The organism is Roseibium litorale (genome assembly GCF_014842915.1).
GTDB lineage: Bacteria > Pseudomonadota > Alphaproteobacteria > Rhizobiales > Stappiaceae > Roseibium > Roseibium litorale.
Genome location: NZ_JACYXI010000018.1, coordinates 1 through 56,950, shown reverse-complemented (window position 1 = coordinate 56,950; position 56,950 = coordinate 1). Strand labels below are relative to the sequence as shown.

At 58.9% G+C, this 56,950-nt stretch carries 51 protein-coding genes (1 of these 51 cut by a window edge); 23 read left to right on the top strand and 28 right to left on the bottom strand.

What is annotated here, in order from left to right:
- Positions 1–1,366 carry the 3' portion of an aldehyde dehydrogenase gene (gene adh, locus IG616_RS20845; protein ID WP_425504205.1) on the top strand. The gene continues 146 nt to the left of window position 1, outside the view, so the window shows 1,366 of its 1,512 coding nt (coding positions 147–1,512); the start codon falls outside the window, past its left edge; it ends in the stop codon at positions 1,364–1,366.
- 527 nt (positions 1,367–1,893) lie between these two features.
- On the opposite strand, the gene IG616_RS20840 is transcribed toward adh, so the two are convergent.
- Positions 1,894–3,117: a hypothetical protein gene (locus IG616_RS20840; protein WP_192150526.1), complete on the bottom strand. Its 1,224-nt coding sequence runs from the start codon at positions 3,115–3,117 to the stop codon at positions 1,894–1,896.
- A gap of 204 nt (positions 3,118–3,321) precedes the next feature.
- Between IG616_RS20840 and IG616_RS20835 the strand changes: the two genes are divergently transcribed.
- On the top strand, positions 3,322–3,729 hold the full coding sequence (locus IG616_RS20835; RefSeq protein ID WP_192150524.1) for a (R)-mandelonitrile lyase: 408 nt from the start codon (positions 3,322–3,324) through the stop codon (positions 3,727–3,729).
- Positions 3,730–3,738: 9 nt separating this feature from the next.
- On the opposite strand, the gene IG616_RS20830 is transcribed toward IG616_RS20835, so the two are convergent.
- Together IG616_RS20830 and IG616_RS20825 are read right to left on the bottom strand one after the other, a co-directional pair.
- The gene (locus IG616_RS20830; protein ID WP_192150523.1) at positions 3,739–5,217 is read right to left on the bottom strand and encodes an ATP-binding protein; all 1,479 of its coding nucleotides are present in this window, start codon (positions 5,215–5,217) and stop codon (positions 3,739–3,741) included.
- A complete protein-coding gene (locus tag IG616_RS20825; RefSeq protein ID WP_192150521.1) occupies positions 5,214–5,945 on the bottom strand; it encodes a response regulator in 732 nt (243 codons plus the stop codon). Before IG616_RS20825 ends, IG616_RS20830 begins: the two co-directional genes overlap by 4 nt.
- A 205-nt stretch (positions 5,946–6,150) precedes the next feature.
- Between IG616_RS20825 and IG616_RS20820 the strand changes: the two genes are divergently transcribed.
- The 5 genes from IG616_RS20820 to IG616_RS20800 all read left to right on the top strand — a co-directional run bounded on the left by IG616_RS20820 (position 6,151) and on the right by IG616_RS20800 (position 12,604).
- Complete coding sequence (locus tag IG616_RS20820) at positions 6,151–7,251, top strand: EF-hand domain-containing protein (protein ID WP_192150519.1); 1,101 nt, start codon at positions 6,151–6,153, stop codon at positions 7,249–7,251.
- Positions 7,252–7,878: 627 nt separating this feature from the next.
- On the top strand, positions 7,879–9,471 hold the full coding sequence (locus IG616_RS20815) for a sensor histidine kinase (protein WP_192150517.1): 1,593 nt from the start codon (positions 7,879–7,881) through the stop codon (positions 9,469–9,471).
- A gap of 15 nt (positions 9,472–9,486) precedes the next feature.
- Positions 9,487–10,311 carry a response regulator transcription factor gene (locus IG616_RS20810; protein WP_192150515.1) on the top strand — a complete coding sequence of 275 codons (825 nt, stop codon included), beginning with the start codon at positions 9,487–9,489 and terminating at the stop codon, positions 10,309–10,311.
- Positions 10,312–10,907: 596 nt separating this feature from the next.
- Entirely contained in the window at positions 10,908–12,038 is a 1,131-nt protein-coding gene (locus IG616_RS20805) for a type III PLP-dependent enzyme (protein ID WP_192150513.1), read from the top strand.
- Positions 12,039–12,049: 11 nt separating this feature from the next.
- Complete coding sequence (locus tag IG616_RS20800; RefSeq protein WP_192150511.1) at positions 12,050–12,604, top strand: GNAT family N-acetyltransferase; 555 nt, start codon at positions 12,050–12,052, stop codon at positions 12,602–12,604.
- A 683-nt stretch (positions 12,605–13,287) separates the two neighbouring features.
- On the opposite strand, the gene IG616_RS20795 is transcribed toward IG616_RS20800, so the two are convergent.
- On the bottom strand, positions 13,288–14,874 hold the full coding sequence (locus IG616_RS20795) for a SulP family inorganic anion transporter (RefSeq protein ID WP_343072409.1): 1,587 nt from the start codon (positions 14,872–14,874) through the stop codon (positions 13,288–13,290).
- A 438-nt stretch (positions 14,875–15,312) separates the two neighbouring features.
- Here IG616_RS20795 and IG616_RS20790 point away from each other — a divergent pair, with 438 nt between their 5' ends.
- The 4 genes from IG616_RS20790 to IG616_RS20775 all read left to right on the top strand — a co-directional run bounded on the left by IG616_RS20790 (position 15,313) and on the right by IG616_RS20775 (position 20,070).
- A complete protein-coding gene (locus IG616_RS20790) occupies positions 15,313–15,888 on the top strand; it encodes an AprI/Inh family metalloprotease inhibitor (RefSeq protein ID WP_192150509.1) in 576 nt (191 codons plus the stop codon).
- A gap of 141 nt (positions 15,889–16,029) precedes the next feature.
- A complete protein-coding gene (locus tag IG616_RS20785; protein ID WP_192150507.1) occupies positions 16,030–17,214 on the top strand; it encodes an aminotransferase in 1,185 nt (394 codons plus the stop codon).
- Between the two features lie 22 nt (positions 17,215–17,236).
- Positions 17,237–18,268 carry an asparaginase gene (locus tag IG616_RS20780; RefSeq protein WP_192150505.1) on the top strand — a complete coding sequence of 344 codons (1,032 nt, stop codon included), beginning with the start codon at positions 17,237–17,239 and terminating at the stop codon, positions 18,266–18,268.
- A 107-nt stretch (positions 18,269–18,375) separates the two neighbouring features.
- Positions 18,376–20,070 carry an AAA family ATPase gene (locus IG616_RS20775; protein ID WP_192150503.1) on the top strand — a complete coding sequence of 565 codons (1,695 nt, stop codon included), beginning with the start codon at positions 18,376–18,378 and terminating at the stop codon, positions 20,068–20,070.
- An 86-nt stretch (positions 20,071–20,156) separates the two neighbouring features.
- Here IG616_RS20775 and IG616_RS20770 read toward each other — a convergent pair whose 3' ends face one another.
- On the bottom strand, positions 20,157–21,614 hold the full coding sequence (locus IG616_RS20770) for a TIGR03808 family TAT-translocated repetitive protein (protein ID WP_192150501.1): 1,458 nt from the start codon (positions 21,612–21,614) through the stop codon (positions 20,157–20,159).
- 104 nt (positions 21,615–21,718) lie between these two features.
- Positions 21,719–22,192, bottom strand: a complete 474-nt coding sequence (locus tag IG616_RS20765; protein WP_192150499.1) for a YHS domain-containing (seleno)protein — start codon at positions 22,190–22,192, stop codon at positions 21,719–21,721.
- Between the two features lie 211 nt (positions 22,193–22,403).
- On the opposite strand from IG616_RS20765, the gene IG616_RS20760 reads away from it, so the two are divergent.
- Entirely contained in the window at positions 22,404–22,991 is a 588-nt protein-coding gene (locus IG616_RS20760) for a TetR/AcrR family transcriptional regulator (protein WP_192150497.1), read from the top strand.
- 13 nt (positions 22,992–23,004) lie between these two features.
- Here IG616_RS20760 and meaB read toward each other — a convergent pair whose 3' ends face one another.
- Entirely contained in the window at positions 23,005–24,003 is a 999-nt protein-coding gene (gene meaB / locus IG616_RS20755) for a methylmalonyl Co-A mutase-associated GTPase MeaB (RefSeq protein WP_192150495.1), read from the bottom strand.
- Positions 24,004–24,136: 133 nt separating this feature from the next.
- On the opposite strand from meaB, the gene IG616_RS20750 reads away from it, so the two are divergent.
- The gene (locus IG616_RS20750; protein ID WP_192150493.1) at positions 24,137–25,168 is read left to right on the top strand and encodes a phytanoyl-CoA dioxygenase family protein; all 1,032 of its coding nucleotides are present in this window, start codon (positions 24,137–24,139) and stop codon (positions 25,166–25,168) included.
- Positions 25,169–25,206: 38 nt separating this feature from the next.
- On the opposite strand, the gene IG616_RS20745 is transcribed toward IG616_RS20750, so the two are convergent.
- The gene (locus IG616_RS20745; protein ID WP_192150491.1) at positions 25,207–25,794 is read right to left on the bottom strand and encodes a DUF1131 family protein; all 588 of its coding nucleotides are present in this window, start codon (positions 25,792–25,794) and stop codon (positions 25,207–25,209) included.
- Between the two features lie 761 nt (positions 25,795–26,555).
- Positions 26,556–27,137, bottom strand: coding sequence for an LOG family protein (locus IG616_RS20740; RefSeq protein WP_192150489.1), 582 nt, complete (start codon positions 27,135–27,137; stop codon positions 26,556–26,558).
- Between the two features lie 141 nt (positions 27,138–27,278).
- Between IG616_RS20740 and IG616_RS20735 the strand changes: the two genes are divergently transcribed.
- Together IG616_RS20735 and IG616_RS20730 are read left to right on the top strand one after the other, a co-directional pair.
- Entirely contained in the window at positions 27,279–27,569 is a 291-nt protein-coding gene (locus tag IG616_RS20735) for a type II toxin-antitoxin system RelE/ParE family toxin (protein ID WP_192150487.1), read from the top strand.
- Complete coding sequence (locus IG616_RS20730; protein WP_192150486.1) at positions 27,559–27,861, top strand: HigA family addiction module antitoxin; 303 nt, start codon at positions 27,559–27,561, stop codon at positions 27,859–27,861. Before IG616_RS20735 ends, IG616_RS20730 begins: the two co-directional genes overlap by 11 nt.
- 147 nt (positions 27,862–28,008) lie before the next feature.
- Here the strand turns inward: IG616_RS20730 and IG616_RS20725 are convergent, their stop codons facing one another.
- Positions 28,009–29,574 (bottom strand): TIGR04141 family sporadically distributed protein, encoded by a 1,566-nt coding sequence (locus IG616_RS20725; protein WP_192150485.1) that lies wholly within the window; start codon positions 29,572–29,574, stop codon positions 28,009–28,011.
- Positions 29,575–30,090: 516 nt separating this feature from the next.
- Positions 30,091–31,479 carry a dipeptidase gene (locus IG616_RS20720; RefSeq protein WP_192150484.1) on the bottom strand — a complete coding sequence of 463 codons (1,389 nt, stop codon included), beginning with the start codon at positions 31,477–31,479 and terminating at the stop codon, positions 30,091–30,093.
- Between the two features lie 135 nt (positions 31,480–31,614).
- Between IG616_RS20720 and nudI the strand changes: the two genes are divergently transcribed.
- Positions 31,615–32,040 carry a nucleoside triphosphatase NudI gene (nudI, locus tag IG616_RS20715; protein ID WP_192150478.1) on the top strand — a complete coding sequence of 142 codons (426 nt, stop codon included), beginning with the start codon at positions 31,615–31,617 and terminating at the stop codon, positions 32,038–32,040.
- A gap of 31 nt (positions 32,041–32,071) precedes the next feature.
- Here the strand turns inward: nudI and IG616_RS20710 are convergent, their stop codons facing one another.
- Positions 32,072–33,118 carry a helix-turn-helix transcriptional regulator gene (locus IG616_RS20710; RefSeq protein ID WP_192150476.1) on the bottom strand — a complete coding sequence of 349 codons (1,047 nt, stop codon included), beginning with the start codon at positions 33,116–33,118 and terminating at the stop codon, positions 32,072–32,074.
- A gap of 16 nt (positions 33,119–33,134) precedes the next feature.
- Between IG616_RS20710 and IG616_RS20705 the strand changes: the two genes are divergently transcribed.
- Positions 33,135–34,046, top strand: a complete 912-nt coding sequence (locus tag IG616_RS20705) for an SMP-30/gluconolactonase/LRE family protein (protein WP_192150474.1) — start codon at positions 33,135–33,137, stop codon at positions 34,044–34,046.
- Between the two features lie 29 nt (positions 34,047–34,075).
- Here the strand turns inward: IG616_RS20705 and IG616_RS20700 are convergent, their stop codons facing one another.
- The 4 genes from IG616_RS20700 to IG616_RS20685 all read right to left on the bottom strand — a co-directional run bounded on the left by IG616_RS20700 (position 34,076) and on the right by IG616_RS20685 (position 38,950).
- The gene (locus tag IG616_RS20700) at positions 34,076–34,582 is read right to left on the bottom strand and encodes a winged helix-turn-helix transcriptional regulator (RefSeq protein ID WP_192150472.1); all 507 of its coding nucleotides are present in this window, start codon (positions 34,580–34,582) and stop codon (positions 34,076–34,078) included.
- A gap of 19 nt (positions 34,583–34,601) precedes the next feature.
- A complete protein-coding gene (locus IG616_RS20695; RefSeq protein WP_192150470.1) occupies positions 34,602–35,933 on the bottom strand; it encodes an SCP2 sterol-binding domain-containing protein in 1,332 nt (443 codons plus the stop codon).
- Between the two features lie 131 nt (positions 35,934–36,064).
- The gene (locus IG616_RS20690; protein ID WP_192150468.1) at positions 36,065–37,198 is read right to left on the bottom strand and encodes a hypothetical protein; all 1,134 of its coding nucleotides are present in this window, start codon (positions 37,196–37,198) and stop codon (positions 36,065–36,067) included.
- A 162-nt stretch (positions 37,199–37,360) separates the two neighbouring features.
- A complete protein-coding gene (locus IG616_RS20685; RefSeq protein WP_192150466.1) occupies positions 37,361–38,950 on the bottom strand; it encodes a helicase HerA-like C-terminal domain-containing protein in 1,590 nt (529 codons plus the stop codon).
- 146 nt (positions 38,951–39,096) lie between these two features.
- Here IG616_RS20685 and IG616_RS20680 point away from each other — a divergent pair, with 146 nt between their 5' ends.
- Together IG616_RS20680 and IG616_RS20675 are read left to right on the top strand one after the other, a co-directional pair.
- Entirely contained in the window at positions 39,097–39,483 is a 387-nt protein-coding gene (locus IG616_RS20680; RefSeq protein ID WP_192150464.1) for a DUF2267 domain-containing protein, read from the top strand.
- 45 nt (positions 39,484–39,528) lie between these two features.
- Positions 39,529–39,936 (top strand): DUF4332 domain-containing protein, encoded by a 408-nt coding sequence (locus IG616_RS20675; RefSeq protein ID WP_192150462.1) that lies wholly within the window; start codon positions 39,529–39,531, stop codon positions 39,934–39,936.
- A 454-nt stretch (positions 39,937–40,390) separates the two neighbouring features.
- On the opposite strand, the gene IG616_RS22930 is transcribed toward IG616_RS20675, so the two are convergent.
- The gene (locus tag IG616_RS22930) at positions 40,391–41,092 is read right to left on the bottom strand and encodes a helix-turn-helix domain-containing protein (protein WP_192150460.1); all 702 of its coding nucleotides are present in this window, start codon (positions 41,090–41,092) and stop codon (positions 40,391–40,393) included.
- 537 nt (positions 41,093–41,629) lie between these two features.
- Here IG616_RS22930 and IG616_RS20665 point away from each other — a divergent pair.
- Together IG616_RS20665 and scpA are read left to right on the top strand one after the other, a co-directional pair.
- Positions 41,630–43,609, top strand: coding sequence for a methylmalonyl-CoA mutase family protein (locus IG616_RS20665; RefSeq protein WP_192150458.1), 1,980 nt, complete (start codon positions 41,630–41,632; stop codon positions 43,607–43,609).
- Positions 43,606–45,771, top strand: coding sequence for a methylmalonyl-CoA mutase (gene scpA / locus IG616_RS20660; protein ID WP_192150456.1), 2,166 nt, complete (start codon positions 43,606–43,608; stop codon positions 45,769–45,771). Before IG616_RS20665 ends, scpA begins: the two co-directional genes overlap by 4 nt.
- Positions 45,772–45,861: 90 nt before the next feature.
- Here scpA and IG616_RS20655 read toward each other — a convergent pair whose 3' ends face one another.
- From IG616_RS20655 to IG616_RS20640, 4 genes are all read right to left on the bottom strand, one after another.
- Positions 45,862–47,532: an ATP-dependent nuclease gene (locus IG616_RS20655; protein ID WP_192150454.1), complete on the bottom strand. Its 1,671-nt coding sequence runs from the start codon at positions 47,530–47,532 to the stop codon at positions 45,862–45,864.
- Positions 47,533–47,621: 89 nt separating this feature from the next.
- The gene (locus tag IG616_RS20650) at positions 47,622–48,284 is read right to left on the bottom strand and encodes a haloacid dehalogenase type II (protein WP_192150452.1); all 663 of its coding nucleotides are present in this window, start codon (positions 48,282–48,284) and stop codon (positions 47,622–47,624) included.
- A gap of 152 nt (positions 48,285–48,436) precedes the next feature.
- Positions 48,437–48,883: a VOC family protein gene (locus tag IG616_RS20645; RefSeq protein ID WP_192150450.1), complete on the bottom strand. Its 447-nt coding sequence runs from the start codon at positions 48,881–48,883 to the stop codon at positions 48,437–48,439.
- Between the two features lie 79 nt (positions 48,884–48,962).
- On the bottom strand, positions 48,963–50,228 hold the full coding sequence (locus IG616_RS20640; protein WP_192150448.1) for a SulP family inorganic anion transporter: 1,266 nt from the start codon (positions 50,226–50,228) through the stop codon (positions 48,963–48,965).
- 247 nt (positions 50,229–50,475) lie between these two features.
- On the opposite strand from IG616_RS20640, the gene IG616_RS20635 reads away from it, so the two are divergent.
- Positions 50,476–51,333: a branched-chain amino acid aminotransferase gene (locus IG616_RS20635; protein WP_192150446.1), complete on the top strand. Its 858-nt coding sequence runs from the start codon at positions 50,476–50,478 to the stop codon at positions 51,331–51,333.
- On the opposite strand, the gene IG616_RS20630 is transcribed toward IG616_RS20635, so the two are convergent.
- The 6 genes from IG616_RS20630 to IG616_RS20605 form a co-directional block, all read right to left on the bottom strand.
- Positions 51,322–51,543 (bottom strand): hypothetical protein, encoded by a 222-nt coding sequence (locus IG616_RS20630; protein WP_192150445.1) that lies wholly within the window; start codon positions 51,541–51,543, stop codon positions 51,322–51,324. The genes IG616_RS20635 and IG616_RS20630 overlap by 12 nt on opposite strands.
- Positions 51,544–51,622: 79 nt before the next feature.
- A complete protein-coding gene (locus tag IG616_RS20625; RefSeq protein ID WP_209007916.1) occupies positions 51,623–52,834 on the bottom strand; it encodes a YbfB/YjiJ family MFS transporter in 1,212 nt (403 codons plus the stop codon).
- Positions 52,835–52,977: 143 nt separating this feature from the next.
- Positions 52,978–53,523: a peroxiredoxin gene (locus IG616_RS20620; RefSeq protein WP_192150444.1), complete on the bottom strand. Its 546-nt coding sequence runs from the start codon at positions 53,521–53,523 to the stop codon at positions 52,978–52,980.
- A gap of 306 nt (positions 53,524–53,829) precedes the next feature.
- Positions 53,830–54,300: a hypothetical protein gene (locus IG616_RS20615; RefSeq protein WP_192150442.1), complete on the bottom strand. Its 471-nt coding sequence runs from the start codon at positions 54,298–54,300 to the stop codon at positions 53,830–53,832.
- Positions 54,301–54,384: 84 nt separating this feature from the next.
- A complete protein-coding gene (locus IG616_RS20610) occupies positions 54,385–55,047 on the bottom strand; it encodes a hypothetical protein (protein ID WP_192150440.1) in 663 nt (220 codons plus the stop codon).
- 96 nt (positions 55,048–55,143) lie between these two features.
- Complete coding sequence (locus tag IG616_RS20605) at positions 55,144–55,824, bottom strand: thermonuclease family protein (RefSeq protein ID WP_192150438.1); 681 nt, start codon at positions 55,822–55,824, stop codon at positions 55,144–55,146.
- Between the two features lie 350 nt (positions 55,825–56,174).
- Here IG616_RS20605 and IG616_RS20600 point away from each other — a divergent pair, with 350 nt between their 5' ends.
- Positions 56,175–56,774: a superoxide dismutase gene (locus IG616_RS20600; protein ID WP_192150436.1), complete on the top strand. Its 600-nt coding sequence runs from the start codon at positions 56,175–56,177 to the stop codon at positions 56,772–56,774.
- Here the strand turns inward: IG616_RS20600 and IG616_RS22880 are convergent.
- Positions 56,756–56,950: hypothetical protein (locus tag IG616_RS22880; RefSeq protein WP_209007913.1), on the bottom strand; the 195-nt coding region annotated here is incomplete at its 5' end. The two genes, IG616_RS20600 and IG616_RS22880, sit on opposite strands and share 19 nt — an antisense overlap.

The window sequence follows — 56,950 nt, the reverse complement described above, 5'->3', positions numbered from 1 at the left end:
GTCGGATGCAGCCGATGTTGAGCTGGCGCTGGATGCAGCCCATGCCGCAAAGGATGCCTGGGGCCGCACGTCCGCAGCCGAGCGCTCCAACATTCTCCTGAAGATCGCCGATGTGATCGACGCCAATCTCGATCTCCTGGCCCGTTGCGAGACCTGGGACAACGGCAAGCCGATCCGCGAAACCACTGCTGCCGACGTGCCGCTGTCGTCCGACCATTTCCGCTACTATGCGGGTGTGCTGCGGGCCCAGGAAGGCACGATGAGCGAGATTGATGGCGACACCATCGCCTATCACTTCCACGAGCCGCTGGGCGTTGTCGGCCAGATCATTCCCTGGAACTTCCCGCTGCTGATGGCTGCGTGGAAGCTGGCACCGGCCCTGGCTGCCGGTAACTGCGTTGTGCTGAAGCCTGCGGAACAGACCCCGGCTGCCATCATGGTTCTGGCCGAGCTGATCGGCGATCTGCTGCCGGCCGGTGTGCTGAACATCATCAATGGCTATGGCGCAGAAGTCGGCGCACCGCTGGCCAAGAGCCCGCGCATTGCCAAGATCGCCTTCACCGGCTCCACGGCCACCGGCCGCATGATCATGCAATATGCGACGGAAAACCTGATCCCGGTCACGCTGGAGCTGGGCGGCAAGAGCCCGAACATCTTCTTCAGCGACGTGATGGCCAAGGATGACGCTTTCCTCGACAAGGCCGTCGAAGGCTTCGTTCTCTTCGCCTTCAACCAGGGCGAAGTCTGCACCTGCCCGAGCCGCGCGCTGATCCAGGAAGACATCTACGATGCCTTCATCGAGCGGGCGATCGCCCGGGTCAAGGCGATCAAGCAGGGCGACCCGCGCGACATGGAAACCATGGTCGGCGCCCAGGCCTCCCGCCAGCAGCAGGACAAGATCCTGAGCTACCTGAACATCGGCCGCGAAGAAGGCGCGGAAGTTCTGGTTGGTGGGGATGCCGCCCTGTTCGACGGGGATCTGGCAAACGGGTTCTACGTCCAGCCGACCATCCTGAAGGGCCACAACAAGATGCGTGTCTTCCAGGAAGAGATCTTCGGCCCGGTCGTCTCCGTGACCACCTTCAAGGACGAGGCGGAAGCGCTGCAGATCGCCAATGACACTATGTACGGCCTTGGTGCCGGCGTGTGGTCGCGCGATGCCAACACCTGCTACCGTTTCGGCCGTGAAATCCAGGCGGGCCGCGTGTGGGTCAACAACTACCATGCCTATCCGGCCCATGCGGCCTTCGGCGGCTACAAGCAGTCCGGCATCGGCCGCGAGACTCACAAGATGATGCTGGACCACTACCAGCAGACCAAGAACATCCTGATGAGCTACAACCCGAACAAACTCGGCTTCTTCTGATCCTCCCAGACACGAAGAGTAAGACGCGAAGAGCAAGATGCAAAGAGCCTGGGGCCGGTGGAAACACTGGCCCCAGTCTGGTGATAAAGGTATGAAACCCTCCATCGTCTTCCCGGGCAAGCGCAGCGGAGATCCGGGACCGGAGAGCCCGAAAGTTATCGCTTCAGATGGGTATCGATCGAAGCACCTCGGCTAACCGGTCCCGGATCTCCGTCCCGCTGCGTCCGTGATAAGGAAAAACCGCTCCTTCTTCGTCCTGCCATGGCTTGACCATGGCAGCCATGCCGTAACCTTTCAGAGCAGAAAGGCCGTTCTTTGAGGAGGCGGAACGGCATGGGTCCTCCCGCCAAGCCAGGGGATGACAACCGGAAAAGAAGCCGGAACCCCGTTTCTCACGCTCCTGAGGACAGAGTTGATGACGAACTGACAGGCCTGTCATCAATCTAAAGGAGCGTGAAAATTGCTCCGCTCCTGACGGGCAAGTCTATTCCCCGCAAAGGTCAGCACCTGTATGCCGCATGTCCCCTTCATTGGAGATGCCCCGAATCCAATAGGGGCTGAACTTTCTTGAAAAGTGCAGGTTCTAGGATCTTTTCCTTGCGCAGGAATTGATTGATGGCTTCAACGTCACTGGAGGACGTATTCTGAGGCTGTGCCAGAATCCTATTCACGTGGTATTCGAGAAACGCCTCTTTGCCGCCCGGCTCTCCGGACCGAATGAGCGACTGTGCGTCATCAAAAACCTCGTTGCCTTTTGCCTCAAGACCCGCCCGGACAAGAAACCGAGCTGCGAGAGAGAGCCTCTGACTTCTATCGTTGTCTGAAACATGTTCAGCTCTAATCGTTGCGTTGCTCGCATTCAGGGCTAGTTCTCTTACGGTTCGTATCTCGCCGAGCGCGAGGAGCAAGCGTGCCGCAGCGGAGAATGTGTCAGGGGAAGAGACGGAAAGGCTCTCAAGGAAATGGCTATCCAGTAGGACGTTGCTGGCAGCCATGTGATCACCCTGCTCGAAATAACCCTGGGCGAGGGAGACGATTGAGCGATTTGCAAGAGAACTCAGATAGGGCGAGGTTTGGCTAAGGTTTCTTATCGAAGCGATCACTTCTTGCGCTGTTTCCAACTCTCCTTTGGCAACGAGGACTTCGACAATCCCGGTCAGCACCTCTGCTTTTTCGTCTGGTTTCTGAAGCATGTCAGGGATCGTGAGGAGCTCCGAGTAAGATTCGTTGGCACCGAGGTGCCTGACAATCATGAGGTAGGCTTGAGTACGTTCATTCCAGGAGGGACTTAGGCTGCCCGCCGCTTTGAGAGCCTGGTCAACCTCGCCGCGCTTCAACTGGGCAGCGATCATAAGTTTGATGAAGGAGCCTCGTGGAGTTCCAAATTCAACGATGACATTACCGTAGGACTCACTTGCGCGTTTTTCGGCGGCTTCCCAGTCTCCCATTGCGAGCAGCTGATCGACACTGAGGCCGCTGCTGTCTTTCCGCTCTGTCGATTGCCTTTTCTCATTCGCGGCGATCCGCATCGCTGCCTGCTTTAGACTTTGAGAAGAGCGTGTGCCTCGATCAACGAGTGCTGCTTTGTCCAAGACCGGCATTTTGAGGCACGTTTGCGAGAGTTGAGTTTCACATTCAGATCGGGCCTGCTGAATTTCTGAGGGCGACGTTCGCGTGATCTCTTGAGCACAAACTGCGTTGAAAAAGGGAAGCAGCAGAAAGGCTTTTGCTAGAAAAAATCCGGCTTTCATTGCTGCTATCCAAGGTCAGTTGTCTTCTGCTTTTGCACTTCCGAACATAGTCGTTTTGCAGCTCCGGTCTGCAACTTTTATTTGAACGATGGCATTCGTTCCCTCAAATTTTCTCCTGCGTTCAGACAGCCATCCTGCTGGTGATTATTGTCGAAAGGTGACAGTCTAACCGCCGTTTCCTTCTTCAACACCGGAGACTGTGCCATGAGCTATTTGACGATCTACAAGGCCGGGTCCCGGCCTGCGCAGCGGGCAAATCCGGACTATTTTACCGGGACGGTCTGGCTGGAGCCGGTCATTGATGCGCCGGGGCCTGCGCGGATCTCTGCAGCAAAAGTGATTTTTGAGCCGGGCGCGCGGACCAACTGGCACACGCATCCCTACGGCCAAACGCTGCAGGTGCTGACCGGTGCCGGTTATGTGCAGGTGGAGGGGCAGGAGCGGCTGGACATTCTGCCCGGTGACACGGTCTGGATCCCGCCCCACGTCAAGCACTGGCATGGGGCGCGGGCCGACAGCGTGATGATCCATCTGGCCCTGCAGGAAAAGGAAGGCGGATCTGCCGCCGAATGGCTGGAGCCGGTCAGCGATGCCCAGTATAAGGCAGGTTGAGACGGAAGATCATTCCACCGGCAGCCGGATTTCGGCCTCCAGACCACCTTCGGAGTGATTCTTCAGGCTGATCGTGCCGCCGTGGGCGTGGATGATCGAGCGGGCGATGGCGAGGCCAAGGCCGATTCCGCCGGTCTGCTCGCTGCGCGATTCCTCCAGCCGGACGAAGGGCTCGAACACGTCCTTCATCCTCTCTTCCGGAATGCCGGGCCCCTTGTCACGGATGCGGATCAGCGCATCAGCCGTCGTGGCCTTCAGGTCAATGCTGACGGAACCGCCATAGCGGATGCCGTTTTCAATGATGTTGCGCAGCGCCCGTTTCAGCGCCATGGGCCGGCAAACCGCGAAGACGGCTGCGCTGTTCCCTGTCATGGAGACGTCATGCCCAAGTTCGCTCTGGTCCCGGACAAGGCTCTCCAGCAGATCCTTCAGATCCGCGCGGCTGGTTTCCTCGCGGGTGGCTTCGTCCCGGGCGAAAGACAGGGTCGCCTCGGTCATTTGCGCCATTTCCTCCAGCGTCTCGATGATTTTTTCCCGGTTTTCGTCATCCTCAATGAACTCGGCCCTCAAACGCAGAGAGGTGATCGGGGTTCTCAGATCATGGCTGATGGCGGCGAGCATGCGGGTTCTGTCGGTGACAAAGCGGGTCAGCCGGTCGCGCATCTCGTTGAAAGCACCGGTCAGCGCCCGCACCTCGCTGGGGCCGTCCACCGGCAGCGGCGGCACGTCCTCACCACGGCCAAACCGTTCGGCGGATCTTGCCAGTTCGCGCAAGGGTCTGGAAATCCGGCGCATGGCAAGGGCAACAATCAAAATGATGGCCAGAATGCTCAGCGCCATCTGAACCAGCAGGGGTGTCAGGCTGGGCGGAACAGGCCGGTAATCCGTCGCCATGTTAAACCAGGAGCCGTCCTCCAGCCTGATGGACAGGGTGAGATCTATCTGGGGTCTTGATTTATCGCCGGGATGCTTTTTCTCCCAGGCGGCGATCCGTTTTTCGCGCAGAGCCTGGCGCTGGTTCTCGCTGAGTCCGTCCAGGAGCCTTTGGCGCGGCTCCGGCGGACCGTCCGCCCCGGTCAGGCGGCGGGCAAGGCTGGGGCCCTTGCGGGTGATGTCGAGGTCGATCCGGACCTCTCTTGCGGGCACGAATTGGGACGCCACATAGTTTTGAAGCTGCAGTTCGGTCTTCTTGGTAGCCGGTTCCGAGACAACGGGAGAGGCGCCGATCCAGAAGGCGGCGCTGCGGCTGGAAGAGGCTTCCAGGATGCGCGGGTGAAGCGAGTCCGGCGTGTCCTCAATGAGTTTGGTCAGCGAGATCGACCGGGCGAGCACGTTGTCCCGCGCCACCTCCATCAAGGCGCCCCGGCGCTCGTCATGGAATGCCCAGAGACTGATCGCCTGGGCGGAGACAACTGCCAGAACCAGGAGGGCAATCAGCTGGCCGCCCAGGGTGGACGGCAAAAGGGCGCTGAACCAGCGTTTGATCATGATGCTGCGCTGTCCTGAACCGAGGCAGTAAACATATAGCCGCCGCCCCAGACCGTCTTTATAAGCTTCGGATCCTTGACGTCTTCTTCAATCTTGCGGCGCAGGCGCGAGACCTGATTGTCGATGGAGCGGTCAAAGACATTCGGCATGCGTCCACTGGTGAGATCCAGCAGCTGGTCGCGGGTCAGGACCATCTTCGGGCGCTTCAGGAACGCGCAAAGGAGCTGGAATTCGCCGCTAGAGAGGGCAACAGGCTCGCCTTGCGGATTGTACAGCTCCCGGCGCGGTACATTCAGCTGCCAGCCGTCAAAGCTCATGGTCTCCTGACTGACCGGATCCCGCTCCTTGGGGACCTGGTTGACCCGGCGCAGCACGGCGCGGATGCGGGCGAGGAGTTCGCGCGGATTGAAGGGTTTGGTGACGTAATCATCCGCGCCGATCTCCAGACCGATTACCCGGTCCGTGTCCTCAGCCATGGCAGTCAGAAGGATAACGGGCATGCTTTCGTTGCCGACCAGGTGCCGGCAAAGGGACAGCCCGTCTTCGCCGGGCATCATGATGTCCAGGACCACAAGATCGACGGCGGCAGCCTTCAGGGACTTGCGCGCATGGGCGGCGCTTTCCGCCGTGCTGGCCCGGAACCCGTTCTTGATCAGATAGCGGGCGAGGGTCTCGCGGATGTCCCGGTGGTCATCTACGACCAGGATGTGGGGGCTGGGATCGGTCACCTGTCTCTCCGGTTTTCTGTCATTGTCTGCTTAGATGTTCAGATAAGATCTGAGAACGCCTGTTTCTTTTTGAAGTTGTATCAATTTGTGGCGCCGTCTGTCAGCGGGACAGACCGGTACACTTGCGCCTCTATCCGAGGGTATTTCTGCGACAAACGGTTCCTAGGTTAGGAGTGTCAAGACGAACCACTAGGAGTTCATATCAATGAAACCGTTCAGGACAATTGCAATTGCGGCACTGGCCGCTGGCGTCGCCGGCTCCGCAGTCACCGCCTTCGCCCAGGGGGGCGGCGATTGGGCCGGTGGGGCGCAGATGCAGGGCAAAGGCCCCATGGGCTGGCATATGGGCGGAAAGGGCCCAGGCCATGGCAAGGGATTTGCCCGCATGTTTGAGAAATTCGACCAGAACAGCGACGGCGTCATTACGCAGGACGAAGTCAACGCCGTGATCGAGGCCCGTTTCAAGGCTGGTGACAAGGATGGCAACGGCTCGGTGACCCTTGACGAGTTCTCCGAAGCGGTTCTGGCGGAGTCCAAGCCGATGCAGGTCCGCGTGTTCCAGCGCCTCGACCGGGATGGTGACGGCACGGTCACTACGGAAGAGTTCGATCGCGCCACCGACCGGATGTTTAGCCGCCTCGACCGGGACGGCGATGGTGTTCTGGCGCCAGCACCGCGTGGAGAGCCCGGCAAGGGCAAGCGCGACGGTGGCAAGGATGGCAAGGGCCGTGCGGACCGCGAGGGCATGATGCCCGGTATGGGGCAAGGCATGGGTCCTGGTCACGGTATGGGCTCCGGTCAAGGTATGGGAATGGAGCAGATGGGCGGCGGCATGTTTGCCCTTATCGCCCAGTTTGATAAAGATCAGGATGGCAAGGTCAGCCGGGAAGAGTTCGAGGCTGGCCGGGCGAAGATCTTTGCTCTTGCCGATACGGACGGCTCTGGCGGCTTCTCCCTTCAGGACTTCCCGGCCATCTGGCTGGAAGTGACCAAGCCCCATACGGTCCGCATGTTCCAACGGTTTGATGCGAATGGTGACCTGGGTCTGACCCAGGAGGAAATGGCCGGTCCGATGGCGGATCTCGTCGAGGATATGGACCGTAACGGCGATGGCGTCGTCACCAAGGCCGACTTCCGCCATGGCAAACGTCATGACGGACGGGGGCCGGAGGGCAAGCGCGATGGAGACCGCGGCGGGCGCCACGGTATGGAGCAGGGCGGCAGGGATGGCCATGGCTGGATGCCCCGGCTCTGGGGTCAGGAACCCGGCAACGGGCCTGACGGCAACGGGCCTGACGGCAACTGACGGCAACAAGATTACAAGGCACGGGTGACAAGGGGCGCGCAAGCGCCCCTTCAGATTGATTACAAACCCCTCGGTTTTTGGCGGCTGCCAGAATCGAGGGGTTTTGATTCCGATATGTTCACGATTTGAATCTGTGACGTTCCGTGAATCTGAACCTCTTCGATAGGCTTCAGACTGCTGGCAAAGGTATAAACCCTTCGGCCCCATCCCGGTCAAGCGGCGCGCGCCGGAGCTGGTAGGGAAAAAGATTAACGAATTAAAACGATTGGCTGCCGGGCCGCCTTGCCTTTCGGTGCCAGTTGACGCGCCATTACCTTCAAATTTATGGGTCCACATCCTAGGGCAGGGCGCGCCAGGAGGGGGCTTGTGAGGTCTTCAGCAGGGGCGGCAGCTAGCCTCTTGGCTTTTGCAGTAAGCCCCTTTAGCTGAATTTATAACCTAGAGTTAGTGAAGTTAACTTCACTAACTTGCTTTATTATGCGCATCTTGAATCAGCGCATTTAAAAATATTCCTTTAGCATATCTAAAATTCTAAACATTTTTCCTATTGGTATTTTATCTATGCATTTATAGTTTGTTTCTATTTTCCATGTATTCGTTTGGTTGTAGACATTGGGGAGGTTTTCCTTGCTCCTTTTCCGCCGAAACTGTGATCCACTTGAAGTCATCGAGCTGATTGCCGGTTCCATTCATCACGGGATTTCGCTGGCTGACCGCGATCTCAATCTGGTGATGATCAACCGGACCGCGCAGCGGCTGCTTGATTTGCCGGATAGTCTCTTGAACGAAACGGTCAGTCTGGAAGACCTTTTCCGGTTCAACGCGAACCGTGGCGACTATGGGCCCGGTGACCCGGAAGCTCAGGTTCAGGAGAGGATCAAGGCTCTTCGCAGAGGGGTTGCCCAGGACTTTGTCCGAGAGCGGCCAGGTGGTCAGCTTTTGCGGGTTCAGAGAACGCCCGTTGATCAGGGCGGCTTCGTCACGGTTTATACAGATGTGACGTATGAGCGTATGCAGGAGAAGAAGCTTCAGGAGGCGCACCGTCAGCTGGAAAGCGCGTTGAGCGAGAAAACTTCCGAGTTCGAAGCCAAACGAGATCTTCTGTTCAATGCATTTAACGTCATCTCGGATGGACTGGGCCTGGCCAGTCCGGATGGCCAGATCATTCTGGCGAATGACCGGATGCGGCAGATCTTTCCGGAGGTGGACCGGCTGATCGGGGAAAAGGCGACAGTCCACGAGTTGATCCGCACGGTTTTTCCAGACGAGCCTAAGCGGGATGTCGGCGGAATGCTCTCCGATGAGGAGATGTGGACCGAGCGCTGCTTTCCGGACGGCAAATGGTACAAGGTGTCGCGCAGCCGGAGCAATGATGGCGGGATGATTTCCGTCTACACGGATGTCACCAGCTACAAGGAGCAGCAGGCTGTCCTGCAGAAGCACACCGACGAACTGGTGCGGCTGCTGACCCAGGAAAAAGAGCTGACGGAAATGCAGCGGGAATTCGTTTCGATGGCCTCGCACGAGTTCCGCACGCCATTGGCCATAATCGACAGCAATGCTCAGAGGTTGAAACGCAAGGCGGACGGCATCGAGCCCGAGGCGCTGATGGAACGCATTGACCGGATCCGGGACGCTGTGGACCGGATGCAATATCTCATCAACCGCTTCTTGAACTTCTCTCAGGCCCAGTCCATCGGCGTCGAGGTTCAGGTTGAGCCGGTATCGTTCTGTGAGCTGGTAATGGACGTTTGCGAGCGTCAGCAGAGCGTTTCCAGAAAGCACACGATCCACCTGGATCTGGAAGGGCTTCCGGAAGTCGTGGAGATTGACCGCAGGCTTGTTGAGCAGAGTATCTCGAATATCCTGTCCAACGCCGTGAAATATTCTCCCGGTCGTCCGGATATCTATGTTCGTGGCGGACGGTCAGGAGACTATGCGGTTCTCTCCGTCCGGGATGAGGGGGTTGGGATCCCGAAAGAGGAGATTCCGAAAATTTTCAACCGTTACTACAGGGCGTCCACTTCCAGCGGTATTGCGGGAACCGGCATTGGTCTGAACATGGCGGATCTGATTGTCCGCAAGCATCATGGGCGGGTCGAGATCACCAGCGAGGTCGGTGCAGGGACGAACGTGACTTTGTTCATTCCGGTTCGGGGCAGGAAGATCAAGCGCCCGACCCGGCGGGAGGACGTGCAGTCAATGAGGGAGGCGGGTTAACCCGGCGGCCGTGGCATGAGTGAGAAGGCAACAATTCTGTGTGTCGAAGATGAAACCATGCTCCTGGAAGATCTTAAGGAGGAGCTTGAGGAGGCTGGTTACAAGGTTTTGACAGCGGAGAACGGAAGTTCTGCCGTTACGCTTCTGGAAAAGCACAAACCGGAACTGATCCTGAGCGATGTGATGATGCCGGTTATGGATGGTCCTGCCTTGTTGAGGCATGTCCGGGATCATCTGCCCAAACTCAGTGAGGTGCCGTTTATCTTCCTGACCGCGAAGGCGACGCGGGAAAATCTGATCGAAGGCAAGAGGTTGGGCGTCGATGACTATCTGACCAAGCCTGTCGATTATGATCTCTTGATTGCCACTGTGGAAGCGAGCCTTGGCCAGATCGCCCGCATCAAGCAGCGTACCCAGCAAAAGCTCGAGCAGATTTATGAATTGTTCCAGAAGCAGCAAAAGATGCAAGGGCCGCTGCGGGTGCAGTTCGTGACTGGAAACCATGCGGCCGTACAGCCGATCAGCGCGGCGCTCAACGAACTGGGATGTGCCGTGACGATTGTTCCGGAGGCGCAGCTCGCGCGGAAGGCATTTTCCGTCCGTGAAAGTGATATTGTGTTCCTCGTCTACAGCAAGATCGTTCACTACTATCTCAATTATGTCACCACAGAGGCGCCGCAGAACTGGGGCGGTGTAACCGTGCTGCTCGCGCCGCCGAAACTGTCCGCAGCGCAAAAGGATGCGCTGTTGCAGGCTGGCGTGAATGACTTCATCGAGTATCCGTATCCGCCCGTCGAAGTGTTCAAGCTGATCATGAAACGGATGCAGAAAGCCGCCTGATCCAAGCTGGCGGGCGGCAGGCTCAGCCAGCCCGCAAGCTGTGCGGGACCAGCATTCCCCATCCCAGCCGGGCACCGCTCAGCTGGGGTCAGGCACGGCTGGTACCCTTGAAAAGCCCTATAAGAACCATGGGTTCTGCGGTGTCCCAGAAAAATGCGCATACCCCAAAATTTCCTCTTGAATCGAGGGGCAAATAAGCGCATTTACGGGTTGCCCAAATTCGCACGTGCCCGTGGTCGTCCACGTAGAAGTGCAGCACTTCTGACGGGGCCGCTGATGATCTATCAAGAGATGGCTCAGCAAACCGGACGGCTTAAAGCAACGACGTAAGAGGGCCTTTTAGTCTCTGCCGGGGTTCCAACCTCCGGGGTCACTTTTGAGGCACTTATTACATCATTGCCAGACGTGCGGTTCGGTCTTCCGATCCAATCAACGGCATCACACGCGGGTAAGCGTCCGGTCGCTGCTCATCGAGCAGGTCCTTCGCCCAACCGTCGCCATATGAACGGCCTTGCCTTCCCGGTTCCACCTCGGGGGATCGCGCGGTCTTACATCTGGCTACCTGCGACGTGAAGTTGAACTGACGGGAGTACCCGATGAGCGAACGCATCCGCGATTTTCTCCGCCAGCGGCAAGGGGATGGCCCTTGCGTCGTGGTGGACCTGGACATCGTCCGTGACAATTACAGCGCCTTTGTCAAGGCACTGCCGGACACGTCCGTCTATTACGCCGTCAAGGCGAACCCGGATCCGGCGATCCTGAGCCTTCTGGAAGGCCTCGGCTCGTCCTTCGATTGCGCCTCTGTGGGCGAGATCGGAATGGTTCTGGCCACTGGTGCGGATGCGTCCAGGATTTCCTATGGCAACACGATCAAGAAGGAGCGGGACATTGCGCGCGCCTACGAACTCGGTGTCCGGCTCTTCGCCGTGGACAGTCTCGAAGAAGTCGAAAAAATTGCCCGTGCGGCTCCAGGGGCCCGCGTCCTCTGCCGCGTCCTCTGTGACGGTGCAGGCGCAGAATGGCCGCTCTCCCGCAAGTTCGGATGCGACCCGGCAATGGCTCCCGATGTCCTCGAGCACGCCCACCGCAACGGGCTTGCAGCCTACGGAGTCTCCTTCCACGTCGGCTCCCAGCAAGCCAATCTTGGTGCATGGGATTTCGCTCTCGCCATGGCGGCAGATGTCTTCAAGGAAATGGCCTTCCGGGGCATAGAGCTGAAGATGGTCAACATGGGTGGGGGCTTCCCCACCCGGTATTTGAAGGATGTGCCTGGTGTGCCGAGCTACGGCGAGGCGATCTTCGCGGCACTGGTCAAGCATTTCGGCAACCGTCTGCCCGCAACAATCATCGAGCCGGGCCGCGGCATGGTCGGCAATGCCGGTCTGATTGAAGCGGAAGTCGTGCTCATTTCCCGCAAGTCCGCGGAAGACACGGTCCGATGGGTCTATCTGGACATCGGCAAGTTCCACGGCCTGGCGGAAACCATGGATGAGGCCATCCGCTACCCGATCCGCACACCGCGGGACGGGGATGCGACCGCCCCTTGCGTTCTCGCCGGTCCGACCTGCGACAGCGTCGATGTGATGTATGAAAAGACGCCCTATGAACTTCCGGTCAGCCTGTCCATTGGCGACAAGATCCTGATCGAAGCCTGCGGCGCCTACACCACCACTTATTCTACGGTTGGCTTCAACGGCTTCGCACCGCTCGCCTCCTACGTCATCTGAAGGCTCACGCCATGATCGACATTGTTGATGAAACACCGGCCCACATCGGGGCACGGGAGGATCTGCTCGACCGTTCGTTCGGCCCGGACCGCTTTTTGAAGACCTCAGAGCGTTTGCGCGAAGGCCGTGTTCCGGCCTTTGCCTTCACGGCTCTCGATGACGAAGGCAACCTGGTTGGCACCCTGCGCCTATGGCATGTCACCGACGCTCTGGGCAACCGTGCCCTGCTGCTGGGCCCGCTCGCCGTGGAAGAATCCTGCCGCAGCCAGAAGGTTGGCGCGCGCCTGATGCGCCATGCGCTGAACCAGGCCGCCGTCTCCGGCCATGGTGCGGTCATTCTGGTTGGCGACCTGCCTTACTACGAGCGCTTCGGCTTCGGTGTCGGCCAGCTGGAAAACGTCACCATGCCTGGTCCGGTCGACTGGCACCGGTTCCTTGCCATCGATCTGGTGGAAGGTACCACGGCCCAGATGACCGGCTGTTTGGAAGCTGCCGGTGCGGTGGACCTGTCCGCCATTGGACATCGCCGTTCCGCCCGCCGCGCCCTGCGCCGCCGGGCTGCCTGACCGCAGCAGGCATCTTTTCCGACATGGATTGAAACCCCGGCCGAGAGCCGGGGTTTTGATTGATGCCAAACCTGTCGCCCGGTCATCCCGACTCTCGCTCAGTGTCGTTAGTTCGCCGAAGCTCACGCAACGGTCACCCCGGACGCAGCGCAGCGAAGATCCGGGGCCTACTCATTTGCAGAGAAGAATGGATGGAAGGGCGTGGGGGCAGAACCCGCAAGCTCCGACTGCTTGGAAGGACTTGACGGCTTTCTAGCTTCCATAGCGCGGGGAGCGCCATAGCGAAGCTTTGGGGATGAGTAGGCCCCGGGTCTCGCGCCGCTCGCCCGGGGTGACCTTCGGGTTTTGCGCCACGGTCATCCAACAGGCGTGATGACTGATGAAGGGGCAATCTTCGTCATAAAAAACGCCGCGGCGGGAAAGCCGCGGTGTTTGAATTCGCTGACAAGTCCCCATATCTCAAAAGGCCAATGATAATGGGAGGAAATGGGTGTCACCCCCGCGAAGGCGGGGATCCAGTACCCACTTGAGATGGCTTTTTCCAGAAAACTGGATCCGCGGATACTGGATCCCGGTCTTGGCGCTCACGCACCAAACCGGGATGACGATCGAGGGGGCGTGTCATTGCCCGTAGTCTAAAATGCCGCAGTTTTCACCACGGCGTTTTTATTTGGACCAATGCGTCAGCCCTTGACCGGTTCCGGATCGAACTTGTGGCTATAGTCCACAGCGACTTCGTAATCCGGGTCTTCCAGAACGGAAACTTCCACCAGCGGGCCAGCCTTGGTCAGAAGCTTCTGGCAGTCGCGGGACAGGTGGCGCAGATGCAGGCGCTTGCCGGCAGCGTCATATTTTGACGCCAGAGCATCGATGGCTTCCAGGCCGGAGTGGTCGACCACACGGCTGTCGATGAAGTCGATGACCACATCTTCCGGGTCACCGTTGATGTCGAAGAGGTCCTGGAACCGCGTGGTGGAGCCGAAGAACAGCGGGCCCGACAGACGGTAGACCTTCCAGCCTTCCTTGGAGGTGCCGGTACGCGCGTTGATGCGGCTGGCCGCATTCCAGGCATAGGCGAGGGCGGAGATGATCACACCGACCACCACCGCAACAGCAAGGTCCGAATAGACGGTGACGCCGGTCACCAGCACGATGACGATCGCGTCGGTCATCGGGATGCGGTGCATGATCTTCAGGCTGGTCCAGGCAAAGGTGCCGATCACGACCATGAACATCACGCCCACCAGTGCCGCAACCGGAATGCGCTCGATGAGCGGGGAAGCAACGAGGATGAAGGACAAAAGCAGCAGCGCCGCCACGATACCGGAAATGCGGGTGCGGGCACCGGACTTCACGTTGATCATGGACTGGCCGATCATGGCGCAGCCGCCCATGCCGCCGAAGAAGCCGGTCACCACGTTGGCCGCGCCCTGAGCAAGGCACTCTTTCGAGGCGCCGCCTTTAGTGCCGGTCAGGTCGGCAACAAGGTTCAGTGTCAGCAGGGACTCGATCAGGCCAATTGCGGCGAGGATCAGGGCGTAGGGGGCGATGATCTTCAGCGTTTCAAGGGTGAGCGGCACCATCGGAATGTGGAACTCGGGCAGACCGCCTGCGATGGACGCCAGATCGCCGACCGAACGGGTGTCGAGACCAAGGCCGAGCACGATGGCCGAACAGGCCAGAATGCCCGCGAGAGGGGCCGGGAAGGCGGATGTGAGCTTGGGCATGAGCCAGATGACGGCCATGGTGAGAGCCACAAGACCGAGCATGAGATAGAGATCCATGCCGCTGACCCAGGTGAAGCCCCCGGCGCCATCAGGTTCCTTGAACTGGCCGAGCTGCGCCAGGAAAATGACGATGGCAAGGCCGTTGACGAAACCAAGCATCACCGGATGGGGAACCATGCGGATGAACTTGCCCCATTTCAACAGGCCGACGGCGATCTGGATGATGCCCATCAGCACGACGGTGGCGAAGAGATATTCAACCCCGTGGGTGGCAACCAGGGACACCATGACCACGGCCAGTGCGCCGGTAGCCCCCGAGATCATGCCCGGGCGGCCGCCGAAGACGGCGGTGATCAGGCCGATGAAGAAGGCCGCGTAAAGGCCAACCAGCGGATTGACCCCGGCCACAAAGGCAAAGGCGACGGCTTCGGGAACAAGGGCCAGCGCAACGGTCAGGCCTGCCAGCAGCTCGGTCTTGATGCGGGACGGGGTAAGTTTGACGTCGTCAGCAACGGAAAGGGGCGCGGCGGCGCGTGCTGTCACGGGTATCTCCAGCTCTTGGCTTGGTAGTGGATTGTCACGCCTGGAAGCACAGCAGCAGGAAACCAGCTGCAAGGACGTGAGGATTTCAAGATTTCCTGAAGCTTTTACGCGGTTTTCCGCGATGCAGCAAGAGAGGGAGCGTGAGTTTGCGGTATCCGGCCGTGTTCTTGATAGGGCTCTTGTCGCAACGCCCAGGACATGGTGAACAGAAACCTCGCAATGATTGTTACCTGAGATCTTTGTGGTTCTCAGATCCGGTTCTTAAAGAGAGAGGCATTTCACATGCTTTTCATTAATTGGCTGGTGATCATGTTCCCAAACAGTTTGCGCGGCTGCCTTCCTGATAAGCTCTTTCTATAAATTTGGTTGTATCCATCACTTCAACTCTCGCGTTGATGGATTGGGGAACACGTGATTTCAGGAAAAACATTCGGTAGCTTGCTGCTTTTGCCGGTCATTGTAGCAGGGTGTCAGACTGACGGTCCGCCAGATGGCTATTCTCGTCCCTCTGGCTATGGTGTGTCCGAGCCGGGCTGGATCAGTCCGCCTCCCTTCGGCGGTCAGATCAGCAAGGACTATTCCCGCTCCAAGACCCGGACCTGGGTTTCGGAAGACGGAACCCGCCACACAAGAAGCTCAGGCAGCAATGTCCGTATGTCAGTGGACCCGAACGCGGCGGCGGGCATGATGTCCGACTTGCTTGGCGGTGGCAGCAGCCTGCCAGGGTACCATTCGGCCGCAAGGCCGGACGCTTATCTCGGCAAGTGGCGTGTCGCTGCGGCCGGGCGCGAATGCGAGCTGACCTTGAGTCAGGGGCGGGCAAACGGAGGGCGGGCCTCCGTCTTCGGCTGCATGAACACGGATCTGATCAAGGTCGGATCCTGGAGCCTGCGGGGATACGAGCTGGTCTTGTCCAGCTTCGTGGGAGACCCTGTTGCCAGCCTGCGTGTCACGCAGCCGAACAGAATGGACGGCAGCATTCAGGGCGGAACACCGATGACCGCTTGGCGGTAAGGTTCGGGCTTCGTAGGGTTCATTCAGACGGGACGGCCTGCCGCTTCAAAGGGGTTGCCTCTCGACGTTCCCATCTGCCGCAGGTACAACCGCCCAAGATGGGCTTGCCGCCCTGTGAGTCTCCTGGGAGGAACGCCCCCTATGAAGCCGACGAACCCCGTCTTTACCGGACTGCCCACCACTGTGTTCGAGACCATGTCCCGTCTCGCCATGGCGCATCAGGCGGTCAATCTGGGGCAGGGCTTTCCGGATGTGGACGGGCCGCTCGACATCCGCAAGGCGGCTGCCAAGGCGCTGATCGATGGGCCGAACCAGTATCCTCCCATGCTTGGCCTGCCGGAGCTGCGCCAGGCCGTGGCGGCTGCAAACAAGCGGTTCTATGGGCTGGACGTCGACTGGCAGACCCAGGTGGTGGTGACCTCTGGGGCGACGGAAGCGCTGACCGACTGCATTCTGGCTTTGATCGAGCCGGGCGATGAAGTCATCATCGTTGAGCCGCTTTATGACTGCTATCTGCCGCTGGTGAAGCGGGCAGGGGGCATTCCGGTGCGTCTACGCGTCTCGCCGCCTGCCTGGAAGCTGGATCTGGTGGCGCTGGCCGGCGCTTTCACAGAAAACACCAAGGCGATCCTCATCAACAACCCGATGAACCCGACGGCGAAGGTCTTCACGGAGACGGAGCTGGCGGCCATCGCCAGCCTGTGTGTGCAGCATGACGTCTTTGCCATTTGCGATGAAGTCTATGAGCATCTGGTCTTTGATGGTGCCGCCCACCGGCCGCTGATGACCTTTGACGGTATGTACGACCGCTGCGTGCGCATCGGATCTGCCGGCAAGACCTTCTCGCTCACTGGCTGGAAGGTGGGCTATGTCACCGGCTCGGCCCATCTGATCGATCCGATTGCCAAGGCGCATCAGTATGTGACTTTCACAACGCCGCCGAACCTGCAGAAAGCCGTCGCATTCGGTCTTGCCAAGGACGACAGCTACTACGAGGAACTTGCCAGCGATCTTGCCGCCAAGCGGGACCGGATGGCGGCAGGTCTTTCGGAAATCGGCTTCGGCGTGCTGCCTTGCGCGGCGACCTATTTCCTTACCTGCGGCATCACCGGTCTCGGCCTTGGCGGTACGGACGTCGAGGTCTGCCGCCGCATGGTGGAGGAGGCAGGCGTGGCCGCCGTGCCCGTTTCCGCCTTTTACGCGGGCGAAGCTTCGACCGATTTCATCCGGTTCTGCTTCTGCAAGCAGGATCATGTGCTGGACGAGGCGCTGGACCGGCTGGGCCGCTGGATCGCCAGTGCCCGTACTGCAGACGCTGCCCAGTAATCCGTCAATGCAAGGAAAGCCGATGACCAATCCCGTAACTGTTGAAGTGACCCGGGGCGATGCCGTGGAATGCCGCCACCGGGGGGCGCTTGCGGTGGTGGACAGCTCCGGCAAGATCGTCTGCGCCATTGGCGACATCGAGCAGCGGGTCTTCCCGCGCTCGGCCATCAAGGCGCTTCAGGCCCTGCCGCTGGTGGAGTCCGGCGCCGCCGAGGCGCTGGACTTTGACGATGCCGAGCTCGCGCTCGCCTGCTCGTCCCACAATGGCGAGGCAGTGCATGTCAGTGCGGCGCGGGTCATGCTTTTGAAGGCAGGACTTGCGGAAGAGGATCTGGAGTGCGGCAGCCACTGGCCGAGGCGTCTGGAGGATATTGCCGCTCTCGTTCGCGCGGATGAAGAACCGGGACCGCTCTACAACAATTGCTCGGGCAAGCATGCAGGCTTTCTGGGTCTCGCCAAGGTCCTCGGCATGCCAACCAAGGGCTATGTCTCCAAGGACCATCCGGTTCAGCAGGAAATCCGCAAGGTGATCGAGGAATTCACCTGTGCACCGGTGAGCGAGGATGTCTGCGGCATCGACGGCTGTTCCATCCCGACCTATGCCAGCCCCTTGAGCGGGCTTGCGCGCGCCTTTGCCGTTTTCGGCACCGGTGAGGGACTGGATCCTGACCGGGCAGAGGCTTGTGAAAAGCTCTATGAGGCCTGCGTCAACGAGCCCTTCATGGTGGCGGGCACAGGCCGTTTCTGCACCGAAGTCATGGATGTGTTCAAGGGCCGGGTCTTTGCCAAGACCGGCGCTGAAGGCGTGTTCTGCGCCTGCGTTCCGGAGCTTGGGTTTGGCATAGCACTGAAATGCGATGACGGCGCAACACGCGGCTCGGAGGCCATGATGGCCGCCTGCCTGGAAATCATGCTCGACCTCTCCGACGACGAGCGCAAGGTCCTTGCCCGTTTCGCCAATCCGGCGGTCCTGACCCGCAAGGACGTGAAAGCCGGAGAAGTGCGTCCTTCCCATGAATTTGTCGAGGAGCTGAGGGCGGCGCTGGCGGGGTAAGTCTGGGCTTGGGGGAGTAGGAGTAAGCTGACAAAAGAGTTGTCAATTAAACTTGGGCTTGCGAGAATTTCAGATTGTACAGCGTCCTGTGCAGTGGGGGAGGGCGAATGTTTCTGAAGCAAGTAAGCATTAGGCGTTTCAAGCGCGTCGAGGGAGTAACATTCGGTCTATCTGATGTGAATGTAATTATTGGCGGAAATAATTCTGGTAAGAGTACGCTGATACAAGGTCTCCACTTTGCGTTCTCACTTTTTCAGTCACTTACTATATCAAACAAATGGCCTGCGCAGACCAAGAAATCTACCACGATAAGTCCATCGGAGTTGATATATATTCCATCAGATGATCCTTATTCTCTCGGTTATGGTGGGCGTCTCCTCGAGGATAAAGATAAAGCAATTAGCCTCGATTTTGTCTTCGATGATGGAAATCAAGTTGGGTTGAGCGTCAGAAAAGGTCGTATTACCAACATACTGGTTGAGCCGACAAACGTAGATTTGGCGAAGAAATTATCAAGTCTCGAGGCTCCTTTTACGATATTTTCGCCAGGGCTCGCCGGAGTTTCCAGAAATGAGAGCCTCGTATCCGATGGCGTGTTGTTGCGCGTGCTCGCGAGAGGAGATGCTAATATCGTCCTTAGGAATATATTGTATCGGCTGAAGCAGAAGGATGAGTGGTTTAAATTTGAAGCAGATGTTGCGGAGTTGTTTCCTAATGTTAGCATTAGTGTCGTTTTTAATCAGTCTGTTGATCAATTTATACTTGTAACTATAAATGATGGATTTAGAGAGGTTCCTCTTGATCTATCTGGGACTGGTTTGTTGCAAGCTATTCAGATACTTGCGTATCTTCACTTGTTCTCGCCTCGCATTATTATACTTGATGAGCCCGACTCTCATCTTCATCCAAATAATCAACGATTGCTCTGTTCATTACTTAAGACGATTTCTGATGAGCGTAATGTTCAAGTAATAATTACTACCCATTCAAGACATGTTCTGGATGCAATGTACAGTGATGCTAGGTTGCTTTGGGTTCAGGATGGTGCGATCAGTGTAGTTTCAGCGGAAGATCAGATTGATCTTTTGTTGGAACTTGGCGCATTGGATATAAAAGAGAAGCTGAACTCTGGGAAATTTGATTATGTTGTTCTTACGGAAGATAAGAATTCTAGTTATTTTTATCTTCTGATGAGAAATTCTGGGTATGATCACGACAGATCAACGCTTCTTCCTTACAATGGCGTCACCTCAATTCATCTTCTGAAGCCCCTTATTCGTCAGATTAAGGATATATCGGACGCGGTTGTAATCGTTCACCGTGACAGGGACTATCTTGATCCGGATGAAATTGAACTTTGGAAGAAAGAGATTCGAGCCCTCGACGCAGAACCGTTTGTAACTCTCGGGATTGATATTGAATCTTATTTTTGTTCAGATGAATATATTAGCTTTGTGGGCAAGGAAATTGCAGATTTTAATTTGGCGAAATTCAAGGATCGATTGGCTGAAGGCGAGGTCGACGAGGTTATAGCTAGTTATGTGAACGGACGTGTGGATACGGAGCGAAAGGCTGGGACGATCGGGAAGTTGGATTATGGCAGGCTAAGCGTTGCCGCAGCAAAGGCAGTTCAAGCTGATGTACTAGGATTTATGAAGGGTAAGAGGAAGCTTGCGAAGACTCGTAAGCTATTTAACGAAATTTATAATGTGCGCTATGAGATAGCAAAGGATGCGTTACTACCCTCTGATCCTGAGCTTTCAGCAATCCAGCAGAAGAATAAGATGAAGAATGCTCCGTGAAGGTAGCGTTGACGTGCATGTAAGTCTGCCGAAACTCCCACCTCTCCCAAGCTGGGAGAGGTCGCCGCGCAGCGCCGGGTGAGGGTTCAGCCAGAAATGCTGTTGCCGCTCACCGCGATATTCGGAAAGTCTTTGGAGCCGTCCAGCTCACCGGAGGAAGCGTCGGTCCAACGGTAGCCGATGATGCTGCCGTCGCGGGCGCCCTGAATGATGTTGCCCATGATAGACGCCTGGCCCGCACCTTCCACCACGCTGACGGCAATGCCCGTGCCGCAATCGCGCAGGATGTTCTGCGAGGCGATGATGTTGCGCATGTAAGGCCCCCAGCCCAGAAGCAAGCCGAAGCGCGGCGCGCCTTCAATGACGTTGCCGGTCAGGTTGGTGTCGGCTTCCGCCGCAATGCCGATGCCAAACCCGGCCCCTTCCGCAGGATAGGGGCCGTCTGCGGAAAGGTTGCGGATCAGGTTGCCGGAACAGACCGCGAGCCGCCCGCCATCGAGGAAATTGGCGATGGAAATGCCAGTGGTGCCGCCGTCAATCACATTGTTGGCGATCAGCGCCCCTTGAAAGGCATATTCGGAATAGATCGCCACTTCCCCGGAACGCAGGCAGGAGTTGCCAATGATCTGGACATTCGAACCGGTGTTGGAGCGGATGGCGGAGAAGGCGCAGTCGGTGATCCGGTTGCCGGAGATCACCACCCCATGGGCGCGGAAGACATTGATGCCATTGCCCCATTGACCGGTGCCGCCATATTTTGCGCCGATCCGCTCGACCCGGTTGCCGCTGACCAGCGTGCCATCTTCTCCTTCCGACCAGCGGTGGACCCAGATGCCGCCATTGGCGCAGTCGGTCACCACATTGCCGGTGAGTTGAAGCCCGGTGGCCTCATTGGAACGGATGCCCGCTTCGGCGGCGCCTGTGACTGTACAGTCGGCCACCCGCCCGGCGCAGCGGTCGAGCAGCAGTCCCATCCGGCTCGACCCGGTAATGGTACAGCCGGTGAGTGCCAGATCCGAAACGCCGGAGAAATGCAAAAGCCCCTCGGTATGTTCGCCAATCGGACGGTTCACCCCATCGAAAGTGAGGCCCGTCAGACCGATGCTGCGCGTGCCTTCAGACACGGCGAGCAGTCCGCCGCCGCCCTGATAGACAAGGCGCGTCTTGCCGGGAATGCCCACGATATAGGTGCCGGACGGAAAACGCAGGTTCGCGACCGGGTAGGTGCCGGCTGGCACGAACAGGGCGCGGCCCTTCTCGACCGCCCGGTTGATCGCATGCTGGAAGACGGCGGTCTGGTCGTCCGGGCTGTTGGGCACCAGTCCGAATTCCGCTGCATCGATGGAGCCACGCAGCTCGGCCATCTTCATGAAATTGCTGGCGGCCTGCACAGGTGTCCCGGAAAGGGACAGGGCTGACCCGAATGCGGACAGGGCAGCTGTCCCGCAAAGAAACGCCCGCCGGCTGAGCCGTGTGTTTTCTGGCCGGGAAGCTGTTGTTTCGGGCGAAACAGGCGTTTCGGAAGGGCGTTTGAACTGGGTCATGCCCGTTAAAGAGCAAGCCGCATGCCGCGAGATAGACAAACGGACAGGGCGGGGAAGCCCTGTCCGTTTTCGGCAAATGCAGCCTCGGAGGCGGATTGAGGCGGTTACTGCAGTTCGCCGGGATTCTTGAACTCGATGCCGGTCCATTTTTCATTGGCGGTCTGCACATAGCCCGGAACATCCTCGTTCCAGCGTTCGGACACGGCCTTGGAGAGGTTCAGGTAGAGCTTGTTGTCGACGATTTTCCAGACTTTCGGATCGCCGTCGAACTTGTAGCCCATGGCGGTTCCAAAGGCGCAGAAGCCGCCATACTGAGGGGCGAAATGCGCCGGATCGGCCTCAAAGGCCTTCTTGTTGTCTTCGGAGGCGAAACGGTAGGTCGCGCCTTTGTATTCGGCGGTGATGTTGATGTCTCCGGCCTGGGGTTCCCCGGCCTTGAAATAGGAGACGGGGTCATAGCCGCGCAGGGCAAGACCCGTTGTCGTGGCGTTGACATCGACGCCGGCAGCCAAGGCCGAAGTTGCGAGGGTGACGGCGACAATGCTGCCCGCCAGAATCGATTTTACGTAAGAGAGCATTGCTGGCTCCTGTGAAAGATGATGAATCCGCGCCACTGAAAAATCAGAATTAGGAACCAATTGGTTCCTAATTGAGCGCGATTTGCCTTCGGGCAATGACGGAACTATATGATTAGGTACCGATTGGTACAAAACACATATCCGTGACGGCTGCGCGAGCTTTGTGTGAGGCGCCGGAAACTGTTTTGCGAAGGCCCGGAGAAAGATAAAAATGGCCCGTCCCAGGGAATTTGACCCGGAAAAGGTGATGAACAGCGCCATGGATCTGTTCTGGCGGCAAGGCTATGAGGACGCCTCGCTGGCGTCGCTCTTACAGGCCATGGGGCTCACCAAGGGATCGTTTTACAAGGCATTCTTCGACAAGAGGTCCGTGTATCTGGCAGCTCTCGATCTCTATGCCGAGACGGTTGTTACGGACACCGTGCGGCTCCTGACGAACGGGAGTGAGGGCACAGGAACGGAGCGCATCCGGGCCTTGTTCGCCTCCGCCGCTGAAACCGGCGACGGCCCGCAGCAGCGCCGCGGCTGCTTCCTCTGCAATGCCGCGGTGGACCGGGCGCCGCACGACAGGGAAGTGGAAGAAAAGGTGCAGGCGATGATCAGGCGGCTTGAGGCCGGCTTTGCCTCCGCCCTGCGCTCGTCCTGGCCCGGATGGGGCGACGAGGACATTTCCGCCCGCTCTGTGTCGCTTGTCACCGCATATATGGGCTTGCGGGTGATGCAAAAAGCAGGTCTTGGAGAGGCTGCGTCGACGGCCGTCCTGGAAAGACTGGACAGTTTGATAGGGCCGGGCAGCTGACGAACTTGCCTGATCAGACCCCGATCAGACCGGCTATCTCTTCAACGGCCATGGAGACGGCAGTCTCGCCGCCGCGCACGCTCAGCTCCAGTTCCTTCAGCCGGGCAGCGGTGCGTGTGTCGTTTTTCAGGGCTTCCATCATCCGCTGCTGCAACAGGTCCCACATCCAGGCGACTTGCTGATCGGCGCGGCGCTTCTGGAATTCGCCGGTTGCGCTCGTCTTGGCGCGGTGCAGCTCGATCTGTTCCCAGAGCGCGTCCAGCCCCTGATTGGCAAGGCCCGAAATGGTGACAACCGGCGGGGTCCAGGTGGGGGAGCGGGGAGCCAGGATGTGAAGCGCGGCGCGGTAGTCGGAGGCGGCGGATTTGGCCCGTATCATGCCATCGCCATCCGCCTTGTTGACCGCGATCATGTCGGCAATTTCCAGAACACCCTTCTTGATGCCCTGAAGCTCGTCGCCCGCACCGGGCAGCATCAGGACCAGAAAGAAATCGACCATTTCGGCCACGGTCGTCTCCGACTGGCCGATGCCCACCGTCTCCACCAGGATCACGTCGAAACCGGCAGCCTCGCACAGAAGCATGGTCTCGCGGGTCTTGGCGGCAACACCGCCGAGGGTTCCTGCCGACGGGGAGGGGCGGATAAACGCGAGCGGGTCCACGGCGAGCCGCTCCATCCGGGTCTTGTCGCCCAGGATCGAGCCGCCGGTGCGGGTCGAGGACGGATCAACCGCCAGAACTGCCACCTTGTGGCCGAGCGCCGTCAGATTGGAGCCGAGCGTATCAATGGTGGTGGACTTGCCGACGCCCGGAACGCCGGTGATGCCGATCCGCCGGGCGGTGCCCGTGTGCGGCAGCAGGATCTGCACCAGTTCGCGCGCAATCGCCCGGTGCTCGGCCTTGCGCGATTCCACCAGAGTGATGGCGCGGGCGAGAACAGCCCGGTTTCCGGCAAGGATCGCCTTTGCCAATTCTTTCGGGTCCGGGGCGGCTCTGGTCTGGATCTGGCTCATGCCCCAGCTTTAACCGGGGAATCAGGCTCCGTCACGATGGAACTTGGATGAATAGGCTGCCTTGCGGGAACCAGTTTTGCCCGGGCAAAGGGCATGCTAGGATCGCCGCGTTTTTAAACCGCAAGGCGATTGCATGAAACCGCTCGATTATCTGAACGCTCCCTTCTGGCTTCTTGGCGTGGCGGGGGCGGAAAAGTCCCTGCGCAAGAACCCGATCCTTGGCAGCCCTTATCTGAACCGCAAAGGGCTGCACCGGACCCGCGTGGCCATTGCCGCGAAGATGGCGGCGGCCCGGCGCGGGCGGCTGGCCTCTGCCTTGAGCCCGGAGGACCGCAAGTCCTTTGATGAGAACGGTTTTTTCCTGACGAAAAACTTTCTGCCCGACGCGCAATATGAAGCGCTGCGCAAGGAAGTCTTCGGCCAGAAATTCGATGCGCGTGAAATGCGGCAGGGTCAAGCGGTGACCCGCATGACGCCGCTGCCGCCGGAGCTCCTGGCCAAAAATCCGGCCCTTGCAAGCGCTGTGCGCGATCCGCGGGCGCTGGCCCAGATCCGCTATGCGGCCTCCCAGGGCGGCCAGCCCATGAGCTTCCTTCAGACGGTGATCGTCAATCCGTCCGGGCACAAGGATCCGCAGGCGGATGTGCACACCGACACGTTCCATGCAACCTCAAAGGCCTGGCTGTTCCTGCAGGATGTGGGGGAGGAGGATGGCCCCTTCTGCTTCGTTCCTGGCTCTCACCTGCTGACACCGGAGCGGCTGGAATGGCAGCATGAGTGCTCGCTGACAGCCGCCGCCAATCCGGATGGGCATCACGCCAGCGGCTCGTTCCGGATTGCACGTGAGGACCTCTCTGCCCTCGGGCTGCCCCAGCCGGTGCGCATGGCCGTTCCTGCCAACACCCTGATCGTGGCCGACACATTCGCCTTCCACGGCCGCACACCCTCGCAGAAGCCGACAGTGCGCTGCGAGCTTCACTGGCACATGCGCCGCAATCCGTTCCTGCCCTGGACTGGCCTTGACCCGAAGGCTCTGCCGGGCATCCGCGAGCGCGAGCTTCAGCTGTTCATGGCCTATTCGGATGCGCGGGAGAAATACCTGAAGAAACCGCACATCTGGCGGCCTGTCGGCGAAGTGGAAATCAACGCTCCGGCGCAGATCTGAAGACCCGTCTCGAAGGATGGGCCCCTTGCCGCTGCTGCTTACTTCTTCGCGGTCCAGATGATCCGCTGCAGCATGGCCTTGCGCAATTCGCCCTGGGGCGGCAGCTCATCGAACGGGCCGTCATAGCCGGGAATGGCATAGACGAGCTGGATGTTGTCCGTGCCCCGGGCCTTGCAGATGGCCATGCCGCGCCACAGGTTGCGCCCGTCGCGGCAGTCGCTGCGCGCGGTGCCGATTTCGGCAAAGGTCATGCCGATGCGCTCGCCGTTCGGGCCGGTCAGGTGATGGGTCACGCCATGGACGGCACGCACCTTGCCATTGGCGCCCTTGAACACCTGCAGCACCTGGAAACCATCGGAGTTGAAGGCGGCAATCACCCATTCGGTGCTGTCTTCTTCCGCCGTCTGGGTGCCGCTGGTGGTGAAGCCGGGCAGGGCGGCAGCAATGGCCTTCTCGCCGTAGTCCGTGTCGGCGGTAATGCCGCCAACGCCCTCGGGCGTGATCTGGACAAGCGTCACATTGGACGTGCGGGCCACCTGCAGCGGGCCATCGTCATCGATCGTGGGCGTGCAGGCTGCCATGGAAAGAGCCAAAAAGCAGGAGAAGCCAGCGAGCGGCAGGCGCATGTTTTTTAGTCCTCCAAGGACGGAACAGGAGACCTGGGGCGGAAAGGAAACCCGTCCCCTTGCGGTCTTTTCAGGCGGAGCATCCGGCGCCAGAAACGGGCCGTCCGGCGCGCGGGCCGTGAAGTGACCCGGCTCTTAGCACCTTCCTTGCGCAACTGCCAAGGGCTTGCTGGTTGCAGATCGTCCCCTTGAGGATTCCCGCGAGTCCTTTCCGCTGCGGGGACAAGGGGACGGCAGGAGCGTTTCTGCGGATGCAGCCCCCTGCCTGGGTTTCTCGGATGGTGTTTCCTCACGCCTTCATCGCACGAATGGCATCACGCAGTGCCTCAGACTGCTGACAAATCCCACCACCGCGCTTTCCCGGACGTAGCGAAGCGAAGATCCGGGATCTATCGTCTATTTATTCTATTGAAAGAAATAAGGTTTTTCGACAGGTCCCGGCTCAAGGCCGGGACGGCGCGGAGAAAAATCCTGGGGACCTCTGGGCTTGTCATCAATCTCCGGCACCACGTGGTGCCTGTTTAAAACTTTGTGCTGGCGGATGGGAAACGGCGTGGCCCTCATGGCCGAGCGGGCAGCTGTCCGGTTTAGAAGGTCGTCATTGGATTTCGAGGCGGTTGACCTTGCTCCAGTCTCCCCCCTTGCGGGGGAGATGCCCCCGAATGGGGGCAGAGGGGGGTATAAGCCCCTCGTAACACGCCAGATCTACCGGGTATGCTGAAGCATCACCCTCTCTGTCCGCCGCACCGGTTTACTTTCCCTCAGGTCTCGTCGCGCTTGATCCATTTCGGGGTCTTTGGCGGTTCATAGCGGGAGAAGGCCTCCAGCAGGCGGTAAGGGTCGGTCTCGGCCATCATGATGCCGCGCATTTCCGGTTTCATGAAGCCTTCACCGGTCTGGTGGTCGAGAAAGCTCAAAAGCCCGTCGTAGAACCCGGCGGTGTTCAAAAAGCCGCAGGGCTTGTTGTGAAAACCGAGCTGGCCCCAGGTCCAGATCTCGAAGATTTCCTCCAGCGTGCCCGCCCCGCCCGGCAGGGCGATGAAACCGTCGGACAGTTCGGCCATCTTGGCCTTGCGCTCATGCATGGAGGTGACGATGTGCAGATCGCTGAGGCCGTCGTGCGCCAGTTCCTTTTCCTGCAGCGCCTTGGGCAGAACACCAATCACCCGCCCGCCGGCGGCCAGTGCGCCATCGGCCACAGCCCCCATCAGGCCGACCTTGGCTCCGCCATAGACCAGCGCCATCCCGCTTGCCGCAATCGCCGCCCCCGTGGTGCGCGCCGCCATCTCATACTCCGCGCGGGTGCCAAAATTGGAACCGCAGAAGACGCAAATCGATTTCATGTTCGCTGAACCCTTTTCAGAAGAGCCGGACGATAAAGGCGCGAGGAAGGGAGGGCAAGGCGGGGGAGGTTAAAGAGGCTTTGCTATGTCAAGTGTCGCGTTACGCTTGACGGACATCAATCGTAAGCTTACGCTCTATGCATGGACGTCGAGAGCATCAGGCACAAGGCTTTACGCCGCTTCTTCGAGACCGGAAATGCCAGGGGTCTCGTTGGAGACGTAGCCCGGCTGCGCAGGATGCTTGCTTATATCGATGCAGCGGACAGCTTTGACGAACTCTCCGTGCCGCCGAATTTCGGATTGCATGAGTTGACCGGTGACCGGAAAGGCGTCTGGTCAATGACGGTCACGAAAAACTGGCGGCTGACCTTCGGCATGAACAGCGAAGGAGCCATCATCGATATGGATCTGGAGGATTATCATGGCGCTTAAGATGCACCCGTCTCTTGCGGTTCACGCGGGCGAATGGTTGAGAACAGAAGTCGTTGAGCCTTCAAGGATCAGCGTGACGGACCTTGCAGAGCATTTCGGCGTCTCCCGGCAGGCGCTCAGCAATCTTCTGAACGGCAACGCCAAACTCTCCGCCGACATGGCCCTCCGCTTCGAAAAAGCCTTCGGCCTCAACGCCGGCACCTTGCTGCGCATGCAGACCGCCCACGACCTGGCCGAAGCCCGGGCGCATGAGGCAGAGATCAGGGTTCAGAGGCTGGTGAGGGCGGGGTGAGTTGGGGCCGTCACAAAAGGCGCAAGATTGGTCATGGTAAAGTATTATGATGAAAGTGAAAGTCTTTATCTATAGAGTGGTTATCACCAGCTAACCAATTAAGTTCGAAAATCGCGCTGTAGGAACGGTATAGGTTACGATTAAGGCCTACGCCTCGTTCCCGACCGCACGAACTTTCTTCTTAGATACACGAAATCCATAAGCTTGCAGTCTCCGCCTTGCATTACGTAAACTTACTTTACTGAAGAAAGGTAAGTTCAATGGATTGGCTGATTTGCTAATTATTGTGAATACAACTTCATAGTCAGCTGCATTCGGCCTAGAAGTCGTGTCGGCCAACTTGTGCCCGTCCGGAAGCTTGTCGTTTACTTTTTGCCGAAACAGCGGGTCGCTGATGAAGAGCTCTGCAGAAACCACCCCTTGCGAAAAAAGATGGCTCATCTGTTGAGATCCGCTGTAGCGCTTTATGTGCAGGAGTTTCTTGTCGGGCGTTAGAATGTCGCAGAATTCTATCCGACTATGTCCGCCACCGTGAGTGATGAGATCCGCGTCCATGCAATGCGACCCGACTAGAGAGCCAGCTGCAGCCAAATTGTACAGTGTTTCGCTCTCGTGAGTATAATCAGGAAGTGCGATCGTGCTTTCCGGGATAGAATTAAAATCCTCGTCGACAATTGCAGTGAAATCTCGCGCGACTTGATACCATTTTCCGGCATTTAAGATGTGCATCGCGCCGCCAAGCTCTATCTCTGCATAGATGCACTTGTAAGCTGGCCAGCGACGAGCCTCATCGTCGCTCCTGGACGAGATCAGAACAATCTGCGCATTTTTAAGCCAGTCCAGCGTGATTTCTACGCCAACGGCTGCAGCTAGAAGCTCTGCAACATCTAAGTCAGGCGTGTCCTGTGAACGTTTTTTTAGATACCTGAAGCACTTGACATCCGCCCATTCCAGGATTTCGGGTGGAGCCATCCAGATATGCTCAAGGTTTCCTGACTTGAGTCTCTCCAGCAAAGCGGAATCTAAGTTTTCTATCTTGTTCTTAGAGCGTATGTCTTTGATTTGATCGACCCAATCAAAGCGTTCTTTATATACTTCACTCTCATATTGCTTGATCGTCTCTGTGAGGAGTTCCGAGATATTATGGACGTCAATTTTAGCGGATGCCGAAAATGTGTCCCTGCCTGAAATTGTCCGACCAAATATTTCAATTTTACTTTTTCCAGTTACTGAGTTGACGAGATCCTGCTCAATATCAATACCGAAATTGGCGGTTTCCCCCTCTCTGCTAATTTGTTCTCGGCTCTGCTTCGGAATTGAACCAAGAGCCGTTTTGTCAATGCTACGCAAACTATCTGGATCAACGCTGTTCAGAACGACCTTAAGGCCGAAACGCTCTTCGAGAACGCCTTCATTGAGTAGGCTTCGACCATGGCCGAAGATGATTGCGCAGATCCGATTGTCAGGGACGCTGGGCACGCGAACTAGAAGGACGGCCTTGGCACTCGAGGAAATAAGACCAAGATCCGTTTTGAAAGTTGATCCGAAGAAATCTTTTATCCAACTGGGAGGGTGAGGAGCTGACGCTTCTTTATAAAAAGTGCCGACCGCTTCTATCGTGATAGCATCTGTCTCTGGCTTCACGATCTCGGCGAAGTCAGTCAGCTCAAGCTTCACCAAGCCGATGGTGAGTTTGTTTGTTTTCTCAGCCATGCTTATGTCTTCCTGAAATCGTATATACTAAGTATAGTTTTATTTCATTGTTTATCATTAAATATAATGCAGGTTATTTGTTTTAGTCAAAAGGCATTCCCAATAATGCCTAGGATGAGAAGTGAATATGTTTCATTTTCTTTCCAAGTAAGGCATCGCCTTGGTTTGAGGAGACGGAAAGGCATGGTACCTCGGGTCAAGCCCGAGGGTCACGAACGGAGAGGCTGGTGCATGTCGGGGCAGGCAGATGCGGCATACGCCCTTCTCCCCCCTTGTGGGGGAGATGTCAGTGGTAGCTGACCGAGGGGGGACGCTTTCTCGTAGTCAGAAACCGTCGTGTTCCGAGAGGCTTATGCCCCCCTCTGCCCATACGGGGCATCTCCCCCGCAAGGGGGGACGGGAGCAAGCAGAGCCGCCAGTGTATCAGGAACAGAAGACCAAAATGGGACAGCTGCGGGTCAGGCCCGAAGGTGACGAGCGGCAAAGGAGCGCCGCCCGGAAGCGGCGCTGCCTGTCTTACCCCTTGGACAGTTCGTCCAGGATCCGGGCCCAGGAGCGGATGCCCTTGTGGAAGCTCTTGAGGTTGTATTTCTCGTTGGGCGAGTGGATCTGGTCGTCTTCCAGCGCGAAGCCGATCAGGAGGCTGTCCATGCCGAGCATGCGCTTGAAGTCGCCGACGATCGGGATCGAGCCGCCGCAGCCGATGAGGGCGGCTTCCGTGCCCCACTCGGAGGACAGGGCGTCCTTGCCCTTAGCGAGCGACGGATTGTTGAAGTCGATCCGGAGCGCCGGGCTGCCTTCCTTGGCAATGAATTCGACCGTGCAGTCCGCCGGGATCTTGGAGCGCACATAGGCACGGAAGGCTTCCTGGATCTTCTTCGGATCCTGATCGCCCACCAGGCGGAAGGTGAATTTGGCGTGGGCTTCCGCCGGAATGACGGTCTTGCTGCCCGGCCCCTGATAGCCGCCCCACATGCCGTTGACTTCCGCCGTCGGGCGCGCCCACAGGTGCTCCAGCGGCAGGCGGCCCTTTTCGCCGCGCGGCAGTTTCAGGCCGATCTTGCCGAGGAACTCTTCCGAGTCGAAGCCGAGCCCATCCCACATCTTGACGATGTCCTCCGGCAGCTCGATCACACCGTCATAAAAGCCCGGAATGGTGATCCGGCCATTCTCGTCATGAAGGCCGGCAATGATGCTGGCGATGATGTGGTTCGGGTTCTGCGCGGCGCCGCCGTAAAAGCCGGAGTGCAGATCGCGGCTGGCCGCCTTCACCACCACCTCGTCGCCGACCATGCCGCGCAGCATGATGGAGATGGCCGGGGTGTCCGCATTCCACATGGTGGTGTCGCAGACCAGCGCCAGGTCGCAGGAGAGCTCGTCCTTGTTGGCGGTCAGGAACGGATGCAGCGACGGCGAGCCGGATTCCTCCTCGCCCTCGAACAGCACGGTGACATCGACGGGAAGATCGCCAGTCTCGGCGATAAAGGCGCGGGCGGCCTCGACAAAGGTCATCAGCTGGCCCTTGTCGTCGGACGAGCCGCGGGCAACGATGATCCTGGAGCCATCCTCGCGGGTGACGATCCGGGGCTCGAACGGGTCGGTCTCCCACAGCTCCAGCGGATCGACCGGCTGGACGTCATAATGGCCGTAAAACAGCACATGCGGGCCGTCCTTGCCCGTCTTGCGGTGGCCGACGACCATCGGGTGGCCAGCGGTGCTGCGCACCGTGGCATCGATCCCGATGCGCGTCAGCTCTTTCGCCAGCCACTCGGCGGCGGCGCGGCAATCGGCCGTGTAGGCGGGGTCGGTGGAAATGCTCTTGATCTTCAGAAGCTCAAACAGGCGTTCGAGGCTGTTGTCGAGATCGGAATCGATCCGTGCGAGGACCTTGTCGAGGGCGCTCATGGGAATCCTTGGCGTGATTGGACAAAAGTGGATTCGGGTCATGCCCGGTAAGAACCCCTAGATGGCCACATCTGGCTTGACGGCGCAAATGCAAATCGGAGAGGTCTGGCAACACGGTTGAAAACGGGAGTTCCCATGAAACAGCGCACGATCGTCTGCCCGCTCATTCAAAACCAGGGCGCTTACCTTCTTTGCAAGATGCCCTCCGACAGAGGCGTCTTTCCCGGACAATGGGCCCTGTCCGGCGGCGGGCTGGAGCCGGGCGAGACCATCGAAGACGGCTTGCGCCGGGAAATCCGCGAGGAGCTGGGCGAGAGGCTGGTTATCGGGAAGGTGACGCCCTGGACCTTCCGGGACGACACCCGGGTGAAGACCTATGCGGACGGAAGCACGGAGGAGATCTACATGATCTACCTCATCTTCGATTGCGTCGCGGGCAACCGCGAGGTGGACCTCAACGAGGAATTCGAAGCCCATGCCTGGGTCAAGCCGGAAGACCTGAAGGACTACGACCTGAACGCCGCAACGCGGGTGACGCTGGCGGCAAAGGGGCTGCTTTGACATCAAGGCTGCCCGGAAGGCCCCTGTAGCCTTAAAGCTGCTGAACGGGTTCTTGCGTCTGGCGGGGCAAACCGCCTTGGGGCAAGCGGCCAAGGTCGCTTGGGTTGACGCCGAAGGCAGCCTTGAAATGGCGGGCGAAATGGGTGCGGGAGACATATCCGACCGCATAGGCGGCGTCTTGCGAACTGTATCCTGTTTCCAGCAAACGGCGTGCTGCGGTCATCCGGGCCTTGCGCAATAGGGACCGGAAGCTCGAATTGCCACCGGAAAGGCGCCGCCGCAGTGTGGATTCCGACAGGCCGAGCCGTTCGGCAGCTTCGGTCGCTGTCCAGCTATGCGAAAGGTCCTCCGACAGAAGCTGGGCGAGACGGTCACTGACGGACCGGTCGAAAAGCGGTGCTGCCGCGGGATCTTCCGCAAGCAGGGCCAAAAGCTCGGTAAGGCGGGAGGAGCGAATGGTCGGCCCCAGGGGGCTGTGGGCGATGTCGGATGCTGCGTGGACGATGGCGTTCACAAGTTGCGGCGTGAGCGAAATGGAAGAAAGCGGCGGAGACGGGAATTGAGGACGCGGGACCTGCGTGTGACGCGTCTTCAGTCCTGAAAGCGCATCTGGCTCCACCTGGACAATCAGGGACCGGTAAAAGCCCCTTCGCTCGCTCGGGACATTGAGCACGTCCATGGAAATATGGCCCGGAAGGACGAACAAAGCGCCCTCGTTGAACTCCGCGCTGTCATCGCCGAGCCAGACTTCCTTTGTTCCAGACACCACAATGCCCAGAACCGGATGGGGCAGACGAATGGCCGTCAGCCTCTCTTTGTCTAACGAGCAATAGGAAAACAGGTTGTGGGCATGCGTCAGCATGCCTGGCGCATGGGCGGACCGGAATTCGGCCAGGCCGCTGAGCAGCCGGGCCGTGAGTTGCTTTTCAGATTGGGCCATCATGTCCCGACGATAGCAAACTGAGGCCCTGGTGGAAGAGGTGATTGACCGGAACGGGTTCATCTTCGGCTGCAACGGGGCCAGCATCCGCTGTTTCGAAGGCAAGATGAGGCCATCGTCAACAGAACGGAATGTCATGATGACCGTCTCCAGAATGTCCAAAACCGTGATAGCCCTGACCTGTGCTCTAGCCGGCTTTTCAAGCGGAGCTGTCTCCGCCGCGCCGGGAGAGGTGCCCGCCGGCATTTCGGTGGTCCAGGGATTTTCGTCTCCTGAAAGCGTCCTCCTTTACGGTCACCGCCGCTTTGTCTCCAATATCGGCACCAAGCTTGAGCCACTGGCGAAGGATGGGGATGGCTTCATCAGTGAACTGTCCGAAGACGGGCAGATCGTTTCCCTTCGCGCTTTTCCCGGTAAAGGCGGAAAGCTGAATGCGCCAAAGGGCATGGCGGCTACGGGCAATAAACTCTATGTGGCCGATATCGACAGGGTGGTGGGGTTTGACCTCGATACGGCAGAGCAGGTGTTCGAAGCGAAGTTGCCTGGTGAGGAAACAGCCTTTGCGAACGATCTTGCTGTCTTGAACAAGAACACGCTTCTGCTGTCCGACACGCAGAGGAACAAGGTCTACCTGATCGATCTGCACAGCGGAGCCTTCTCCGAATTCGCAACCGGCATTCCCGGCGCGAATGGAATTGCGGTCGGGGCAAACGGCACCAGCGTCTATGTCGTTGGCCTCGGTGCGGAATTTGAGGGCGGCGATATCTTCGCCCTCGACGGAAAGAATCCACCCCGGAAACTTGAAAACGGCATCCATGGCATCCTGGACGGGATCGCTTTCCTCCCCGATGGGGCCATGATCGTTTCGGACTGGATCGGCTTTTCCGAGCCTGTTGATGGGCGATTGCTTGTTCAGCCTGCTGATGGCAGTGCGCCGTGGCCGTTGGCTCTCGGCATGCCAATTCACGGCCCGGCGGATTTTACCTTCGATCCGGACAAGGGAGCGCTCTGGATACCCGCGCTTTTGGACAACACTGTTCTCGTGGTCCAGATTCCGGAGAAGTGAGGCAATGTCCTAGACCGCAGGGGCAGGTGTCAGCTGTCTTTGGCAGGCGGAGCCGATCCGAGCCGGAAACGGGTGAGGGGATCGGCGCCCGGCCCCTCAATGGGCTTGGCCGCGTTCATGGGGACCACTGCGCCGGTCTGAGTGTCGATAAGGGCTAGGCGGGCCTCGTTTCCGGTTCTGCTGTTTGTCAGCACGACCGGCGCGCCTTCGGGTGATCCATGGGCGTCCCAGCGGTCACCCCACTCGCGCAGGGCGGTGATCACGGCTGCAAGATCCCGCCCCTTTTCCGTCAGCAGATATTCGTCCCTTGGCGGCTTGTCCTGATAGCGGCACCGCTCGATCAGCCCATAGGCCTCGAGATGCTTCAGGCGGTTGGCCAGCGTCTGTGCAGGAATGCCGCTTGAAGTCTGAAATGCGTCATAGCGGGTCAGGCCCAGCAGCATGTCCCGCAGGATCAGGAACCCCCACCTGTCGCTGACCGCCTCAAGGGCGCCCGCGATGGAGCAGGTCATGCCGGTAAAGGATTTGGTGCGCATGACAACTCCCTGTGATGGCTCATCCTGGAAAGCAGCGGCCAAAGGCGCGGAACAGCCGCATGTCTCCCTTGACCCGGATCTTCCGCAAAACAATGGCGTTGATCATGCTGTATTGTCGATTCATCACCTTGAGCCAAGTCTTTGCATCGGCGGTGATGCGCACATCGGCCTCTTCCGCCGGGCCGCGCCGGACCTCGATCTTCTGATTGGCGATCTTGACCGCCGCGGTGATCTCTTCCGGTCCGGTGAAAGTGAACTGAAACGTGGCGTTCAACCCTTTTGCACGGCCCCGCTGGAAACTTAGGGGCAGGCTGACCAGAAAGGTCTCGATAGAGGCAAGGCTGATCGACCGGCGCACCCGCTTCTGCGCCTTGTGCGGAAAGCGGTTGCGGGCATAGCCCTCCGCGTCGGAGCCTGGCAGCACATAGAGCGTCTCCTTCTTGTCCTGTAGGGGCTTGAGCACCTCTTTCACATAGCCGGGCCGGTCTTCCAGAAACGGATTGATCGCGTCTTCTCCCGCCGGGCAGACGGCCAGGCAATAGGCCGCCTTGTAGCCCGGCTTGAAGGACAGGGATTGCCACATGGATGTGGTTTCGCCATCGGAGAACCGCTTGCGGTAGTCGGTCATGGACTTGGACTCCACTACCGCATCGACGAAGTCGTTGAAGTTGCCGAGAAATTCCCGGTAGTTGTGGGTGAAGCAGGTCATGAAGTCGAAGGCGCCGTCCGGCTTCAATGCGCCGACGGGACAGGCCGCGACGCAGAGCTTGCACTCCAGGCAGGGATTATACTCAATGGGATGGTCGGAGCTGTCAGCGTCTTCACCGATCAGGACCGTGTCCAGAAGTATGAACGACCCGAACTGCGGATGAATGACGCTGCGGTGGAGGCCCATGTGGCCGAGACCCGCGGCAACAGCGATGGGTTTATGCGCCACCTTCCAGATCCGCCCTGGCAGCTGGGCCTCCATGGGAAAGGCGGAAACCGCGTTGCAGGAGGCAATTCCATGCTCCGCCAGCTCTGCGACAATGTGGCGGGCGACCTCGTTCAGCTCGTCATAGACCGCGTGAAACTCCTGATTTGCCACGGAGCGGACGGGGGAGCGGACCGGTTCCCGGTTCATGCGCCCGCAGATCGACAGCAGCGTCCTTGTCCGTGGAAACACTTCCCGAATGTAACTGGCCTCGCCTGTAAGGGAGGGGCGGCTGATCTCGACGAGGCCCGCGTCCGCCGCTCCATGGCGTTTGGCCAGATCCTTCAGCCAGCTCGCGGATAAGGGCTTTTCCTGCTTCTTCCGGGTTTCCTGCTTGCTCCGGACCTTGACGACAGTCGGGTGTTCCTCAAGACGCATGGCAGCCTCCATAGTTACTCTAATTATAAGAGTTATTATGGGGCGGGAAGATTGCAAGCAGAATTATCCAGCCCGCCGGACTGGAAAGCGCCGCGAAAGGATAGGGAGGGGCAGGAGAAGGGGGAGGTCCGCTAAATCTGGCTCAGGAAACAGAAGCGTTCCAGCCGGGAGATCAGCGCCTTTTGCGAGGGGACGCCGCATTTGGCCATGGCGGTTTTCAGCTGTTTGCGCAGGGTGTCTGTCGCAACCTTCCGCTCCGCGGCCAGATCCGACAGGCTGATGCCGTTCGCGACCGCTGCCACCACCCGGCTTTCCGCCTGCGTGATGCCGAAAAGCTGGCAGAAGCGATCCACTTCCTGCTGGTTAATTGGCGTCTCGCCGGAAAGCACGGTCAGAACCATGACCAGGGCCGGGGTGCTGGCCGAAGCGACCTTCGAAAGCAGAGGCTCAGCGCTGATGACGCGCACGCCGATCTGCTCCAGTGAGATCCTGTTTGTCGCAAGAAATTCGAAGGTGCGCGGGGCGCCGGCTTCCTTGGTCTGGTTCTGAAGGGTCGTCCAGTTTGCCTGCGCGGTCCGGTCCGGGAAGCTGATCTGCCGGTGGCGCTGCTTCAAAAGGCCTGAGCGGATAAAGGTCTCGGCAAGGGAGTTGGCGAAGAGCACCTGCCCGAAGGCATCGAAAAGCAGAACAGCCTTCCCGGAATTGCTCCAGAGATCTCCCAGGGACTTGCGTTGAAGTTGAAGACCCCGGTTGGAAGTGTAGAACCGCACGGCCTGCTTCAGGCTGTTCAGCTGGCGTGAAAGGCGGCCGATCTGATCCGTGGTGAAGGGCACAGCGTCATTTTGGGGGGCGACGCCGAAGCCGGCGTATATGTCATCGGCAGACAGCAGCGAAATGGCCTGGTTGCGCATGCCGCTGCGGGACATGAGTTCATTGTAGATGGCGCTGGAGCGGCGCTCGTCTTCCGTGAGAACCTGATGCTCCATCAGCATGGTGTTGACGGGGGAGGTCAGGATCCGGGGAATGCGCGGATCAACCGCGATATAGTTTTCAATATAGCTGGTATAGGCGAACTCATCGACCCGGCCATAGCGGACGTCGAGGGGCTGGGCTCCGGCTTTTTCGATCAGGATCAGATTGATGGCGCCGCCACCGACGTAATCTGAAAGGTGCTCGAGACTTCTGGACCAGGCCTCGGGCGAAAGAGCTGCCTCAAAGAAACTGTCTTGAAGCGCGATTTCCTCATGTGGGACAGAAAAGGACATGAGTCTCACGCAGATGAACGTTCATTCGGGCACAGGTTCTAAAAGCAGTTTTTAGAAAATGTTTCCGAAAGTGTCCAGTTTTCTTGCGCTAAACACTGATCCTGGCTGAAGAGGGGTGATGCTCCTCAGCCAGGCCAGCTTGATTCCTGCCGGCAATTCTGGTCAGAACCCGCGCTTCAAGGAACCGAGGACACCGCGCACGAGGGCGCGCCCAAGCGATGATCCCAGACTGCGGGCAGCCGACTTGAGCCCTGCTTCCAGCACGCTGTCCCGGCTGGAGCTGCGTTGCGCCCGCTGCCGTGTGCTTGCCGGACGGGGCCGGTCGTCCCGGCCAAAGTCGGGGATCTGGAAACCGGAGCGGGTCCGGCGCGGCGCGCCTTCCTTGGACGCAACCCGGTCCTCCTCATCCCGCTGCCGCTCTTCCTGGCGCTGCTTGATCTGCGCGCGCTCCATCAGCAGCTCATAGGCAGATTCCCGGTCCCGTGTGCGGTCATAAAGACCGAAGATCGGGCTGGTCTGGATCATGGTCCGCCGTTCGGCTTCTGTTACCGGGCCAAGCCGGGAGGAGGGCGGACGGACCAGAGTATGCTGGACGATGGACGGAACGCCCTTGCCTTCCAGCGTGGAGACAAGCGCTTCGCCGACACCAAGCTCCGTGATGACCCGTTCCGTATCGAGCTCCGGGTTGGGGCGGAAGGTCTCGGCGGCGGCCCGCACGGCTTTCTGGTCGCGCGGGGTGAAGGCGCGCAGCGCATGCTGCACCCGGTTTCCGAGCTGGGACAGGACAGTCTCGGGAACGTCCGATGGGTTCTGGGTAACGAAATACACGCCGACACCCTTGGAGCGGATCAGCCGGACGACCTGCTCGACCTTATCAATCAGGGCTTTTGGCGCATCATTGAAGAGGAGGTGGGCTTCGTCAAAGAAGAACACAAGCTTCGGCTTTTCTGGGTCGCCGATTTCCGGCAGTTCCTCGAACAGCTCCGACAGCAGCCACAGGAGGAAGACCGCATAGAGGCGGGGGGATTGCATCAGCTTGTCTGCGGCCAGAACACTGATCATGCCGCGGCCGTCGGGTGCCGTGCGCATCAGATCGCGGATGTCGAGCGCCGGTTCGCCGAACAAAAGGTCACCGCCCTGACGTTCCAGAACCAGAAGCCGCCGCTGGATCGCGCCGACAGAGGCCTTGGAGACATTGCCGTAATGACGGGACAGTTCCTCGGCCCGGTCGGCCACATGGGCGAGCATCGCCCTCAGATCCTTCATATCGAGAAGCAGAAGGCCTTCGTCATCCGCGAGCTCGAAGAGCACGTTCAACACACCCTCCTGGGTGTCGTTCAGCTCCAGCAGCCGGGACAGAAGCAGGGGCCCGACCTCGGATACGGTGGTGCGGACAGGGTGGCCTTGTTCGCCATAAAGGTCCCAGAAGATAGCGGGAAAGGCTTCGTAGCTGTAACGGTCGGAAAAGCCGATCGTCTTGGCGCGCTTGTCCAGAAAATCCTTGGGAGTGCCCGCAGCGGCAACGCCCGAAAGGTCACCTTTCACGTCGGCACAGAAAACGGGAACTCCGGCGGCGGAAAAGCCTTCCGCCAGAATTTGCAGGGAGACGGTCTTGCCGGTGCCGGTCGCCCCGGTGATCAATCCATGCCGGTTGGCCAGTTTCAGGGCCAGTATTTCGTCCTTGCCGTTGCTGCCACCGATGTAGATGCTGTCCGAAGCCGTCACGTCGTCCCCCAAATCCCCTAGCGTCATTCGACGAATTGCCTGTGCGTTCACCCCGGTCAACGTCGCGTCTCACAGTCGACGCCGGGTCCCTTCTGCGTGTATAGCCGTAGACTTGCCGGGCAGGCCATGTTTTTCCGCGTGTCCGGCTTTGTCAAAACAGCCGGGAGCCGTTTATGGAAACCCTTATTGCCGCAATCATGTCCAAGACCGGGCTCGATGAAGACACCATCCGCGAAGCGGTCACGATCATTTTGTCCTTCCTCAACAAGGAAGCTCCGGCAGACCGTATGCAGCAGGTGTTCGACGTGCTTCCGGGGGCCGCGGAACTTGTCGCCGCGCGCGGCAGCAAATCGAAGGGCGGCCTGCTGGCGGGGCTGGGAGCCATGGTTCCCGGCATGGGGGCGATGAATGCCCTGAACGAGTTGTCGGCAGCCGGGCTCGACATGACACAGATCCAGACCGTGGTGAAGACCCTTGTTGGTTTCGCCAAGGAAAAAGCAGGGGATGAGGCAGTAGATGAAGTCATTTCTTCCATCCCGGGATTGAGTCAGATCCTGTAATTGCCCCAAATGGATCTTCGTTGACCAAAGGGAAGTGAGGGAACAATGTCTTATCCGATCATTGATATTGAAGGTATCGGCCCTGTCTATGCTGCCAAGCTGGGCGAGCAGGGCATCAAGACGACCGGCGACTACCTCGATCATGCGAAAGATCCCAAGGGCCGCAGGGCTCTGGCGGAAGCCACCGGTATCGACGACTCGCGCATCCTCAAGTGGGCCAACATGGCAGACCTGATGCGGATCAAGGGCGTCGGTGAGGAATATTCCGAGCTTCTTGAGGCCGCCGGTGTCGACACCGTGAAGGAACTCAAGCACCGCAACGCCGAGAACCTCGCGGCCAAAATGGCGGAAGTGAACGAGACAAAGAAGCTGGTGCGTCAGGTGCCGAGTGAAAGCCAGGTGGCGAAGTGGGTCGAACAGGCCAAGGAACTGCCCCCGGTCCTGACTTACTGAGATTTACGCCAGTTCCGGAGTTTGAAAACATCCCGGTCTTCGGGAGAAGGCCGGGAGCAGTTTGCCGGTAACGGCATAGCCCCTTCGATCGTCTCTCGGGACAAGCTGCTGTTGCGGCGGCCGTTCCACGCGCAATCCTCTCCTGCTCCGTCCTGCCATGGCTTGACCATGGCCCCCATGCCGCAACCTTGCCCCACGGAAAAGCCGTGCTTTTGGGAGGCGAGACGGCATGGACCCCGCATCAAGTGCGGGACGACAAAGTGACCGGACTGTCCTCAAGCTCACAGCTCTGCCTTCTCCTGCCAAAGCGATGAAGCCAGAGAGCGGAGCGGCTGCCCGTTGATAGGGCAAGGCCGGTTCCAGAAACATTGGCGGAAAAATGAATGACCCCAGCCCGTTTGGACGGACTGGGGTCAAAAGGTGCGTTTGCAGAAGCTTGTCTTGAGACCAGGAATCAGACCCTGATCTGGCCGTAGCGCAGGGCTTCCACGACCGTATGGGTCTTGTTGGAAGCGTTCAGCTTCACGCTGGCGTTCTGCAGGTGAGCGTGGACGGTTCTCTGGGAGATGTCCAGCACATCCGCGATTTCACCGGCGGTCTTGCCGAAGGCTGTCAGTTCCAGAACACGGCGCTCACGGGTGGAGAGACCTCCCGGGCGCTGGCCGGAAATCGCGCCCAGATCCCTGAGGCGGGAGAACACGGCGGCGGACAGAACTTCCAGCGCCGCGAGATCCCACTTGTTGGCCTGGATGGCCGGGCCGCTTGCAAAGACGAATGCCTGGAAAGGGTGCAGTTCCGTTACAGGCACAATGATCATCTGGTTGCCTGCACTGGCCGCTGCCAGAAGCTCCGAATGCTCGGTATCGCCTTCGGAAATGGTCCAGATCTTCGCGCGGCTGGAAGCAAGACCCAGCATCAGGGCGCTATCGTTGGCGGAGAGGGAGGTCGATTCAATACCGTCATTGCGCAGATCCGGCCAGCGGAAACGCTGCACGAGGGTATCAATGGGGCGGTTGGGCATTGGCAGCCCGGTGACCAGAATATGTGTCGCCCCCATGCGCCGGAGGTTGGATTCAAGAATATCCAGCACATGGTGAGCCGCGCCAGCCTCGGACACAGCTCTCAGCTTATTCTTCAGTTCATTTTGGTCATACATTTGTGCACATCCATTATTTATGAAGGCCCGCCTCTTCGTGCGGTCTGCCTTGCTTATTTGACTGTCACCTGCGGCGGTTTTCCGCTCGTATGGGTCAGGTGGTCTGCCAGTCTGGTTTTGGGGGCGGCACTGCCCAAGAACTGCACTCCCTAGCGAATGCGTCTTATGGTCTTGTTTCCGGCCCTTACGGTTGTTCTCTCTTCATCTTGCCGACGAAAATGGCAATCTTTCCGAGAGGGTTGGTTCCCAAACGGCAGCCTGTATAAGTTACAATAGAAATCTGGATTTATCTATTGAATAGATCGGCATTTTTTGTCGATTGGCGCCAGTTTGTTGTCCAAATGCTTCCGTAGCCGTCTCATGGTCAAAAAATGCGGGGGTAGCCGGAGGCGGTACGTGCAAGTGAATAGGTTTTAATGCCTACCGCAGGTTACTGTCCCAGATGTGCGGCTTGCGGAGCTTTTGCGTCTCAGCCGTTCTGCTGAGTTGCCTTGTTTCGCCCATGCGGACTAAAAAGACTGGCAACGGGAGATTGTCATGACGCTGAACATTCCTCAGAGCTTTTTGTCCGGCACGCAGGATGCCTGGCTGGCTGGTGTGGACAAGGCCCTCAAGGGCGCGCCGCGGGACCGGTTGACGGGCAAGACCGAGGATGGGCTGCCAATCGCTCCTCTTTATGAGCGCCGCAGGGAAGCCGTCCCCCGCACGGCCCGCGCGCCAGGAGCACCCTGGCGGGTGTTGTGCCGCGTCGATCACCCGGATCTTGAAATGGCAAACGCACTTCTGCTGGAGGAGCTGGAGGGCGGTGCCGATGGTTTTGATCTGGTGATGGACAGTTCCGCCTATTCCCGTGGTTATGGGGTCACCGGCGAGGATGTTGCCGGCTTTTCCCGTCTTCTGGATGGTGTTCTGCTGGATCTGCTGCAGATCCGCATCGATGGCGGCTACGAAAGCTCGTCCGTTCTGGCGATGCTGCTCGTCCTTGCCGAACGGCGTGGCATCGATCCGGCCTCGCTCAATATCGTCTCCTGCAGTGACTATATAACCAAGCTCGGGCACACGGCTCTCTTGCGCAATTCCGTGCCTTATCTTGCGCGCCGGATCGTTGACCTGGCCGCCTTTGTCCGGGGCAAGGGCGTCAGCGGTCCGATCTTGTGTGCCGATGGCCGCCTGTGGCATGACCGGGGGGCAACGCCCGTTCAGGAACTGGCTTTTGCCCTGTCCTGCGGTGTTCAGTACCTGCGCGATGTGGAAACGGGCGGCTTCAGCCTAGAGGATCTGCCTGGCTTCATCAGTTTTGCGCTTTCAGCAGATGCGGATCAGGTTGGCACCATCGCGAAGGCCCGTGCCTTGCGCCGCCTTTGGGCTTCGGTTCTCTCCCAGTCCGGCATGCCCGTCAGCTGTGCGCATCTTCATATGGAAACGTCCTGGCGGATGATGACGAAGCCGGACGCGCATGTGAACATGCTCCGCTCGACGGTGGCGTGTTTTGCCGCTGGCGTCGGCGGTGCGGACAGCATCTCGGTTCTGCCCTTCAGCATCGCCCACGGATTGCCTGATGCCTTTGCCCGGCGGGTGGCCCGCAACACCCAGACCATTCTTCTGGAAGAGTGCAATCTGCACAAGGTTGCCGATCCAGCTGCCGGGTCCGGCGCGGTTGAGGCACGTACAGATGCCATGGTGGCCGCAGCCTGGGATCTGTTCCAGGAGATCGAATCGGAAGGCGGTATCGTTGAAAGCCTGGTTCAGGGCAAGGTGCAGGCGCGGCTGCTTGAGAGCTGCAAGGCACGCAAAGCCCGTGTTGCCACCCGCCGGCAGGAGATCACCGGTGTGAGCGCCTTCCCGAACCTGTCTGAACGATCCTTGCGCGTTCTGGATGGGGCTGCCGATACGGTCAGCACCGGAACCGGAGTATCGGAACTGCCGGAGCCGGGGAATGCGGGCGAATTGATGAGCGCGATTTCCGATCGCCTCGAGGCGGGCGCATCGATTGCCGACATCGTCCTGTCGCGCCGCTGGCGGGACATGGTTGAGCTGAAAACGCCGCTGCCCAGGCCGGAGCGGGTATCTGAGCCTTTCGAGATTCTGCGGGACCGGGCCGAGGCCTCGTGCGTACCAGCGGTCTTCCTGGCTTGCCTCGGACCCTTGTCGCAATTCACCGCGCGCGCAACCTGGACCGCCAATGCCTTCGCCGCAGGCGGGATCGGCAGTGCAGGCGGCGCGCAGGTCACGGGGCTGGATGAGCTTGTGGACGCTTTCAAGGCCTCCGGCTGCACGGTTGCCTGCCTTGTGTCTTCTGACACAATCTATGTGGAACAGGCCGAAGAGGCCGCACGGCGGCTCAAAGAGGCTGGTGCGCAGTATCTTTATCTCGCAGGCAAGCCAAAGGAGCAGGAGGCGGCGCTGACCGCCGCAGGCATTGACACGATGATCTATGCGGGGTGCAATCTTCTGGAGCTGTTGAGCGAGGCGCAGGCCCGGCTTGGGGTTGGCGCAGGTCAGGAGGCATCGGAATGAGCAGGATCCCGGATTTTTCCAAGACCGCCTTCAAGGATGCGCTTCCGGCCGCTGAAGCCGTCCGTTCTGAGTCATGGGAGACCCCGGAGGGCATCGCGGTGCCGCCGGTGTTCTCCTCAGGAAATCTCGAAGGTCTCACCCATCTGGACACCTGGCCCGGCCTGCCGCCGTTCCTGCGCGGTCCTTACCCCACCATGTATGTCCAGCAGCCCTGGACGATCCGGCAATATGCCGGCTTCTCGACAGCTGAGGACTCCAACGCCTTCTACCGGCGCAATCTGGCGGCTGGCCAGAAGGGCCTCTCGGTCGCCTTCGACCTTGCCACTCACCGGGGCTACGACAGCGACCATCCGCGTGTTTCCGGCGACGTCGGCATGGCGGGTGTCGCCATCGACTCGATCTATGACATGCGCACGCTCTTCTCCGGCATTCCGCTGGACAAGATGAGCGTGTCCATGACCATGAACGGCGCGGTGCTCCCCGTTCTGGCGCTTTATATCGTGGCGGCGGAAGAGCAGGGCGTTTCCCAGGAGCTTCTCGCGGGAACCATTCAGAACGACATTTTGAAGGAGTTCATGGTCCGCAACACCTATATCTATCCGCCTGCCCCCTCCATGCGGATCATCTCTGACATCTTTGCCTATACCTCGGCCAACATGCCGAAGTTCAACTCGATCTCCATTTCCGGCTATCACATGCAGGAAGCAGGGGCGACGGCGGACCTGGAGCTGGCCTACACCATCGCCGACGGCATCGAATATGCGAGAGCTGGTGTGGCCGCTGGCATGGACATCGACGCCTTTGCTCCAAGATTGTCTTTCTTCTGGGCCATCGGCATGAACTTCTTCATGGAAGTGGCCAAGCTGCGCGCCGCCCGGCTGATCTGGGCAACCTTGATGGAAGAGAACTTCGCGCCGAAGAACGCCAAGTCCCTGTCGCTCAGAACCCACTCGCAGACCTCCGGCTGGTCCCTGACCGCGCAGGATGTCTTCAACAACGTCATCCGCACCTGTGTGGAGGCCATGGCGGCAACACAGGGCCACACCCAGTCGCTGCACACCAATGCGCTGGACGAGGCGCTCGCCCTGCCGACGGATTTCTCCGCCCGCATCGCCCGCAACACCCAGCTGTTCCTGCAGCAGGAAAGCGGCACCACGTCGCCGATCGATCTGTGGGGCGGGTCTTTCTATGTGGAGAAGCTGACGGCGGATCTCGCTGAAAAGGCGCTGGCCCATATCCGTGAAGTCGAAGAGCTGGGCGGCATGGCCAAGGCCATCGAGAAGGGCATTCCGAAGCTCCGCATCGAGGAAGCTGCCGCCAAGACCCAGGCCCGCATCGACAGCGGCGCCCAGACGGTGGTCGGCGTCAACAAGTTCAAGCCGGACTTTGAAGAGCCGATCGAGGTTCTGAAGGTGGACAACGCGGAAGTCCGTGCCCGCCAGATCGAAAAGCTGCAGCGCCTGAAGGCTGAGCGCAACGAGGCAGACACCCAGGCAGCCCTCGACGCGCTCACCAAGTGCGCTCAAACCGGCGAAGGCAACCTTCTGGACCTTGCGGTCAAGGCCGCGCGCGCCATGGCCACCGTGGGCGAGATTTCCATGGCCATGGAAAAGGTCTTCGGCCGCCACAAGGCCGAGATTAAGTCCATTTCCGGCGTATATAAGCGGGAGGCGGGAGCCATGTCCGGAACCATGGAAAAGGTGCAAAAGCTGGTTGAGGCTTTCGAGGACAACGATGGCCGCCGTCCGCGCATTCTGGTCGCCAAGATGGGCCAGGACGGCCACGACCGCGGCCAGAAGGTCATCGCATCCGCCTTTGCCGATCTCGGTTTCGACGTGGACATCGGGCCTCTTTTCCAGACCCCGGAGGAAGCTGCCCGCCAGGCGGTGGAGAACGACGTCCATGTGGTCGGCGTGTCGTCTCTGGCTGCAGGCCATCTGACGCTTGTACCCGCCCTGAAAGCGGCTCTGGAGGCAGAAGGGCGCGGGGACATCATGATCGTCGTCGGCGGCGTCGTCCCGCCGCAGGATTATGACGCCCTCTACGTCGCCGGCGCCTCGGCCATCTTCCCGCCCGGCACGGTGATTGCGGAAGCCGCGGTTGATCTCATCGGCAAGCTCAACAAGGCGCTGGGCTATGCGCCGGCGCAGGCGGCGGAATAAACAATGTGGCACTCAGTATGGAAAAATCTTCAATAATTTCGGTGGTCGCTGCAACCGTGACAATTGTGCACTCACCAAATCTGAGGAAGGCTATGCTGGAATACCTTTGCGTTTGCTGTCTTTCATCCACGCTGATACCTTTCCAATGAAATCCCAAACGTCACCTTCGGTTGGTTGAATATATCCGTCGGATGATGGATCGCTTCCCATCTTTTCGAAGATTGAACGAAGCCAGCTGTTCTTGCTGCGATCAACATTGAGGTCCGATAGCCAATGCTCAACTTCGCCGTGAGGTACCACGAACAATCCATAGCTGGCCAAATCGTTAATGAGATTCTCAGTTATTTCACGCTGTTCGCTCGAAAGTAAATCAATTCCACCGTCCATCTTGAAATCTTTACCCGTAGCTTCCAGCGCTACAAGAACGTTTTTCCGTCTGTCCGCATAGCTTTGGTGTTCAAGCTTAGGAATATTAGAAGCAGTCAATTGTGCAGCCCAGACTTTTCCGCCTTCTTTGACGATATCTATGTCAACTATACCAGCAGCAGGAATGCCTAATTTTCGAAGCGGTTCTAAGATTTTTGGAATTGTCTGTTTATTATCCGCATTTAGAAACAAAGTGCGAGGAGCACCGCGCTCATCCCCAATCGCCAGCAGCCTTTCATTGACTTCCTGATAAAATGCCCGATCCGCGTTTGCCTCGCCTACGATAACAGAATCATAGAATAACCCCTCCATTACTCCGACGGATCTAAGTAATGGATCATTCATAAGACTTATAAGTTGACTTCCGGAGAGAAGTCTAGCTGTTCCTATGCCGTTTTGGTGCGTTAAACGAATGATGTTTACTTCTGCTCCAGATGAGAAGGCTCCCATTAAGAACTGTGCGCTATGTGTCGATACGAAAATGTGTTTTCTCTCCTCTATTGCACCTTTTGCGAGTTCCTTTCCAAGTTTGAAGGCAAGGTTCGGGTGTAAAAAGGCTTCTGGTTCATCAATTGTGATAACCTTTGGTTGTCCCACATGTAATTGAGTAAGTATTCCTGTGAAAGCTTTTATGCCATCGCTGACAGCGTTTGCGCCGAAAGCTGTTCGCATATAATCAAGAGTTTTATCTTCTAAAGAACGTTCATTTGGAGGTCTTTCCTCTCCGAATCTCACGCTTATTTTGCTTCCTTCTGAGATATCTAAGCAGAAATAGAGTCCAGTAGCTTCGAAAACGAGTTTACGAAGCGTCTCTCGTCTCTCATCTGAGACTAGTAATCTTGAGAAAATTCCGGATGGGTTCTTTAAGTCTCCTCGTTCCTGGCTATTCAAGAGGTTTATTCTCGAAGGGCCGTCAAGAGATAATATATAGTGCTTGGCGTAAAAGTTGACAAAGTGGTGCCTGAAATTCTGCTCGATATTGTTCGGATTAATCAAGGAGGCTGTAAATATATTCTTGTTAACAATGATTCTATTACTGTCGAATTGAACGAATGCTTGGTCGTGATTTAGGCCTTCTCCGGGTTTAGCTGGAACTAGGTGGGAGGTTAGTATGTTTTGTGAGAACTCTTTAGTGTAGCTTTGGAATTCGATTTCTGATATTACTTTCCCGGCCGGATTGCTTCCGTTTTTAAATATATCGTTTATTTCTCTTAAAGATTGACTTTTCCCGGAGTTGTTCGGGCCAACAAATATTGTAATAGAGGGTCGCATCTGAATTTTCAGTTTTGGCTGATTAATTGATGAACCGAACTTAAATAGAATTGACGAAATCATAGTTATGACCTCTAGGGGGGGCGGTGTCGTTGCGAACTTCTATTAATAAAAGTAAATAAATTAAATTTTGTTATTTATGCTCCCTGGTATCACCCCAGCGCCTGCAAGCCATTCAGGTCGTTCAGGACCGCGCTGGGTGCCAGGTCCGGATATTCGTCCGGCTGGCTGGTCCGGTTCATCCAGACGGTGCGGAAGCCGAAGGCGGTGGCGCCTGCGATATCCCAGCGGTTCGAGGATTGGAACGACACGGCTTCCGGATAGATCCGGAAATGGGTCGTGACCATGTCATAGACTTCCGGCGCGGTCTTGTAGGTTCTGAGCTCATGGACCGAGAAGATTTCGTCCAGCAGCTCGGTAATCGCCGCCGCCTTTGCGGCCGCTTCCAGCATGGCGGGAGAGCCGTTGGAGAGGATGGCCAGCCGTGCCCCTTCCTGTTTCAGGCGGGTCAGAACCTCCGGCACTTCCGGATAGCAATCCAGCGACCAATAGGCATTGAGCAGGTCCTGGCGCAGGCTTTTGTCGGCGGAAGGGTAGAGCGCGAAAGCAGTGTCCAGCGCCTGCTCCGTCAGCTCCCAGAAGTCCTGATAGCGGCCCATAAGCGCGCGGACCCAGGAATATTCCAGCTGCTTCTGCCGCCAGACGAAGGAGAAGGTCTGTGCATCCGGGCCCATTTTCTCCGCGTGTTTGCGCACCGCCGCATGCACATCGAACAAGGTGCCATAGGCGTCAAACACATAGGCGGCATAAGCCATTTTGGGATCTCCGGACCGTGCAATTCAGACTGCGGCAGAAGACAGTGTTCCCTGGCACCCGTCAAGCCGGGCAGGCCGGTTAGCTGGCGTATTTCGTCTCAGTCTCCGGGCAAAACGCTGAGAAACTTGTCCGGGCGCCGGAACCGCTTCGGTCAGCCCGCTTCCGGATCTGCCGGGGGCAGTGTGATGCTGCCGTCAGCAGAAAGCGGCCAGAAGGGATTATACGCGATTTCAAGAAGATGGCCGCCGGGAATGGAAACATAGCCGGAATAGCCGCCCCAGAAGACCTTTTCCGGCCGCACCACCACCTCGGCTCCCGCAGTGAGCGCTTCGGCATAGGCCGTGTCGACCTCCTCTTCGCTGCGCGCGTTCCAGGCGATGGTCATGCCGCCGAGTGTCTCCGCCGGAAGGTCCCGGCCAAGGTCTTTGGCGAGATGAGCCCGGCTGTAGAGGGCCAGTGCGGAGCCGGTCAGCTGATAGAAGGCGATATGCTCATTGCCGCCGGGAGCCTGTGTCCAGCCAAGCCCGTCTTCAAAGAAGCGCCGGGTGGCCTCAAGATCATCCACCGCAAGGGTGATCAGGCTGATACGCTGTTCCATCGGGCGGCTCTATCCGGGTTGATTGTTGAATGGAACAAAATAGGAACATGCCCGCAAAGTCAACCCATGAGACAGCGGATCACCGGTCCGGCGGCGTCCAGTCGCTGTCCAGCTTCTTGCGTTCCCTCAGGCGCAGGGCAAGGCCAACCGCAACGCCGGTGCCGATGGCGATTGTCAGGTCCAGAAGCACGGTGAGGGTCAGGGTCAAGAGCAGCAGCATGACATCGGAGCGCTTGCCATGCATGTGCTCCTTCCATTTATGCGGCTCGCTCATGTTCCAGGCGGTCAGCATCAGCAGGGCGGCAAGGGCGGGCATGGCAAGATAGCCGGCCAGAGGCGCTGCCAGCATCATCACCAGCAGGATGACAAGAGCATGAATCATGCCTGCGACCGGTGTGCGGCCGCCCGCGCGGATGTTGGTGGCGGTGCGGGCAATGGCGCCGGTGGCGGGCAGCCCGCCGAAAAGAGAAGAAGCAATATTGGCCGCCCCTTGGGCGGTCAGTTCCGCATTGGGGCGGTGGTTGCCCTCGATCATCCGGTCGGCCACCATGGCCGAAAGCAGGGACTCCACACCAGCGAGGAACGCGATTATGACAGCCGAGGGAAACAGCTCGATCACCCGGTCGCGGCTGATGTCCGGCAGATGCGGCACCGGCAGGTGATCGGGCAGGGCGCCGAAGCGGGAGCCGAGGGTGTCCACCGGCAGGTTCAACGCCCAGACGGCCAGGGAACCTGCGGCCACGGCAACGATCAGCCCGGGAAAGCGCGGCGCTATACGCCGCAACACGACAATCAGCACGAGGGTCGCCAGGGCAATCAGGACCGCAGGCAAATTGAGCGTGTCCCGGATTTCCCACAGCGCCTTCAGCTTCTCGATGAAGTCCGCGGGGATGCCCGTGCCCGTCAGACCCATGAAATCCTTGAGCTGGCTTGTGCCGATGATGACCGCGATGCCGATGGTGAAGCCGTGCACCACGGCCTCCGGGATATGTGCAATGAGATTGCCGGCCCGGAAATAGCCGCCGATGAGCAGGATAATGCCCGCCATCAGGGTCGCCAGAACCAGGCCGTCATAACCGTGCTCGGCGATCACACCATAAACCACCACGATGAAGGCACCGGTCGGGCCTCCGACCTGTACGGAACTGCCGCCAAGAGCCGAGATCAGAAACCCGGCGACAATCGCCGTAACCAGGCCCGTGGCGGGGTCCGCGCCGGAGGCAATCGCGATGGCTAGGCTGAGAGGGATGGCCACCATGGCGACGGTGACGCCAGCAGACAGATCCGCCAGGAAATCCTGACGGGAATAGCTCTTGAGCGCAGAAACGAGCATCGGTTGACGCATGGAATCGGGTCCGGATGGAGAGGGTGGGGTCCAGAAAAGGAACCCCTATCAAAACCGATGGCTGATCTGGCTGCAAGCCGTAGTTTTCCGCATGGGGTACGGTTTTGAAACATGAGTTCCGAAAGAGCCCTGTCAGAGGAACAGGCTATGCAATTTGAGGCATCAAGGGAAAGGAGTGTTGACGGGGGGCAGGGAAGGGAGTTCTTTCGCCTCTCCTAAACCATGCAATCTGGAAGCGAGACGGACTATGAGCGGCTGGAGCGAAACCTGGACCTGGATCGACGGAACCTGGCATGAGGGGAACCCGCCCATGATGGGGCCACGCACCCATGCCGCCTGGCTCGGTTCAAGTGTGTTTGACGGTGCCCGGGTGTTCAGCGGCGTGATGCCGGACATCGATCTGCACTGCCAGCGGGTGAATGACAGCGCGCTTGCTCTCAATTTGAAGCCGACCATGAAGGTTGGCGAGATGATCGAGCTGACGCAGGAAGGCGCCGCCAAGTTCTCGCCGGACAAGCAGCTTTATGTGAAGCCGATGTATTGGGCCGAAAGCGACGGACCGGGCGTGATTGCGGGCGATCCGGAGAGCACGCGCTTCTGCATGTGCCTGTTCGATGCGCCGATGGCGGCGGACGGGGCGGCAAACTCCATCACCCTGTCGTCTTTCCGCAGGCCCACGCTGGACTGCATGCCGGTCAATGCCAAGGCGGGCTGCCTTTATCCGAACAACGCGCGGGCCGCGCTGGAAGCCAAGTCAAAGGGCTTCGACAATGCCATCGTGCTGGACATGCTGGGCAATGTGGCCGAGCTGACCTCCGCCAATGTCTTCATGGTCAAGGATGGCGAGGTTCATACCCCGGTTCCCAATGGCACGTTCCTGAACGGGATCACCCGTCAGCGCGTCATTCACCTGCTGCGCGGCGCTGGCGTCACCGTTCACGAGCGCACGCTGCGCTATGCGGATTTCCAGGAGGCGGACGAGATTTTCTCGACAGGCAACTACAACAAGGTTGTTCCGGTCAACCGGATCGATGACCGCCAGCTGCAACCGGGGCCGGTCGCGGCCCGCGCGCGCCAGCTCTACTTCGAGTTCTCAAAGGCGTAAATTGCCGTCGAGACGGGATGTGATCTGCTTCAGGATCCGGGCGGCCTCTTGCGAGTGGCTTTCCCGGATCAGCTGGTCCAGCGCGTCGACAAGATCTGCCTTACCTTCAGCGATAAGCTCCAGCCGGAGGCTTTCCCAATTGGTTGCCTTCTGCTCCCCTTCCGGGGATCCCGGTCCCGCTTGCGCGGGGCTATTGCCGCTCTGTGCCATCGGGCAGTCCTTCCCGTTCCAATCTTAATCCGGGCCTAAACACGCGGTAACCCGCGATCAGCAGCCTTGGGCCTTTTGGTCAGGCAGCCTTGCCAGCGCCACTGCCCGGTGCCGTCAGCGCGGCAGCAAGCAGAAGAGCCGCGGCGGCTGCCAGCGACGCGCTGGTGAAGCCGCCCGAGACCTGATGCAGATAGCCTGCCAGCCAGGGGCCCAGCGACTGGCCGAGGCCAAAACTCGCGGTCATCACTGCAAGGATCCGTCTTTGATCGCCCCGCGTCAAGCGCCGGGCCTCCATCAGCCCCATGGCGGTGATGCCCATGAAGGTGGCTCCAAGCAGGGCCGCAGCCAGAAGAATGCCCAGGGACGAGGAGCTGAGAACGCTCAGGGCCACGCCGCCTGCCTCCAGAAGGCAGGCAAGGGCAATGGACCGCCTGCCGCCAAGGCGGAGCGCGATCTTGTTCCAGATGAAGATGGAGGGCGCCGCTGTCAGACCCACCACCAGCCATGAGGCCGCTTCAAGACCGGCAAGCTCCGGGGCCTCCCGGATGATCACGGCAATGAAGGTGGCGGTGATGACATAGCCGAAGCCGAACAGGCCATAGGCCAGAATAAGCCGGATGAGAGCAGGGGGCATACCGGCCGGCCCACTGGAAGGGGCGCTGGAAGCGGCAGGTGCCGTTGTCTTCCCTGGTTCGCCGGGGATCAGAAGGGCGGCCGCTAGCGCCGCGATCAGGGTGGCCAGGCCGCTGGCATTCCAAAGATCTGCCCAGCTCGCGCCGGAGCGGTTGAGAACCGCCACCAGAACCGCCGAAAAGGCGATGCCTGCGCCAACGCCGGAAAAATAGAGAGCTGACAGCCCCGGACGGCCCAGATGCGCCAGCCGGTCGAGCACCAGCGCGGAGGCAAAGACCAGGGCAAAGGCACTGGCGAGACCGGACACAAACCGCAGCAGACTGAACAGCCAAAGATCCCAGGGCGCAGCGGCGGGCGCATAATCAGGAAAGCTCATCGCCATGGAGGTGAGGCCGCTGATTGCGAGCGCGCCCAGAAGCCAGGCCCTGCGGCTTCCCCTCAAGCCTCCCATGGAAGCGGCAAGCGCGCCCAGCAGATAGCCTATGAAATTCGCGGTGGCGATCTGTCCTGCCTGGGCGGGCGACAGGCCGGTGCCTTCGACCATGAAGGGCAGGATGGGCGTATAGACGAACCGTCCAACGCCCATGGCGGCAGCCAGGGCAATCAGGCCGCCTGAAGCGAGACGAAGGGCGATGAAACGGGAAGTCGGGGAAGACATGGGCGGCGTCTGCGCATGCGGATCAAGGTCGGGGCTTGAAGTCGTCGCATGGCGGCTGCCTTGTGGCAAGCGGAGATCTTCATCCCTTCGCCGCATAAGAGCCTGCCCGGCCGGAGCCGGACAGGTGATCCTTATGCTGGCCTTTACGCTGCAGCGGAATCCTTGTCAGCGCGCAGAGCTTCCAGGATGTTCTGCGGCGAAGAAGCGCCGTAGGGGTCGGTCTCGCAGTTGTCGGAGAAGCCTTCCTCAACGAACATCTTTTCGATTGCGCCGTTGTTGATCACGGCAGCATAGCGCCAGGAGCGTAGGCCGAAGCCCAGATTGTCCTTGCGGACCAGCATGCCCATCTTGCGGGTGAATTCGCCCGATCCGTCCGGGATCAGCTTGATCTTGTCGATGCCCTGAGCCTTGCCCCAGGCGTTCATCACAAAGGCGTCGTTGACGGAGATGCAGTAGATCTCGTCGATGCCTTCGGCCTTGAACTCCTCATACAGCTTTTCGAAATCCGGCAGCTGATAGGTTGAGCAGGTTGGGGTGAAGGCGCCCGGCAGGGAGAACAGGATGACGCGCTTGCCGGAGAAATAGTCTGAGGAGGTCTTGTCTTCCCAGCGGAACGGGTTCGGGCCTTCGATGCTGTCATCGCGGACGCGGGTGCGGAAGGTCACGTCGGGAACGTTTCTTGCGATCATCAGTTTACTCCGGGTTTGGGCTGCCGGTTTTCCGGGGAGGAGGGAAAGCGGCGCCGGTTTGAAATTCCAGATGCTGTGGCGGACGACCCTGAAGCCGGAAACGGGAGGTCTTCCGGCTGGATCGCGAGGCATACCGCAGGGCGGCAATGGTGCGCCGCAAAATAGGGAGAGCACCCGGTGTCTGTCAATTCGGCCCGGGAACTTTCGCGTGGAGCGTTTCCATGTCACCGGGCACCTGTCTTGAAACGCCAAAGGCCCTGCAGCGGGTGTCCGCGGCAGGGCCTTTTGGAAGGCAGTGGTTTGTGGTCAGCGGGCCGCTGTACTGGCCGGAGTTACCGCGGCCTCAACCCGTTTTGCCTTGCGGAGGCTTGTGCTCTTCATGGCTTCCAGCTGAGCCGGAGGGATCGCGGAACTCCGCTGCTTGTGCTTCTGGTCGCACATCTTCAAGCTCTTGGTGTAGCAGTCATTCGGATAGCCCGAGGTCTTCTCGTTACACCAGCCGATCCAATTGTTGTAGCACTCACCAAGGCTGTTCCCCATGCCCGGTCCGGCGGACGCCGGAAGGGTGGTGGCACCGAACAGCATGGCTCCGGCTGTCAGGGCAAAGGCTGCGGATCTGGTCAGGCTTTTCAAGGTCTTGGTCATTGTCTTCTCCCAAGTGTTGGTGGGGCGGGAGCCCCGGTGCGCGGGTCCGCCGCGCTGAGAGAAGTGATAGGCGATGACGGGGCTGGACAGTGTGACGCGGGTCACGGAATGGCTGAAGCTGCCGCCTCGCATTCAGCTTTAACCCCGGGGTGCGCCACCGTGTACTCCTGACACTTGATAGCTTGGCCCGCAAGAAGCCTCAGCTTATGATTGTTTCTATTGTGTTGCAGTCGATTTGGTTATGGATCTAAGCGAGCTAAGTACCGAGCATTTTTCATGGTATTTGTTCGCATCGAGAAGAGACTGGCTGAAGCTATATTTTTTGCTTCTTTTCTTGAGTATTGTTTTGAGTTCGTTTTCTCGATCAGTTTGGATTTGATTGGCCAAAAGTGTGCTTAGTTGACCTCTCATAATATCTTCGTTGTATGAATTATTTAGCCCAAGTGCCAGTGTACTTACCAGATTCATTTCTGATGAAACAGCGGAAGCAAAAGTTCCAACAGCACTTGCTGCTCCTGCCAGGTTCTTCAATGTAAATTTCCTGGAGGTTACTCGCACGTAGAGATCATCAACGAAGGCGTTGCACAGATCGTCCGATCGCTTGATCAGAATGTCTTGAATGAAATCGCGAGTATGTCCGGTCGAGTCGCTTCTTACTAGCTCAAGAACGCTGGTGTTTATGATGGGAACTTCCCCGGTATTCGAGACGGAAGCCAGATGTGGATTGGGTGCTTTCTGAGGATCCGCGTGATCGGCGAAATTGTAAACAAAAAGAGGTTCAGGCTTCAGATAGTCATCACGCGTAAATGCCCCCGTCATCTGCTGGCAGCCTGCTGCAACGAATGCGAACAATATTCCTATTGCGACATTAATTCTCATTAATGGCCCCCCAATATGAGAAATTAAAGAATCGTTAACTAATATCAATGCACCTCTTGATTGTCTATACGGGCATGCGCACTTCAATGGTTTGCTTCAGCCCGGAGCCCTCCATCCGGCAGCAATCGCTTCGTCTTCCGAGCAGAACCAGCGCTCGCCCCGGGACGGGTCGATCCGGGTGCGCCCGTAGCTGGGGGACCAGGGCGTATGATAGATCTTGCCGTTGCTGGAGATGTTGCCCTTGATCGGACAGTCCCGTGGCGCGGCCTGATTGTTCGCCTGGCTGGCCACCTGCCATTTGCGGGCGCGAAACTCCCAGGGGGCCTGGACAGTTCCGGCGAAGACACCTGCATGGTCCTTACGCGCCAGCTCCTCCTCTTTCACATAGGCGAGCGAATATTTGCGGAAGGCGAAGGCATGGCCGAGCCGCACCATCTGGGCGTTGATGTCACGGCCATTGGCGTAGCAGGTGGCAAGCCTGCGGCCATAGCCATCCAGCTCCGTCCCTTTGCATTCCAGCGGTCCGGCAGCGGCCAGTTTTTCCAGCGCGGCCTTGGCGTCTTTTCCGCAGCGCGTTTCCCGGCCCCTGGCCGAACGGCAGGTCTGGGCTATTTCCGGCGCATCGATCCCGTTCAGCCGGATTGTCTCGCCATCAAGCACCAGCGTGTCGCCATCGACAACGCGCAGGGAAGGGGCTGCCTGTGCCATGGCAAGGAAGGCTATTTCCGCCAGACCAAGAAGAACCGCTGCCCGGAGCGGTTTAAACCGCTGGATCATGCCCAAAATCCTCAAGTCGAATCAGATGATCGAGACCCTTAAGCCTGAGGCCTCCAGTCCTAACGCTTCAACTCTTCCGGGCCGGGAACCTTGAATCCGGGCGAGTTGTCTGTGGAAGGACGCGGCAGGGGAGGGGATGTGACGGGACTTCAAACACCGCGGATATATAAAAAAACAAAAATATTTTTTTATTTCGCCTGAGGGACATTGCCCCGTCACGCAGACAGCCCTAAATTGCCTTTCGACGCGGCGGCTCGGTAGATACCCGGATGGACGGGAACGGGCTGGCGCAGGTCCAGAAGATCCTCAGGCGACGCCTTGAGGGTCCCCGGAATCATAAGGAGAGTACAATGTCCTTCGAACTTCCCGCACTGCCATATGCCTATGACGCTCTCGGCCCTTACATGTCGGCTGAGACCCTCGAGTTCCACCACGACAAGCACCATCAGGCTTATGTCACCAACGGCAACAACCTGCTGAAGGACAGCGGTCTGGAAGGCAAGTCGCTGGAAGAGATCGTCAAGGAAAGCTTCGGCAAGAACGCTGGCCTCTTCAACAACGCAGCCCAGCACTATAACCACGTTCACTTCTGGAAGTGGATGAAGAAGGATGGCGGCGGCAAGTCCCTGCCGGGCGTTCTCGCTTCCAAGTTCGACAGCGATCTGGGCGGCTACGACAAGTTCCGCGCTGATTTCCTGGCAGCTGGCGCAACGCAGTTCGGCTCCGGCTGGGCCTGGGTTGCTGTCAAGGACGGCAAGCTGGAAATCATGAAGACCCCGAACGGCGAAAACCCGCTGGTCCATGGCGCAACCCCGATCCTGGGCTGCGACGTGTGGGAACATTCCTACTACATCGATTACCGCAACGCCCGTCCGAAGTACCTCGAGGCCTTCGTCGACAACCTGATCAACTGGGACTACGTCCTGGAGCTCTACGAAGCCGCTGTCTGATAACGCATCCCGCGGCGTTTAAGAAAAAGGCCCCGGACCGGATGGTTCGGGGCCTTCAGACTGCTGACAAACCCGTAGCATTTGCTTGTGGTTTTTGATTCAGTGTCTTTATGTTGAAGAAGCCCGGCCCCGCCCAGACAGCGCTCGAGATTGTGACGCTCGATCAGCTTGTTCCC

Bases quoted from the DNA above. Each gene is read 5' to 3' on its own strand.
- IG616_RS20655 (WP_192150454.1), bottom strand. From the start codon at position 47,532: ATGATTTCGTCAATTCTATTTAAGTTCGGTTCATCAATTAATCAGCCA.
- IG616_RS20835 (WP_192150524.1), top strand. From the start codon at position 3,322: ATGAGCTATTTGACGATCTACAAGGCCGGGTCCCGGCCTGCGCAGCGG.
- meaB (WP_192150495.1), bottom strand. From the start codon at position 24,003: ATGAGCCAGATCCAGACCAGAGCCGCCCCGGACCCGAAAGAATTGGCA.
- IG616_RS20710 (WP_192150476.1), bottom strand. From the start codon at position 33,118: ATGACATTCCGTTCTGTTGACGATGGCCTCATCTTGCCTTCGAAACAG.
- IG616_RS20625 (WP_209007916.1), bottom strand. From the start codon at position 52,834: ATGTCTTCCCCGACTTCCCGTTTCATCGCCCTTCGTCTCGCTTCAGGC.
- IG616_RS20780 (WP_192150505.1), top strand. From the start codon at position 17,237: ATGACCAATCCCGTAACTGTTGAAGTGACCCGGGGCGATGCCGTGGAA.
- IG616_RS20615 (WP_192150442.1), bottom strand. From the start codon at position 54,300: ATGCGAGGCGGCAGCTTCAGCCATTCCGTGACCCGCGTCACACTGTCC.
- IG616_RS20640 (WP_192150448.1), bottom strand. From the start codon at position 50,228: ATGCGTCAACCGATGCTCGTTTCTGCGCTCAAGAGCTATTCCCGTCAG.
- IG616_RS20830 (WP_192150523.1), bottom strand. From the start codon at position 5,217: ATGATCAAACGCTGGTTCAGCGCCCTTTTGCCGTCCACCCTGGGCGGC.
- IG616_RS20800 (WP_192150511.1), top strand. From the start codon at position 12,050: ATGATCGACATTGTTGATGAAACACCGGCCCACATCGGGGCACGGGAG.
- IG616_RS20775 (WP_192150503.1), top strand. From the start codon at position 18,376: ATGTTTCTGAAGCAAGTAAGCATTAGGCGTTTCAAGCGCGTCGAGGGA.
- IG616_RS20750 (WP_192150493.1), top strand. From the start codon at position 24,137: ATGAAACCGCTCGATTATCTGAACGCTCCCTTCTGGCTTCTTGGCGTG.
- IG616_RS20690 (WP_192150468.1), bottom strand. From the start codon at position 37,198: ATGTCCTTTTCTGTCCCACATGAGGAAATCGCGCTTCAAGACAGTTTC.
- IG616_RS20760 (WP_192150497.1), top strand. From the start codon at position 22,404: ATGGCCCGTCCCAGGGAATTTGACCCGGAAAAGGTGATGAACAGCGCC.
- IG616_RS20665 (WP_192150458.1), top strand. From the start codon at position 41,630: ATGACGCTGAACATTCCTCAGAGCTTTTTGTCCGGCACGCAGGATGCC.
- IG616_RS20725 (WP_192150485.1), bottom strand. From the start codon at position 29,574: ATGGCTGAGAAAACAAACAAACTCACCATCGGCTTGGTGAAGCTTGAG.
- IG616_RS22930 (WP_192150460.1), bottom strand. From the start codon at position 41,092: ATGTATGACCAAAATGAACTGAAGAATAAGCTGAGAGCTGTGTCCGAG.
- IG616_RS20630 (WP_192150445.1), bottom strand. From the start codon at position 51,543: ATGGCACAGAGCGGCAATAGCCCCGCGCAAGCGGGACCGGGATCCCCG.
- IG616_RS20685 (WP_192150466.1), bottom strand. From the start codon at position 38,950: ATGACGCTAGGGGATTTGGGGGACGACGTGACGGCTTCGGACAGCATC.
- scpA (WP_192150456.1), top strand. From the start codon at position 43,606: ATGAGCAGGATCCCGGATTTTTCCAAGACCGCCTTCAAGGATGCGCTT.
- IG616_RS20765 (WP_192150499.1), bottom strand. From the start codon at position 22,192: ATGCTCTCTTACGTAAAATCGATTCTGGCGGGCAGCATTGTCGCCGTC.
- IG616_RS20650 (WP_192150452.1), bottom strand. From the start codon at position 48,284: ATGGCTTATGCCGCCTATGTGTTTGACGCCTATGGCACCTTGTTCGAT.
- IG616_RS20680 (WP_192150464.1), top strand. From the start codon at position 39,097: ATGGAAACCCTTATTGCCGCAATCATGTCCAAGACCGGGCTCGATGAA.
- IG616_RS20770 (WP_192150501.1), bottom strand. From the start codon at position 21,614: ATGACCCAGTTCAAACGCCCTTCCGAAACGCCTGTTTCGCCCGAAACA.
- IG616_RS20730 (WP_192150486.1), top strand. From the start codon at position 27,559: ATGGCGCTTAAGATGCACCCGTCTCTTGCGGTTCACGCGGGCGAATGG.
- IG616_RS20695 (WP_192150470.1), bottom strand. From the start codon at position 35,933: ATGCGTCTTGAGGAACACCCGACTGTCGTCAAGGTCCGGAGCAAGCAG.
- IG616_RS20805 (WP_192150513.1), top strand. From the start codon at position 10,908: ATGAGCGAACGCATCCGCGATTTTCTCCGCCAGCGGCAAGGGGATGGC.
- IG616_RS20610 (WP_192150440.1), bottom strand. From the start codon at position 55,047: ATGAGAATTAATGTCGCAATAGGAATATTGTTCGCATTCGTTGCAGCA.
- IG616_RS20675 (WP_192150462.1), top strand. From the start codon at position 39,529: ATGTCTTATCCGATCATTGATATTGAAGGTATCGGCCCTGTCTATGCT.
- IG616_RS20620 (WP_192150444.1), bottom strand. From the start codon at position 53,523: ATGATCGCAAGAAACGTTCCCGACGTGACCTTCCGCACCCGCGTCCGC.
- IG616_RS20840 (WP_192150526.1), bottom strand. From the start codon at position 3,117: ATGAAAGCCGGATTTTTTCTAGCAAAAGCCTTTCTGCTGCTTCCCTTT.
- IG616_RS20635 (WP_192150446.1), top strand. From the start codon at position 50,476: ATGAGCGGCTGGAGCGAAACCTGGACCTGGATCGACGGAACCTGGCAT.
- IG616_RS20700 (WP_192150472.1), bottom strand. From the start codon at position 34,582: ATGCGCACCAAATCCTTTACCGGCATGACCTGCTCCATCGCGGGCGCC.
- IG616_RS20600 (WP_192150436.1), top strand. From the start codon at position 56,175: ATGTCCTTCGAACTTCCCGCACTGCCATATGCCTATGACGCTCTCGGC.
- IG616_RS20820 (WP_192150519.1), top strand. From the start codon at position 6,151: ATGAAACCGTTCAGGACAATTGCAATTGCGGCACTGGCCGCTGGCGTC.
- IG616_RS20735 (WP_192150487.1), top strand. From the start codon at position 27,279: ATGGACGTCGAGAGCATCAGGCACAAGGCTTTACGCCGCTTCTTCGAG.
- IG616_RS20645 (WP_192150450.1), bottom strand. From the start codon at position 48,883: ATGGAACAGCGTATCAGCCTGATCACCCTTGCGGTGGATGATCTTGAG.
- IG616_RS20720 (WP_192150484.1), bottom strand. From the start codon at position 31,479: ATGAGCGCCCTCGACAAGGTCCTCGCACGGATCGATTCCGATCTCGAC.
- IG616_RS20785 (WP_192150507.1), top strand. From the start codon at position 16,030: ATGAAGCCGACGAACCCCGTCTTTACCGGACTGCCCACCACTGTGTTC.
- IG616_RS20705 (WP_192150474.1), top strand. From the start codon at position 33,135: ATGTCCAAAACCGTGATAGCCCTGACCTGTGCTCTAGCCGGCTTTTCA.
- IG616_RS20605 (WP_192150438.1), bottom strand. From the start codon at position 55,824: ATGATCCAGCGGTTTAAACCGCTCCGGGCAGCGGTTCTTCTTGGTCTG.
- IG616_RS20740 (WP_192150489.1), bottom strand. From the start codon at position 27,137: ATGAAATCGATTTGCGTCTTCTGCGGTTCCAATTTTGGCACCCGCGCG.
- nudI (WP_192150478.1), top strand. From the start codon at position 31,615: ATGAAACAGCGCACGATCGTCTGCCCGCTCATTCAAAACCAGGGCGCT.
- IG616_RS20810 (WP_192150515.1), top strand. From the start codon at position 9,487: ATGAGTGAGAAGGCAACAATTCTGTGTGTCGAAGATGAAACCATGCTC.
- IG616_RS20745 (WP_192150491.1), bottom strand. From the start codon at position 25,794: ATGCGCCTGCCGCTCGCTGGCTTCTCCTGCTTTTTGGCTCTTTCCATG.